This window comes from Serratia sp. KG1D (assembly GCF_037150675.1).
Classification (GTDB): domain Bacteria; phylum Pseudomonadota; class Gammaproteobacteria; order Enterobacterales; family Enterobacteriaceae; genus Serratia; species Serratia nematodiphila.
In genome coordinates this window covers 340,634-398,304 of the sequence record NZ_JBAGIH010000003.1, presented here as the reverse complement: position 1 = coordinate 398,304, position 57,671 = coordinate 340,634, and the positions used below count along the sequence as shown (strand labels likewise).

The 57,671-nt window shown below is 60.5% G+C and carries 47 protein-coding genes (1 of these 47 cut by a window edge); 22 read left to right on the top strand and 25 right to left on the bottom strand.

Features of this window, described 5'->3' with window-relative positions; all coding sequences use genetic code 11:
- Positions 1-765: 765 nt before the first annotated feature.
- On the top strand, positions 766-1,920 hold the full coding sequence (gene metK / locus WFM45_RS16945) for a methionine adenosyltransferase (RefSeq protein ID WP_004937596.1): 1,155 nt from the start codon (positions 766-768) through the stop codon (positions 1,918-1,920).
- A 124-nt stretch (positions 1,921-2,044) separates the two neighbouring features.
- Here metK and WFM45_RS16940 read toward each other — a convergent pair whose 3' ends face one another.
- From WFM45_RS16940 to hrpB, 7 genes are all read right to left on the bottom strand, one after another.
- The gene (locus tag WFM45_RS16940) at positions 2,045-2,197 is read right to left on the bottom strand and encodes a Hok/Gef family protein (protein ID WP_004937610.1); all 153 of its coding nucleotides are present in this window, start codon (positions 2,195-2,197) and stop codon (positions 2,045-2,047) included.
- Between the two features lie 305 nt (positions 2,198-2,502).
- The gene (gene fhuB / locus WFM45_RS16935; RefSeq protein WP_336956520.1) at positions 2,503-4,491 is read right to left on the bottom strand and encodes a Fe(3+)-hydroxamate ABC transporter permease FhuB; all 1,989 of its coding nucleotides are present in this window, start codon (positions 4,489-4,491) and stop codon (positions 2,503-2,505) included.
- Positions 4,488-5,396, bottom strand: coding sequence for a Fe(3+)-hydroxamate ABC transporter substrate-binding protein FhuD (gene fhuD, locus WFM45_RS16930; RefSeq protein WP_088381914.1), 909 nt, complete (start codon positions 5,394-5,396; stop codon positions 4,488-4,490). Before fhuD ends, fhuB begins: the two co-directional genes overlap by 4 nt.
- The gene (gene fhuC, locus WFM45_RS16925) at positions 5,396-6,193 is read right to left on the bottom strand and encodes a Fe3+-hydroxamate ABC transporter ATP-binding protein FhuC (RefSeq protein ID WP_033632117.1); all 798 of its coding nucleotides are present in this window, start codon (positions 6,191-6,193) and stop codon (positions 5,396-5,398) included. Before fhuC ends, fhuD begins: the two co-directional genes overlap by 1 nt.
- A gap of 47 nt (positions 6,194-6,240) precedes the next feature.
- The gene (gene fhuA, locus WFM45_RS16920; RefSeq protein ID WP_103687486.1) at positions 6,241-8,433 is read right to left on the bottom strand and encodes a ferrichrome porin FhuA; all 2,193 of its coding nucleotides are present in this window, start codon (positions 8,431-8,433) and stop codon (positions 6,241-6,243) included.
- Between the two features lie 251 nt (positions 8,434-8,684).
- Complete coding sequence (mrcB, locus tag WFM45_RS16915; protein WP_336956515.1) at positions 8,685-11,180, bottom strand: bifunctional glycosyl transferase/transpeptidase; 2,496 nt, start codon at positions 11,178-11,180, stop codon at positions 8,685-8,687.
- A gap of 118 nt (positions 11,181-11,298) precedes the next feature.
- Positions 11,299-13,737: an ATP-dependent helicase HrpB gene (gene hrpB / locus WFM45_RS16910; protein ID WP_318161034.1), complete on the bottom strand. Its 2,439-nt coding sequence runs from the start codon at positions 13,735-13,737 to the stop codon at positions 11,299-11,301.
- A 189-nt stretch (positions 13,738-13,926) separates the two neighbouring features.
- On the opposite strand from hrpB, the gene thpR reads away from it, so the two are divergent.
- The 6 genes from thpR (at position 13,927) to folK (ending at position 18,905) form a co-directional block, all read left to right on the top strand.
- Positions 13,927-14,469 (top strand): RNA 2',3'-cyclic phosphodiesterase, encoded by a 543-nt coding sequence (gene thpR / locus WFM45_RS16905; protein ID WP_060560221.1) that lies wholly within the window; start codon positions 13,927-13,929, stop codon positions 14,467-14,469.
- Positions 14,466-15,173, top strand: a complete 708-nt coding sequence (gene sfsA / locus WFM45_RS16900) for a DNA/RNA nuclease SfsA (protein WP_004937572.1) — start codon at positions 14,466-14,468, stop codon at positions 15,171-15,173. The genes thpR and sfsA overlap by 4 nt, the downstream gene beginning before the upstream one ends.
- A 183-nt stretch (positions 15,174-15,356) precedes the next feature.
- On the top strand, positions 15,357-15,812 hold the full coding sequence (gene dksA / locus WFM45_RS16895) for an RNA polymerase-binding protein DksA (RefSeq protein ID WP_004937569.1): 456 nt from the start codon (positions 15,357-15,359) through the stop codon (positions 15,810-15,812).
- Positions 15,813-15,884: 72 nt separating this feature from the next.
- The gene (gene gluQRS, locus WFM45_RS16890) at positions 15,885-16,796 is read left to right on the top strand and encodes a tRNA glutamyl-Q(34) synthetase GluQRS (protein WP_213929222.1); all 912 of its coding nucleotides are present in this window, start codon (positions 15,885-15,887) and stop codon (positions 16,794-16,796) included.
- A gap of 61 nt (positions 16,797-16,857) precedes the next feature.
- Positions 16,858-18,405, top strand: a complete 1,548-nt coding sequence (pcnB, locus tag WFM45_RS16885; protein ID WP_071591451.1) for a polynucleotide adenylyltransferase PcnB — start codon at positions 16,858-16,860, stop codon at positions 18,403-18,405.
- Positions 18,405-18,905: a 2-amino-4-hydroxy-6-hydroxymethyldihydropteridine diphosphokinase gene (folK, locus tag WFM45_RS16880; RefSeq protein ID WP_049277656.1), complete on the top strand. Its 501-nt coding sequence runs from the start codon at positions 18,405-18,407 to the stop codon at positions 18,903-18,905. Before pcnB ends, folK begins: the two co-directional genes overlap by 1 nt.
- Before the next feature lie 5 nt (positions 18,906-18,910).
- Here the strand turns inward: folK and qseC are convergent, their stop codons facing one another.
- A complete protein-coding gene (gene qseC, locus WFM45_RS16875) occupies positions 18,911-20,269 on the bottom strand; it encodes a quorum sensing histidine kinase QseC (RefSeq protein ID WP_250601920.1) in 1,359 nt (452 codons plus the stop codon).
- Complete coding sequence (gene qseB / locus WFM45_RS16870; RefSeq protein ID WP_156866490.1) at positions 20,266-20,928, bottom strand: quorum sensing response regulator transcription factor QseB; 663 nt, start codon at positions 20,926-20,928, stop codon at positions 20,266-20,268. The genes qseC and qseB overlap by 4 nt, the downstream gene beginning before the upstream one ends.
- Before the next feature lie 166 nt (positions 20,929-21,094).
- On the opposite strand from qseB, the gene panB reads away from it, so the two are divergent.
- The 3 genes from panB to panD all read left to right on the top strand — a co-directional run bounded on the left by panB (position 21,095) and on the right by panD (position 23,292).
- Positions 21,095-21,889, top strand: coding sequence for a 3-methyl-2-oxobutanoate hydroxymethyltransferase (gene panB, locus WFM45_RS16865; RefSeq protein WP_004937548.1), 795 nt, complete (start codon positions 21,095-21,097; stop codon positions 21,887-21,889).
- A gap of 23 nt (positions 21,890-21,912) precedes the next feature.
- On the top strand, positions 21,913-22,767 hold the full coding sequence (gene panC / locus WFM45_RS16860; protein ID WP_015379028.1) for a pantoate--beta-alanine ligase: 855 nt from the start codon (positions 21,913-21,915) through the stop codon (positions 22,765-22,767).
- Between the two features lie 144 nt (positions 22,768-22,911).
- Positions 22,912-23,292, top strand: a complete 381-nt coding sequence (panD, locus tag WFM45_RS16855) for an aspartate 1-decarboxylase (protein WP_004937544.1) — start codon at positions 22,912-22,914, stop codon at positions 23,290-23,292.
- A gap of 34 nt (positions 23,293-23,326) precedes the next feature.
- Here panD and WFM45_RS16850 read toward each other — a convergent pair whose 3' ends face one another.
- From WFM45_RS16850 to WFM45_RS16840, 3 genes are all read right to left on the bottom strand, one after another.
- Positions 23,327-24,607, bottom strand: a complete 1,281-nt coding sequence (locus tag WFM45_RS16850) for a polysaccharide deacetylase family protein (protein WP_015379029.1) — start codon at positions 24,605-24,607, stop codon at positions 23,327-23,329.
- 177 nt (positions 24,608-24,784) lie between these two features.
- A complete protein-coding gene (locus tag WFM45_RS16845; protein ID WP_004937535.1) occupies positions 24,785-25,555 on the bottom strand; it encodes an ABC transporter permease in 771 nt (256 codons plus the stop codon).
- A complete protein-coding gene (locus tag WFM45_RS16840) occupies positions 25,552-26,475 on the bottom strand; it encodes an ABC transporter ATP-binding protein (RefSeq protein WP_004937534.1) in 924 nt (307 codons plus the stop codon). Before WFM45_RS16840 ends, WFM45_RS16845 begins: the two co-directional genes overlap by 4 nt.
- Before the next feature lie 210 nt (positions 26,476-26,685).
- Here WFM45_RS16840 and can point away from each other — a divergent pair, with 210 nt between their 5' ends.
- Positions 26,686-27,342: a carbonate dehydratase gene (gene can, locus WFM45_RS16835; RefSeq protein ID WP_015379031.1), complete on the top strand. Its 657-nt coding sequence runs from the start codon at positions 26,686-26,688 to the stop codon at positions 27,340-27,342.
- Positions 27,343-27,380: 38 nt separating this feature from the next.
- Here the strand turns inward: can and hpt are convergent, their stop codons facing one another.
- A complete protein-coding gene (hpt, locus tag WFM45_RS16830; RefSeq protein ID WP_004937527.1) occupies positions 27,381-27,917 on the bottom strand; it encodes a hypoxanthine phosphoribosyltransferase in 537 nt (178 codons plus the stop codon).
- Positions 27,918-28,015: 98 nt separating this feature from the next.
- Entirely contained in the window at positions 28,016-29,683 is a 1,668-nt protein-coding gene (gene cueO, locus WFM45_RS16825; protein ID WP_033632108.1) for a multicopper oxidase CueO, read from the bottom strand.
- Between the two features lie 217 nt (positions 29,684-29,900).
- On the opposite strand from cueO, the gene WFM45_RS16820 reads away from it, so the two are divergent.
- The 3 genes from WFM45_RS16820 to speD all read left to right on the top strand — a co-directional run bounded on the left by WFM45_RS16820 (position 29,901) and on the right by speD (position 32,059).
- Positions 29,901-30,248: a YacC family pilotin-like protein gene (locus tag WFM45_RS16820; RefSeq protein ID WP_004937515.1), complete on the top strand. Its 348-nt coding sequence runs from the start codon at positions 29,901-29,903 to the stop codon at positions 30,246-30,248.
- A 125-nt stretch (positions 30,249-30,373) separates the two neighbouring features.
- Positions 30,374-31,237: a polyamine aminopropyltransferase gene (gene speE, locus WFM45_RS16815; protein ID WP_033632107.1), complete on the top strand. Its 864-nt coding sequence runs from the start codon at positions 30,374-30,376 to the stop codon at positions 31,235-31,237.
- A gap of 27 nt (positions 31,238-31,264) precedes the next feature.
- Positions 31,265-32,059 carry an adenosylmethionine decarboxylase gene (gene speD, locus WFM45_RS16810; RefSeq protein ID WP_033632106.1) on the top strand — a complete coding sequence of 265 codons (795 nt, stop codon included), beginning with the start codon at positions 31,265-31,267 and terminating at the stop codon, positions 32,057-32,059.
- A gap of 32 nt (positions 32,060-32,091) precedes the next feature.
- Here the strand turns inward: speD and yacL are convergent, their stop codons facing one another.
- The 6 genes from yacL to pdhR all read right to left on the bottom strand — a co-directional run bounded on the left by yacL (position 32,092) and on the right by pdhR (position 42,853).
- Positions 32,092-32,454, bottom strand: a complete 363-nt coding sequence (gene yacL / locus WFM45_RS16805; RefSeq protein WP_048325353.1) for a protein YacL — start codon at positions 32,452-32,454, stop codon at positions 32,092-32,094.
- Positions 32,455-32,593: 139 nt separating this feature from the next.
- Entirely contained in the window at positions 32,594-35,191 is a 2,598-nt protein-coding gene (acnB, locus tag WFM45_RS16800) for a bifunctional aconitate hydratase 2/2-methylisocitrate dehydratase (protein WP_004937504.1), read from the bottom strand.
- 513 nt (positions 35,192-35,704) lie between these two features.
- Positions 35,705-37,129, bottom strand: coding sequence for a dihydrolipoyl dehydrogenase (gene lpdA, locus WFM45_RS16795; RefSeq protein WP_004937500.1), 1,425 nt, complete (start codon positions 37,127-37,129; stop codon positions 35,705-35,707).
- Positions 37,130-37,362: 233 nt separating this feature from the next.
- A complete protein-coding gene (aceF, locus tag WFM45_RS16790; RefSeq protein WP_033632105.1) occupies positions 37,363-39,246 on the bottom strand; it encodes a pyruvate dehydrogenase complex dihydrolipoyllysine-residue acetyltransferase in 1,884 nt (627 codons plus the stop codon).
- 13 nt (positions 39,247-39,259) lie between these two features.
- Entirely contained in the window at positions 39,260-41,923 is a 2,664-nt protein-coding gene (gene aceE, locus WFM45_RS16785) for a pyruvate dehydrogenase (acetyl-transferring), homodimeric type (RefSeq protein ID WP_033632104.1), read from the bottom strand.
- 165 nt (positions 41,924-42,088) lie between these two features.
- Positions 42,089-42,853, bottom strand: a complete 765-nt coding sequence (pdhR, locus tag WFM45_RS16780; protein WP_004937490.1) for a pyruvate dehydrogenase complex transcriptional repressor PdhR — start codon at positions 42,851-42,853, stop codon at positions 42,089-42,091.
- Positions 42,854-43,484: 631 nt separating this feature from the next.
- On the opposite strand from pdhR, the gene WFM45_RS16775 reads away from it, so the two are divergent.
- On the top strand, positions 43,485-44,861 hold the full coding sequence (locus WFM45_RS16775; RefSeq protein WP_004937488.1) for an amino acid permease: 1,377 nt from the start codon (positions 43,485-43,487) through the stop codon (positions 44,859-44,861).
- A 66-nt stretch (positions 44,862-44,927) separates the two neighbouring features.
- On the opposite strand, the gene WFM45_RS16770 is transcribed toward WFM45_RS16775, so the two are convergent.
- Genes WFM45_RS16770 through WFM45_RS16760 form a run of 3 tightly spaced genes read right to left on the bottom strand, consistent with a single transcriptional unit; the run spans position 44,928 to position 49,500 of the window.
- The gene (locus WFM45_RS16770) at positions 44,928-46,163 is read right to left on the bottom strand and encodes a cytochrome c (RefSeq protein ID WP_336956502.1); all 1,236 of its coding nucleotides are present in this window, start codon (positions 46,161-46,163) and stop codon (positions 44,928-44,930) included.
- Entirely contained in the window at positions 46,160-46,714 is a 555-nt protein-coding gene (locus tag WFM45_RS16765; protein ID WP_015379038.1) for a (2Fe-2S)-binding protein, read from the bottom strand. The genes WFM45_RS16770 and WFM45_RS16765 overlap by 4 nt, the downstream gene beginning before the upstream one ends.
- On the bottom strand, positions 46,711-49,500 hold the full coding sequence (locus tag WFM45_RS16760; protein ID WP_156866495.1) for a xanthine dehydrogenase family protein molybdopterin-binding subunit: 2,790 nt from the start codon (positions 49,498-49,500) through the stop codon (positions 46,711-46,713). Before WFM45_RS16760 ends, WFM45_RS16765 begins: the two co-directional genes overlap by 4 nt.
- Positions 49,501-49,708: 208 nt before the next feature.
- On the opposite strand from WFM45_RS16760, the gene WFM45_RS16755 reads away from it, so the two are divergent.
- Positions 49,709-50,293, top strand: a complete 585-nt coding sequence (locus tag WFM45_RS16755; RefSeq protein WP_241169188.1) for a nucleotidyltransferase family protein — start codon at positions 49,709-49,711, stop codon at positions 50,291-50,293.
- An 8-nt stretch (positions 50,294-50,301) separates the two neighbouring features.
- Positions 50,302-51,354, top strand: coding sequence for an XdhC family protein (locus tag WFM45_RS16750; RefSeq protein WP_048325366.1), 1,053 nt, complete (start codon positions 50,302-50,304; stop codon positions 51,352-51,354).
- On the opposite strand, the gene WFM45_RS16745 is transcribed toward WFM45_RS16750, so the two are convergent.
- Both WFM45_RS16745 and fumA read right to left on the bottom strand, forming a co-directional pair.
- Positions 51,278-52,144, bottom strand: a complete 867-nt coding sequence (locus tag WFM45_RS16745) for a helix-turn-helix domain-containing protein (protein ID WP_336956496.1) — start codon at positions 52,142-52,144, stop codon at positions 51,278-51,280. The two genes, WFM45_RS16750 and WFM45_RS16745, sit on opposite strands and share 77 nt — an antisense overlap.
- 152 nt (positions 52,145-52,296) lie before the next feature.
- Positions 52,297-53,943 carry a class I fumarate hydratase FumA gene (gene fumA / locus WFM45_RS16740; protein ID WP_004937467.1) on the bottom strand — a complete coding sequence of 549 codons (1,647 nt, stop codon included), beginning with the start codon at positions 53,941-53,943 and terminating at the stop codon, positions 52,297-52,299.
- Between the two features lie 349 nt (positions 53,944-54,292).
- Here fumA and WFM45_RS16735 point away from each other — a divergent pair, with 349 nt between their 5' ends.
- The 5 genes from WFM45_RS16735 to WFM45_RS16715 form a co-directional block, all read left to right on the top strand.
- The gene (locus WFM45_RS16735; RefSeq protein WP_004937462.1) at positions 54,293-54,805 is read left to right on the top strand and encodes a SprT family zinc-dependent metalloprotease; all 513 of its coding nucleotides are present in this window, start codon (positions 54,293-54,295) and stop codon (positions 54,803-54,805) included.
- A 101-nt stretch (positions 54,806-54,906) separates the two neighbouring features.
- Positions 54,907-55,602, top strand: coding sequence for a deoxyribonuclease I (gene endA / locus WFM45_RS16730; protein ID WP_015379043.1), 696 nt, complete (start codon positions 54,907-54,909; stop codon positions 55,600-55,602).
- 69 nt (positions 55,603-55,671) lie between these two features.
- Positions 55,672-56,403 carry a 16S rRNA (uracil(1498)-N(3))-methyltransferase gene (gene rsmE, locus WFM45_RS16725; protein WP_004937458.1) on the top strand — a complete coding sequence of 244 codons (732 nt, stop codon included), beginning with the start codon at positions 55,672-55,674 and terminating at the stop codon, positions 56,401-56,403.
- 10 nt (positions 56,404-56,413) lie between these two features.
- On the top strand, positions 56,414-57,364 hold the full coding sequence (gene gshB / locus WFM45_RS16720) for a glutathione synthase (protein WP_033632096.1): 951 nt from the start codon (positions 56,414-56,416) through the stop codon (positions 57,362-57,364).
- Between the two features lie 145 nt (positions 57,365-57,509).
- A protein-coding gene (locus WFM45_RS16715) for a YqgE/AlgH family protein (protein ID WP_004937452.1) crosses the window boundary here: on the top strand, positions 57,510-57,671 show its start. Its footprint extends 402 nt past the window's final position; the window shows 162 of its 564 coding nt (coding positions 1-162); it begins with the start codon at positions 57,510-57,512; its stop codon lies off the right edge, out of view.

The window sequence follows — 57,671 nt, the reverse complement described above, 5'->3', positions numbered from 1 at the left end:
TCATATAATTGTAAGACACCCTGTTCAAACCTCGTGAATCGGGCCAAGAAACATCCCACAGGAAGGCTGCAGGCTACCCTTGTTCAGTTCTTCAGACGACCGTTAGCCGGCCCGAGAATCCTGAGTAGCGGCCAAGTGTTTATCGCACCTGGTAAGTGACAGAGAGACAAGACGGGAAATAGCAGAAGAATGTGCGCCAGAACGGCACTGCTGTTGGGAACCAACAACCGGTAGACAACGGATCATTAATCCAACCACCTCCACGCGCGCCGTTCGGAGTGAACGACCCAGCCTCTAAAATAGTGTAAGAACGTGACCGTTCGATGAAGCGGCGAACGCCCGCGACGGATAATAGCGCAATGCCGGCGAATGCAAAGCGGAAGTTTAACGTACCTTCCTCCACGCCAGACCGCCGTACTGTGCAGCAAATGAACCGCGCGCGCAGTTTATACCGGTAAGCAGGTGAAAAAGCAAAATGAAAATTCGCCGAAAACTGTTTCAAGCGATGAAAATGGCGCCAACCCGTTTGCGCAAAAGAGCGAAAGCGCAAAAAATTACTGGCAATCTGGCTAAACCCTGACCTAAAATAGACGTCCAGATGTTAATCCATCTATACTGGTTAACTGATAAACTGCTTAACGGCTTTGCCTGAGGGGCGTTGCAGGATGCATCTCGCGCCATCAGCGGAAGACCCTTCGCTTCGATGCCGGATCTCCAGCGCTGTGCAGTAATTTCTAACCCGTCTTATGCAAGGTAAAGAACACAATGGCTAAACACCTCTTCACGTCCGAATCCGTCTCCGAAGGACATCCAGATAAAATCGCCGATCAGATCTCCGATGCCGTCCTCGACGCCATCCTGGAACAAGATCCGAAGGCGCGCGTCGCCTGCGAAACCTACGTGAAAACCGGCATGGTCCTGGTCGGCGGTGAAATCACCACCAGCGCCTGGGTCGATATCGAAGAGATCACCCGCAAGACCGTGCGCGAGATCGGCTACGTTCATTCGGACATGGGCTTTGACGCCAACTCCTGCGCAGTATTGAGCGCCATCGGCAAACAATCCCCGGATATCAATCAGGGCGTTGACCGTACCGATCCTCTCGAGCAGGGCGCCGGCGATCAGGGCTTGATGTTTGGCTACGCCACCAACGAAACCGACGTGCTGATGCCGGCTCCGGTGACCTACGCACACCGTCTGGTGCAGCGCCAGTCCGAAGTGCGTAAAAACGGCACCCTGCCGTGGCTGCGCCCGGACGCGAAGAGCCAGGTGACCTTCCAATACGACGACGGCAAAATCGTCGGCATCGACGCCGTCGTTCTGTCCACCCAGCATTCCGAAGACATCGCACTGAAAGATCTGCAAGAAGCGGTGATGGAAGAGATCATCAAGCCGGTACTGCCGGCGGAATGGCTGACGGCGGGCACCAAATACCACATCAACCCGACCGGCCGTTTCGTTATCGGCGGCCCGATGGGCGACTGCGGCCTGACCGGCCGTAAGATCATCGTCGACACCTACGGCGGCATGGCTCGCCACGGCGGCGGCGCCTTCTCCGGTAAGGATCCGTCCAAGGTTGACCGTTCCGCGGCTTACGCGGCGCGCTATGTGGCGAAAAACATCGTCGCCGCCGGCCTGGCCGATCGCTGCGAGATCCAGGTTTCTTACGCTATCGGCGTAGCGGAACCGACTTCCATCATGGTGGAAACCTTCGGTACCGAGAAAGTGCCAACCGAACAGCTGACGCTGCTGGTGCGCGAATTCTTCGATCTGCGCCCATACGGCCTGATCCAGATGATGGATCTGCTGCAGCCGATCTACCGCGAAACCGCCGCCTACGGCCACTTCGGCCGCGAGCACTTCCCGTGGGAAGCGACCGACAAAGCTGAGCTGCTGCGCGATGCCGCCGGCCTGAAATAAGCCCCGACATCAACATGAAAAACGGCGAGCCTTGGCTCGCCGTTTTTTTTGAACGGATGGGTGCTCATGGATCAACGCATCGACTGCCGGCCGGCGGAGGCAAAGCCCCCGCCGCCGGGTTGCCTTACCGTTCGGATTCGTAAGCCAAAATGGCCGCAACCTCCGTAGTGCCCGATCGGATACGCAGCTCACACAGCGTGCTGCGCGTTATCCATGCCAGTGATATTACCGTGGCACAAATAACCACCAATTTTAACAGGCTCCGTTTGTTCGGCATCATGCCTTCTTCTCCTTGCCTCGCGGCGGGTAAGAGGCTAACTTAACGTTGTCACGCGTTAGAGTAGGCCTCGGGTTGATGGACATCGACTCGGGGCTTTTCTCTTTGTATCTTTCACGCAGGCTCCAGAGACAAAGATCCAGAGCACCCGCACGCAGTATATTCACCTCCCCCTCTCTTCCCGCGTTCCTTTTCACGTTAAATGTCTTTCTTGCGCAGCGACACGCAACGCCTTGCAAGGCGTTGAAAAAAGGCCCAGCAACGCTGGGCCCTTGATGGCGGAGAAAGCAAAGTAGGGGTGAAGCTTACGACGTCTGCTTGCGCAACAGATAAACGAAGTACGGCGCGCCGATAAAGGTCGCCAGTAACCCGGCGGGGATCTGATACGGAAACAGCAGCATCCGCCCGCACCAGTCGGCAAATACCATCAGCAAACCGCCCAACAGCGCGGCGATCACCATCTGCGACAGCGCGCGGCGGAAGCCCAACATGCGCGCCATGTGCGGCGCCATCAGTCCGACAAAGCTCAGCGGCCCCACGGTCAGGGTCGCCATGGCGGTCAGCGTGGCGGCTAACAACAGGATGGTCAATCGCGCAGGCGTCAGCGCAATCCCCACCGAACGGGCGGTGGCTCCGCCGAGCGGCAGGATGGTCAGCCAGCGGCGGCACAGCGGCGCCAATACCATCAGGCCGGCGGCCACCAGCGCGGTGCGCAGCGCCTGCGCCGGCTCCACTGAATAGGTCGAACCGGAGAGCCAGGTCAGCAAGCCCCCCATACGCGGATCGCCGCTGGCCAACAGCAGGAAGATAACGGTGGTAAAGGCGGTGCTGAGCGCGATACCGGCGAGCAGCATGCGTTCCGTCGAGAAACCGCCGCGGCCTGCGGCGATCATGATGATCAGCAGCGTCGCGGCCGCCCCCAGACTGCCGGCGGGCAGCAGCCAAACGAAGGCGTCGCCCGGCACCATAAACAGCATCATCACGACGCCAAAAGCGGCGCCGGAGCTGATGCCCAACACTTCCGGGCTGGCCATCGGGTTACCGGTCAGTTTCTGAATCAGCGTGCCAGCGACCGCCAGCATCATACCCGCGGCCAACGCCGACAGCACCCGCGGCCAACGCCACGGCAGCAAGGCGTCCAGCTCCGCCCCCAGGCTCCAGTGCCAGCCGCCGGCATTTTTACCCAGCATCAGCGCCAGCGTCAGGCCGATCAGCAATACGAGGCCACCCAGCAGGATCCAGCCGGGCAGATTCCCGCGCTCGGCAGGCACCTTATCGCCCAGGTTCATCGGCGGCGGCGTGGCGGCGCTGCGCAAACGCGGCAACAGCCACAGCAGCAGCGGCGCGCCGAACAGCGCGGTGGCCGCACCGGTCGGGATCTCGCGCCACACCTGCGTCACCCCGAGCATCACCTGATCGGTCAGCCACAGCAACAGCGCCCCCAGCAACGGCGCCAGCATCATGCGGTGCGCCAGACGGCGCGCGCCCAGCATCTTCGCCATCAGCGGCGCAAACAGGCCGATAAAGCCGATAACGCCCACGGCGCTCACCAACATGGCGCTGAAGATGATGGCCAGCCCCAGGGCGCAGAAGCGCGCCATCGACAGCCCCAACCCCAGGTTGCGCGCCACGCCGTCGTCCAGCCCCAGCAGCGTCAGCGGGCGCAGCAATAGCGCCGCCAGCGCACCGGCCACCAGCAAACGCGGCAGGATAAACTGCACCGTGCTCCAATCCTGTTGGTTCAGCGCGCCGGTGCCCCACAGGAACATGCCCTGCAGTTGATCGTAATGAAACAGCGCCAGCAGGCTGTTGACCGCGCCGCAGTAAAGTCCCAGCACCAGCCCGGCCAGAATCAGCGTCACCGGCGACATCCGCTTGCCCCAGGCGACGCCGAACACCAGCCCGCCCACCACAATCGCCCCCACCATAGCGGCCAACTGGCGGGTGAACTCGCCCCCCGGCAGCACCCACAGCGTGGCGATGGTCAGGCCGAGCTGCGCGCCGGCGGCCACGCCGAGCGTCGACGGTTCCGCCAACGGATTGCGCAACACCTGCTGGAACAGCACGCCGACCAACCCCAGACCGGCGCCGGCCAACAGTGACACCGTCAACCGCGGCAGCAGGCTGTAATGGAACAGCATTTGCCGCACGTCGTCGATGTCCGGCGCGCTGAGCGCCCGCACCCATTGCGCCGGCGGCAGCTGCTGCACCAGGTTATATATCGTTAAACCGCCTGCCGCCGCCAGCAACAGCAGGATCAGCGTCAGCGGCAATTTCCGGATGCCCGCATTCATGACGCACTCTCCTGAGCCTGCGCCAACAGGCGGCAAAACCGCATCGTCGACAGCGTGGCGCCATAGAACCACACCGCCGGCACCTGCCGCAGCTGGTTTTGCCGCACGAAGGGCAACGACTGCCACAGCGGCGTCGCGCTGACCTTGTCCATCATCGCCTGATTGCCGTGATCGAGATAAATGACCCGGGCGTTACGCACCGTGGCCAATCGTTCAATCCCCACCACCGCCGTGCCCCAAAAGTCGGTTGGCTCCTGCCAGGCATTGCGGATGCCCAGTTGGTCCATTGCTTCCTGGAACAGGCTTTTCTGGCCGATGATCAGCGCATGGCGGGTGTCGATCAGGGAAAACAACAGCAGCGGTTGCCGGGTGTAGCTTTGCAGGCGCTGACGCGCATCCTGCATAAAGCTGTCGAACTGCGCCAGGTGGTTTACCGCCCGGCTTTCTATGCTCAACCGCTGGCCCAGCGCCAGCAGCGACTGGCGAGCGACGGTTAGCGGTTTGCCGCTGCCGTCGTTGAAGCCGAAGCTCATGGTTGGCGCGATGGGTTGGATTTTGCGCGGCGTCGGGCCATAGCCTTGCGACAGCAACACCAGCGAAGGCTGCAGTTGCTGCAGCAGTTCGAGGTTCGGTTCGGTGCGCTGGCCGACGTCGACCACCGTCGCCGGCAGCTTTGGCTCCGCCACCCACAGGTTATAGTTATGGACATCGGCCACCGCCAGCGGCGTCACGCCCAATGCCAACAGCAGCTCGATCGGCAACCATTCCAGCGCCGCAACGCGCGCGATATCCGGCGGCGCATCCGCCGCTCGGCCGGGCAACGAACCCAACAGCGGCGACAGCGCCAGCGCCATCAACAAACGGCGGCGCAGCGGATCGTGAGAAGAAGTGAATGTAGAGGACATCAGTAGACAAAACTCACCGGCGCGCCGCCGCTCGGATGCGGCAACGTACCCATAGGAATACCGTAAATTTGCTCCAGCACCGGCCCCTGCATCAGCTCCAGCGGGCCGCCCTGGGCGATCATTTCACCGCCGCGCAGCGCCACCAAATGGTCGCAGTAGCGCGCCGCCATGTTGATGTCGTGCAGTACGGCGATCACCGTAAGATCGCGTTCGCGGCTCAGGCGCTGGATCAGCGCCAGCACCTCGACCTGGTGCGCGATGTCCAGCGCCGAAGTCGGCTCGTCGAGCAGCAGGCAGCGGCTGTCCTGCGCCACCATCATCGCCAGCCAGGCGCGTTGGCGCTCGCCGCCGGACAGGCTGTCCACCAGCCGGTGGGCGAACGGCTTCAAGCCCACCAGCGCGATGGCCTCTTCCACCTGTTGACGATCGTTGGCGCCAAAACGCCCCAGCGCGCCATGCCACGGATAGCGGCCGACGGCCACCAGCTCGCGCACCGTCATGCCTTCCGCCGCCGGCAACTGCTGCGGCAGGTAGGCCACCTGGCGGGCGAAGGATTTGCTGTCCCACTGCGCCAACGGCTGCCGATTGAGCAGTACCTGGCCGCCGCTGGGCGCATGGTGCCGCCCGAGCAGTTTCAACAGGGTGGATTTACCGGAACCGTTATGGCCGATCAGGCCGCAGACTTTGCCCTGGGGAAAACTGAGCGACAGCGGTTGCAGCAGCACCCGGCCGGGGACGGCGAAACTGGCGTTATCCAGCGCGAAGGTCGCGCCGGGATTAAGAAGTTTGTCCTGCATAGATCCTGCTTTGTCCGGGGCGACGCGGCGCCGCCCCGGCTATCCGGTTAGAAACGGAAGGTTGCGGTGGCGACCACCTGGCGTTCTGCGCCCCAATAGCAGGCATAGTCGCGGTAGCAGCTCGACACGTAGGTCTTGTCGAACAGGTTGTTGATGTTGACGCCCACGGACGAACCCGGCAGGCCAAAGCGCGCCAGATCGTATTTAATGGTCGCGTCCACCAGCGTGTAGTCCGGCACCTTGAAGGTGGAGTTATCGCTGTTGAAGCTCGAGCTGGAGCCGACGTAACGCACGCCGGAACCCAGCGTCAGGCCGCTCACCGCCGTTTCGTGGAAGGTATAATCCGCCCACAGCGACGCCATATGTTTCGGCACCTCGACGGTCGGTTTGCCCTGATAGGTATTGTCCTTGGTGTACTTCGCATCGGTATAGGTATAGGAGGCGATCAGGTTGACGTTGGCATTCAACGCCGCCTTGGCTTCCAGCTCCACGCCGCGCGAACGGATCTCGCCGCTCTGCACGCTGAACTGCGCGTTATCCGGATCCGGCGTCAGGTTGTTGTTCTTGGTCAGCTGATACAGGGCGCCGGTCAACACGATTGGGCGATCCTTCGGCACGTATTTCACACCGGCTTCATACTGCTTGCCGATCGAGGGCTTAAAGGTCTGGCCGTTGATTGACGTATCGAGGGTCGGTTCAAACGACTCACTGTAGCTGAAATACGGCGTCACGCCGTTGTCGAACAGGTAATTCAATCCGCCGCGCCAGGTAAACTGCCCATCGGAGCGTTCGTTGGTATACCCGAGAACGCGGTTATTGGCCGACGTTTTCGCCCAGTCATAGCGCCCGCCCAGCGTCAACAGCCACTGGTTCCACTCCCCTTGCTCCTGCACATACAGGCCGGTTTGCTCCTGACGGTTCAAATACTTGTATGGGAAGTTGATATTGACCACATCATTGCCATACTGCGGCTGGGTCATGCTCAGGCCGTCTGCGGAACCATAGTCGGAATTGATATCGTTGCGCATACGCGAATAATCTACGCCAAACAACAGCGTATGGTCGATATCGCCAGTTTTCACCTTCGCCTGCGCCTGAGTATCAACCGCAAAATTGTTCAGGTGCTCTTTCGACTGAACGTAAGCGCGATTGATCGTCGTCGGTGATGACAAGCCAAATCCGTAGATGCTCTTCATATCGGTGTCCACCTGCATATAACGCAGGTTCTGGCGCACCGCCCAGGTATCGTTGAAGGCGTGTTCGAAACTGTACCCGATCATCCGCTGCTTGCGCGCCATATAGTTGCTGGCTTCGCCTTCGTTGAAATCGGTCGGCAGTTTGCTGCCGTCCGGCAACGGGATCAGCGTGCCCTGCTTCGGCAACCAGCCGTAATAACCGGTATAGGGATCGTTTTGAATGTTGGCCAGCAGCGTGAAGTTGGTTTTGTCATCCGGGCGCCAGCTAAAGGACGGCGCGATCGCATAGCGCTTCTCTTTGCTCATGGTCTGCTGCGTATCACTGTCTTTCGCCAGGCCGGTCAGGCGATAGGAATAGATGCCCTGATCGTCCAGTGCGTCGCTGAAATCGAAACCGGTCTGGAACAGGTTGTCGCTGCCCATCTTGAACTGGATTTCGCGCAGCGGCTCGGTGGTTGGCCGCTTGCTGACCATCGAGACCAAACCGCCCGGGTTGCTTTTACCATACAGCACCGAGACCGGGCCGCGCAGCAGCTCGGCGCGCTCGAGGAAATAAGGATCGATGGACGCTTCGCTGTAGTTGTCGCCCAGCAACCGCAGGCCATCCAGATACTGGGTGGTGTTGGTGGCCGGGAAGCCGCGGATTGCCACCGCGTCATAGGTCGTGGAGCTGCCGCGGCTGGCGAAGACGCCCGGCGCATAGGCCAGCGCGCCCTTCACCGTATCCGGTTGGCGCATGTCCATCTCTTCACGCGTCACCACGGAAACGGATTGCGGGTTCTTCTCGATCGGCGTATCGGTTTTGGTGCCGGTGGCGCTGCGTTTGGCGACATAGGTGCCGACCGGCCCCCAGGCGCTTTCCTGCTGGGCGGTATTGCTACCGCCCACAACGGTAATCGTGTCTTCCTTGGCGGCCGATTTGGCGTCGGCGGAAAAGGCCGGCATCGCCAGCGTGCCCAGCGCCGCGGCGACGGTGATCGCTAACGCGCTGACGGGGAGGCGGCCCTGCTTGGCCGCGAATGATGGAAGACGCTTGGTCGGCATAGTTGATTTCTCTGATGAATAATTAAATGACGAATGTAAACGATAATAATTATTATAAGCGTCGCATTTTATGCAGAAGCCAAATTAAACTGCAAGCCGAATTCATAGGGCAAATAGGTTAAGGATTAGACGCTTAGCCTTGCGGTTAGCAGGGAAATAAAACAAGCAGAAAAATAAAAAAGCCCGCAACCAAGGTTACGGGCTTAATAACAAAGAAAAAACTTTCACCGGGGCCGACGCCCCGGTAGCGATTACTGGCCGAACATATCCTTGATCCAGCCGGCGACGCCATCGCCATCTTTTTGCTCACCCGCCGCCGGTTGTTGCTGTTGCTGCTGCACCGCCGCCTGGCTGGCCTGGCACAATCCCTGCGGATTGTCGGTCCAGACCGGGATGGTGCGCCAACTGCCGCCGCCGCAGATAAGGTTGCCGGCAGAGTCGATGCTCATCTGGTTAATGCCCTCCGGCGGCTGCAACATCAGCGGCAGCGGCGTCTGGTTTTCCAGATAGCGGCGATAGAGGGTCAACGCGCCGTTGGCGCCGGTCAGCTTGGCCGGACCGTTGTTATCGCGCCCCACCCAGGCGATCGCCACTTCCTTGCCGTCGATGCCTGCGAACCAGCTGTCGCGCAGATCGTTGGTGGTACCGGTTTTCGCCGCCAGGTTGTAGTTCGGGAACTTCACCGACAGCGAGCGGGAGGTTCCGCGCGCCACGCCCTGCTGCATCGCGTACAGCGTCAGGTAAGCGGCCTGCGCCGGCACCATGCGCTCCGCCTGCGGGAAGCTCTGGTACAGCACCGTGCCGTCTTCGGCGATCACCGAACGCACCGCCGACAGCGGCGCACGGTTACCGCCGCTGGCGATGGTCTGGTATTCCTGCGCCACTTCCATCGGCGTCAGGCCGATCGCCCCCAGCAGCATCGAAGGCACCGGGTTGATCTCCGCTTTCGGGATCCCGAGGCGTTGCAGCGTGGCGCTGATCTGATCCAGCCCGACCGACAGGCCGAGGTTCACCGTCGGCACGTTCAGCGAGTTGGCCAACGCATCCACCAGCATCACCTGACCGCGGAATTTGCGATCGTAGTTGTTCGGCTGCCAGACGGCGCCGTTCGGCTGTTTCAGCGACAGCGGCGCATCCGCCAGCCAGGTGTTGAGGCGGTATTTATCCGGTTCGGACAGCGCGGTCAGATACGTCGGCGGCTTGGCCAGCGAGCCGACCAAACGGCGCGCCTGCATGGCGCGGTTGAAACCGGCGAACTGCGGATTGGCGCCGCCGACCATGGCGCGCACTTCACCGCTGAAGCGATCGACGATCACCATCGCCGCCTCCAGATCCTGCAGGTGACGCGCGGCGCGCAGCGCCGGGATGCCGTCTTCGACCGCTTTTTCCGCCGCGTCTTGCGACACCGGATCCAGCGTGGTGAAGATCTTCACGCCGGACAGGTCATTGACCTTATCGCCCAGCTTGCTCTGCAGTTCCTGGCGCACCATCTGCATAAACGCCGGCTGTGGCGTAATGACGCCGCCTTTCGGCTGTACGCCCAGCGGACGCGCGCTCAGCATGTCATACAGCTCGCCGTCGATCACACCCTGGTTCTGCAGCAGTTTGAGCACCAGGTTGCGGCGTTCCAGCGCCAGTTTCGGGTTACGCCACGGGTTGTACAGCGACGCGCCCTTGACCATGCCGACCAGCAGCGCCTGCTGATCGAGGCTCAGCTCGTCCACCGGGCGGCCGAAGTAATACAGGCTGGCCAGCGGGAAGCCGCGGATCTGGTCGCCGCCGCTCTGGCCGAGATACACCTCGTTCAGATACAGCTCCAGAATGCGATCCTTGCTGTAACGGTAATCGACCAACAGCGCCATATAGGCTTCGTTGGCCTTACGCCACAGCGAACGTTCGTTGGTCAGGAACAGGTTCTTCACCAGCTGCTGCGTCAGAGTACTGCCGCCCTGCACCGCACGGCCGGCGGTCAGGTTGGCCAGCACCGCACGGCCGATGGAGTACGGGCTGATGCCGTCATGCTCATAGAAGTGGCGGTCTTCCGTGGCGATCAGCGTATCCACCAACAGATCCGGGAAACCGGAGCGCGGCACGAACAGGCGCTGTTCACCGTTCGGCGACTGCAGCATGGTGATAAGACGCGGATCGAGGCGGAAGAAGCCGAAGCTGCGGCCGCTGTCCAGGTTTTCGATCTTCGCCAGGCGGTTGTTCTGGAAATCGAGGCGGGCGCGGATCTGCCCTTCTTTACCATCCGGGAAGTCGAACGGGCGACGCAGCATCTCGATGCTGTTGGCCTGTACGGTAAACTCGCCCGGACGCGTCATGCGGCTGACCTGGCGATACTGCATCCCTTCCAGCAGGTTGACCATCTCCTTCTTGCTGTACGGCATGCCCGGTTCCAGGTTGACCATGCGGCCGTACACCGCCGCCGGCAATTGCCAGACTTTGCCGTCGATGCGGCTGCGGATCTGGGAATCCAAATAGACGCCGTAGATCGCCAACAGGACGGCGAGCACCAGGATCAGTTTGATAATCAGGCCGAGCCAGCGGCGTTTTTTACGCGGCGGAGTCGCTTTTACCTTACGCGGCATGCGTTCCTCCTCCTCTTCATACTCATCATCGTCATACTCGTCTTCTTCGTAATCGTCATAATCGTCGTCTCGGCGACGGCGCGGCGGCTTGCGCGACGCGGTGCTTTTTGGTTGTTTTCCTTTGCGCCCGATGGGCTCGCGGTCATCCCCAGCCATGGCTGTTGTTCTCCGAGCTTGCCGACACTGCCGGCCATGATTAGTCGCTTAATCTGTGCCGACGCCGCAGCGCTGACCAGAAGAAACATCTGAATTCCAAACCTTGAATGATCGCGGCCTACTGATATTTCTTCGTTCGGCGCGTCGGTACCGCCGTGGCCGGATCGTCCGGCCACACGTGTTTCGGGTAGCGGCCCTTCATCTCTTTTTGCACCTCGCGGTAGGCGCCTTGCCAGAAGGCCGCCAGATCGCCGGTGATTTGCAACGGCCGGTGCGCCGGTGAGAGTAACTCAAGCACCACCGGGATGCGACCCTCCGCCAACATCGGGCTGCGCTGCTCGCCGAACATCTCCTGCAAACGCACCGCCAGCGCCGGCGGTTTGCCGGCCTCATAACGGATCGGCAGGCGGCTGCCGGTCGGCACAGTGTAATGAGTGGGTAGCGCATTATCCAGCCGCTGCTTTTGCTGCCAGTCCAGCAGGCGGGATAGCGCCTCGGCGAGGTTGACCTGCTTCAAGCCGCGCAGATCGCGCACGCCGTTCAGCGACGGCAGCAGCCACTGATCCAGCGCCGCCAGCAGCGGTTCTTCATCCATCGCCGGCCACTCCGCCTCCGGCAGCCAGGCTTGCGCACACTGCAGGCGCACCCGCAATTGTTCGGCGGCACCCTCCCAGTTAAGCACCGACAGCCCCTGCGCGCGCACCCAATCGAGCAGCGCCTGCTGAAGCTCTTCGTCCGCCGGCTTGGCCAGCGGCTGGGCACGCAGCGTCAGACGGCCGATCTGCTGGCGCTTCCAGGCGCGCAGCGTGCCCTTCTCTTCATCCCATTCCACCGCCGTGCGCTGCATGACCATCGTCGGCAGCTGCGCCGCCAGCGCTTCGATGTCCACCGGCAACGCCAACAGGATACGCGCATCGGGGCTGTTGTGGCCCTGCAAAAGGCTGGGGACGATCAGCCAGGGCGCGCGCGACAGCGCCTCATCCTGGTTCATCGCCGCCCCCATGCCGTTAGCCAGCAAGTAGCGGCCGTCCTGGCCACGGCGCTGGGCGATGCGATCGGCAAATGCCGACGCCAACAGGCGCGGCGCCAACTCGACGTCGACTTGCCCCGCACGTTGCGGCAGGCGTTTGGCCAACTGCGCGGCGCGCTGCCGCCAGTTCGCTTGCGGGCGGCTCAGCCAATAACCGATATCCATCTGCCCGCCGCGCGGCGGTTCTTCCAGCAACGCCGCCAACAACGCCGCCGTCGCCAGGCCGTCGGCGCTCAGCGTCGCGCCGGCGACCAGCATCGCCGCCAGCCGCGGATCGCATCCCAACGCGGCCATCTGGCGCCCCGGCGCGGTGAGTTTGTCGCCGTCATCCGTAGCCCCCAACCGGCGCAACAACGCTCTGGCCGCCGCCAATGCCGCCGCCGGAGGCGCATCAAGCCAGGTCAGCTGCGCCGGATCGTAGCAACCCCACTGCAACAGTTCGAGCCAAAAGCCGGTGAGATCGCTCTGTAAAATATCCGGTTCGGCATGTTCCGCCGCGCGTTCCGCCTGTTCTTTGGCGAACAGATGCCAGCAAAGGCCCGGCTCCAGGCGCCCGGCGCGCCCGGCACGCTGCACCATCGAGGCCTGGCTGATGCGCTGCGTCGCCAGCCGTGTCAAACCGTTGCGCACGTCGTAACGCGCCACGCGCTCCAGGCCGCTGTCCACCACCAGCCGAATGCCCTCGATCGTCAGGCTGGTTTCGGCGATGTTGGTCGCCAGCACCACCTTGCGGCGGCCAGGCGCCGCCGGTTGAATCGCTTTTTGCTGTTGCGCCAGAGGCAAGGCACCATACAGCGGGCAAAGATCGGTATCGCTCGCCACCTCGCCGGTCAATCGCTCCAGCACCCGATTGATCTCCGCCACGCCCGGCAGGAACAGCAGCAAAGATCCCGGCTGTTCGGCCAGCAACCGCTTCACCGCCGCCGCTACGCCGTCCTCCAGCCGCTGATGGCTGGCCAACGGCTGATACTGGCGTTCAACCGGGAAACTGCGCCCCTCAGACACCACTACCGGCGCTTCCGGCAGCAACTGCGACAGGCGAGCGTTATCCAAGGTGGCCGACATGATCAGCAGCTTCAGATCGTCGCGCAGCCCTTGCTGCACGTCGAGCAGCAACGCCAGCGCCAAATCGGCCTGCAGGCTGCGTTCATGGAACTCATCGAGGATCACCAACGACACGCCCTGCAGCTCGGCATCCTGCTGCAGCATGCGGGTGAGAATGCCTTCCGTCACCACTTCCAGTCGGGTTTGCGGCCCGCTTTTACTTTCGGCGCGCATGCGGTAGCCCACGGTCTGACCAGGCTCCTCCCCCAGCTGCTGCGCCAGGCGATAGGCGACGTTTTTCGCCGCCAGCCGCCGCGGCTCCAACATGATAATGCGCCCCGGCAACCCGGCCTTAGCCAGGATCTGCAGCGGCAACCAGGTGGATTTACCGGCGCCGGTCGGGGCGTGCAACAGCACCTGCGGGGCAGACTGCAGCGCAGCCAGCAACTCATCGAGCACCGCGCTGACGGGCAATGAAGACACTGAATTCTCCGTAGTGGTTAGCGTTAAACGGCGTACAGTGTAGCATTAGCTTTGTCCCCGTAGCCTTTCAAACTGCGGCGTCGTTAGCTATAGTACGGAGCTCATTCGTGCGCCGCGCCGCTCGCGGGGCCGCTGCCAGTAACGTTACCGCTGTTCCCGACCGTTTTGTCATGCATTTGCCGAGTCCTTATGTCCAATTCGCGCCGCCTGTTTTTCGCCCTGTCCTTGCCTGACGCCCTGCAACAGCAGGTAATCCGCTGGCGCGCCGAGGCGTTTGCGCCGGAGGCCGGCCGGCCGGTGGCGGCGGCCAATTTGCACCTGACGCTGGCGTTTCTCGGCGAGGTCAGCGCGCAGAAAGAGCTGGCGCTGCGCAAACTGGCCGGCCGCATCGTGCAACCCGGCTTCAGCATGCGGCTCGACGATCTCGGCCATTGGCCGCGCCCCGGCGTGGTCTGGCTCGGCACCCGCCGCGCGCCGCGCGGGCTGCTGCAGCTGGCCGAGCTGCTGCGTTCGCAGGCCGCACGCAGCGGCTGCCATCAAAGCGCGCTGCCGTTCCATCCGCACATCACGCTGCTGCGCGCCGCCACCCAGCCGGTGGCGCTCCCGCCGGCGACGCCGGGCTGGGCGTTCAGCGCCGACGCCTTTTCCTTATATGAGTCGGTGTTCGAAAACGGCCGCACCCGCTATCAACACCTCGAACAGTGGCCGCTGGCCAAACAGGCATCCGCATGATTTTCTCTCCACCGCTGCGTTCCGCTACGCTGATCAAACGTTACAAACGCTTTCTGGCGGACGTGATCACCCCGGAAGGGGAAACCTTTACGCTGCACTGCGCCAATACCGGCGCCATGACCGGCTGCGCCACGCCCGGCGACACCGTTTGGTACTCCACCTCGGACAATCCCAAGCGCAAATACGCCCACAGTTGGGAGTTGACCCATACCCAACAGGGGCACTGGATCTGCGTCAATACCCTGCGCGCCAACGCGCTGGTGCGCGAGGCGATTGAACATAATTTAATCAATGAATTATCCGGTTACAGTAAAATCAGCGGCGAGGTGAAATACGGCGGTGAAAACAGCCGTATCGATTTGTTATTACAGGCAGAAAATCGGGTTAACTGCTATATTGAAGTTAAGTCAGTCACATTACTGCAACAACAACGTGGTTACTTTCCTGATGCGGTAACGCTCAGAGGGCAAAAGCACCTGCGTGAGTTGCTCAGCGTGGTTGAAAGCGGGCAACGGGCGGTGTTGTTCTTTGCCGTGTTACACAGCGGTATTGAGCAGGTCGCACCGGCACATCATATAGATGAGCGCTATGCGGCGCTGTTGGCACAGGTCCGGCAGTTGGGAGTGGAAGTGGTTTGCTACGGGGCAAAGTTATCACCTGACGGTATTTATCTCTGCGATAAGCTGCCGTTTTTTATCGATTAGCGCAGTCGGGTCCCTATAAATAGACAACCGGCCAGCACGATCGCCAAATACGCCCTCCTTCACACGATTGTCAAGCGGGCGACAGGAATAATTGCCAACCTACCTTCCTTCTGTTATTTATAGCGGCCTGTTTTTCCCCCGCATTGGGGATTCGATAGTGCGTGTGTATGTAGGAGAAGCAACATGCAAGAAGGGCAAAACCGTAAAACCTCGTCCTTGAGCATTCTCGCCATCGCTGGGGTGGAGCCGTACCAAGAGAAGCCGGGCGAAGAGTACATGAACGACGCCCAGTTGTCGCATTTCAAGCGCATTCTTGAAGCGTGGCGCAACCAGCTCAGGGACGAAGTGGACCGTACTGTATCGCATATGCAAGAAGAGGCAGCCAACTTCCCTGATCCGGCCGACCGTGCCACTCAGGAAGAAGAGTTCAGCCTTGAACTGCGTAACCGTGACCGTGAACGCAAACTGATCAAAAAGATCGAGAAAACGCTGAAGAAAGTGGAAGACGATGATTTCGGCTACTGCGAATCTTGTGGCGTGGAGATCGGTATTCGTCGCCTCGAAGCGCGTCCGACCGCCGATCTGTGCATCGACTGCAAGACGCTGGCTGAGATCCGCGAAAAGCAGATGGCCGGCTAATACCGTTGTTACCGCTGCGGCGTGCGCATCCACGTGCGCCGCACAGAGAAAAGGGAACCTCTCCCCTCTGATATGCAAGAAAGTCATTATGTGGGGCGCTTTGCCCCATCGCCTTCCGGGGATCTGCATTTCGGTTCGCTGATTGCCGCTCTGGGAAGCTACCTTCAGGCTCGCGCCCAACGCGGGCAGTGGCTGGTTCGCATCGAAGATATCGACCCGCCGCGTGAAGTCCCCGGCGCCGCCGCTCGCATCCTGTCCGCGCTGGAACATTATGGTCTCCACTGGGACGGCCAGGTCATCTATCAATCCCAACGTCACGACGCCTATCGCGCCGCGCTGGATCTGTTGCAGCGCCTGGGGCTCAGCTATTACTGCACCTGCACCCGCAGCCGCATCCAGCACATCGGCGGATTGTACGACGGCCACTGCCGCGATTTGCAGCTCGGCCCGCAGGGTGCCGCTATCCGCTTGCGTCAGACCGCCCCCGTTTACCGGTTCCACGATCGCCTGCAGGGAGAATTGCACGCCGATCCGGCGCTGGCGGGGGAAGACTTTATCATTCGCCGCCGCGATGGGCTGTTCGCCTACAACCTGGCGGTGGTGATCGACGACCATTTTCAGGGCGTGACCGAGATTGTCCGCGGCGCCGATCTGATCGAACCGACGGTGCGCCAAATTGCCCTCTACCGCCAGCTGCAGGCGCCGGTGCCCGCCTATGTGCATCTGCCGCTGGCTCTGGGCGCCAACGGCATCAAGCTGTCGAAGCAAAACCATGCGCCGGCGTTGCCCGCAGGCGATCCGCGCCCGGTGCTGATCGCCGCGCTGAAATTTCTGCGCCAACCGCTGCCGGAAAGCTGGCAAGATCTTGACCTGCCATTATTATTGAGCTGGGCGATCGAACACTGGCGGTTGGAAAACGTGCCGCGTCAGGAGGCTATCCCTCTGGATGAAAACACGCCGGCATTCTCAAAGGAGCCATGGTGAGCTATGATTAGCCGCTATTTTTTGTTAGCTCCATTTTTATCAGTCACTATCGAGGTGTACCATTTTTACCCGAGTAGCCAACTTCTGTCGTAAGGTACTGACCCGCGATGACAAGCTGCCCCGCGACGACGCGGCGGCCGGCGATAAAAACGTAGTCCGCGAAGAGCGTGCCGCGGCGCCAAGCCGCCCTGCGCCGCAGCCGCGCGCCGCCGATAACGGCAGCAACGCCCCTGCCCGCCGCTCAACGCCGCGCAAGCGTCCGCCTTTTCCTATCGCCGAGAGCAACGACTCGATGACCGTGATCCCGCGCGAACAGCACTCGATCTCCCGTAAAGACATCAGCGAAAATGCGCTGAAAGTGCTTTATCGCCTGAACAAGTCCGGCTACGAGGCTTATCTGGTCGGCGGCGGGGTGCGCGATCTGTTGCTCGGCAAAAAGCCGAAAGACTTCGACATCACCACCAACGCCACGCCGGAGCAAGTGCGCAAGCTGTTCCGCAACTGCCGCCTGGTCGGCCGCCGTTTCCGCCTGGCGCACGTGATGTTCGGGCCGGAGATCATCGAAGTGGCCACCTTCCGCGGTCACCACGAACAGAATCAGGAATCCGACAAGAATTCCTCCCAGCAGGCGCAAAACGGCATGCTGCTGCGCGACAATATCTTCGGTTCGATCGAGGAAGACGCCCAGCGCCGTGATTTCACCATCAACAGCCTGTACTACGGCGTGGCGGATTTCACCCTGCGCGATTACGTCGGCGGCCTGAACGATCTGAAGCAAGGCGTGATCCGCCTGATCGGCGATCCGGAAACCCGCTACCGCGAAGATCCGGTGCGCATGCTGCGCGCGGTGCGCTTCGCCGCCAAGCTGGACATGCGCATCAGCGAAGAGACCGCCGAGCCGATCCCGCGCCTGGCCTCGCTGCTGCATGAGATCCCGCCGGCGCGCCTGTTCGAAGAATCCCTCAAGCTGCTGCAGGCGGGTTACGGTTTCCAGACCTACCTGAAGCTGTGCGAATACCAGCTGTTCCAACCGCTGTTCCCGCTGATCGCCCGTAACTTCACGCCGAACCACGATACGCCGATGGAGCGCATTCTGGTGCAGGTGCTGAAGAACACCGATCACCGTCTGCAGAACGACATGCGCGTCAACCCGGCGTTCCTGTTCGCCGCCATGCTGTGGTACCCGCTGCTGGAGCACGCGCAGAAGCTGGCGCAGGAAAGCGGCCTGGCCTACTACGACGCCTTCGCGCTGGCGATGAACGACGTGCTCGACGAGCAGTGCCGCTCGCTGGCCATCCCGAAACGCATCACCACGCTGGTGCGCGATATCTGGCAGCTGCAGCTGCGCCTGTCCCGCCGCCAGGGCAAACGCGCGCACAAACTGATGGAGCATCCGAAATTCCGCGCCGCCTATGATTTGCTGGCGCTGCGTGCGGAAGTGGAAGACAATCAGGAAATGTTGCGTCTGGCCGAGTGGTGGGGCGAGTTCCAGGACGCCACGCCGGCGCGGCAGAAAGCCATGCTGAGCACCCTGGGTGACGATCCGGCGCCGCGCCGCGCGCGCCAACGCCGCCCTCGCCGCCGGGCACCGCGTAAAGAAGGGGCATAATGATCCGCGTTTATATCGCGCTGGGCAGCAACCTGGCGCAGCCGCTGCAACAGGTTAACGCCGCGCTGGAGGCGCTGGAGCACCTCCCGCGCACCCGGCTGGTCACCTGTTCTTCGTTTTACCGTACCAAGCCGCTGGGGCCGCAAAACCAGCCGGACTTTCTCAATGCGGTGGTGGCGCTGGATACCCTGTTGCCGCCCGAACAGCTGCTCGACCATACCCAGGCGATAGAACGCAATCAGGGGCGCGTGCGCAAGGATGAACGCTGGGGGCCGCGCACGCTCGATTTAGACATCATGCTGTACGGCGACAAGGTGATCCATACCGATCGCCTGACGGTGCCGCATTACGGCCTGAAAGAGCGCGAATTCATGCTCTACCCGCTGGCGGAAATCGCCCCCGATCTGATTTTCCCCGATGGCGAACCGCTCGCCAGCTGCCTCAAGCGCGTGCCGGAAAACGGCATGGCGCTGTGGCACTCGCCAAAACCGCAATCCTGACCCGCCTACAGCGCCAACCGCGCGACAAATCCCCCCGCCGGGCGATTGGCGAAACTGATCTGTAAACCATGCAAGCCGGCAATACGCTGTACGATCGAGAGCCCCAGCCCGCTGCCGGTTTGTTCCTGCCCCGGCGGGCGATAGAAGCGCTCTCCGAGCCGCGCCAGATGCTCCGTGGTGACACCCGGACCGTCGTCCTCCACCGTCAGCGAACGTTCGCTCAACGTCACGGTGACGACGCCGCCCTGCGGGGTATAGCGCACCGCGTTGTCCAGCAGATTGCGCAACAGCAACGACAGCAGCAAGGTTTCTCCCTGACGCGGCGGCGGCGTTCCCCGATGTTCATAGCGTAGCGTCACGCCCGCCGCATGCGCCTGCCGATCCTGTTCCGCCAGGGTCATCGTCACCAGATTGTTCCAGTCGATCGGCGCCAGTTCGGCCAGATCCGACAGCGAATCCAGCCGCGACAGCGTCAACAGCTGATCCACCAGCCGGGTGGCGCGATCGATGCCGAGCGTCAGATTGTCCAGCGCGTGCTCGCGCATCGGCGCATCGTCCCCCGCCAGCTGCACCACTTCGGTCTGCACCCGCAGCGCCGCCAGCGGGCTGCGCAACTCGTGCGCGGCATCGGAGGTGAAGCGTCGCTCCCGCACCAGCAAAGCGTTGATGCGGGCAAACAGCGCATTGAGCGCATCCACCAGCGGGCGCACCTCGGTCGGCACCTGGCGCGCATCCAGCGGCGTCGCATCATCGGGCGCGCGCCGGCGCAAACCGGCGGCTACCGTGCGCAACGGCCGCAGCTCGCGCCCGACCATCAGCGCGATCAGCAGCATCAGCACCGGCAGCGTCACCAGCCAGGGCACCAGTTGGCCGGTCACCATGCCCAGCGCCATATCGCGCCGGTAATCCCACTCCTGGCCGACCACGATGCGGTAGCGCCCGTCCGGGCTGGTCAGCCACACCAGGCGCCAGCTGTCGTCATCGCCTTTGCGCTCGCCGTCGGTAAAACCCTCACGCTCCCCGTCAAACAGGAAGTCGGCACCGTTCTCGCCGTCGTTGAGCAGCATCTTGCCCTGGCGATCGAAGATGGCGAACGCCAGCGCGTCGTCGTCCTGCTCGCCGCGCTTGCCGTGATGCACCAGCTTCTTGGTTTTCGGCAGGCTGCGCGCGCTTTCATCGGCCAACAGATCGCCGAGGTTGGCGGTCGCCAGCCGTTTGGCGAACAGCATCTGTTGGGTGTCGAACACTTCGTTGATGGTGTTGCGCGACATCACCCAGGCCACCACGCTGGCGGTGCTCCAGGTCAGCAGCGCCAGCAGGCTGAAGATCAGGATCAGGCGCAGCCGCAGGCTGAGATGCTTCACGGCGCATCCCCCAGCGTGTAACCCACGCCGTGGATGGTACGGATGAAGCCGTTGCCCAGCTTGCGCCGCAGGTGGTGAATATGCACCTCCACCGCGTTACTGCTCACCTCGTCGTCCCAGTTGTACAGTTTCTCCTGAATCAACGGCCGCGCCAGCACCCGCCCTTTGTTGTGCAAAAACAGCTCCAGCACCGCCAATTCGCGCGGCGTCAGCGTCACCGGTTCGCCGTTGCAGCTCACGCTGCGGGTGGCGCTGTCGAACACTACGTTGCCGTGCGTCAGCTGCGGCATCAGTTGGCCGTGGCGACGCCGGATCAGCGCCTGCAGGCGCGCCGCCACTTCGGCCAGCGCGAACGGCTTGCACAGATAATCGTCGGCGCCGCTTTGCAGCCCGCTGACCCGCTGCTCCAGCGCATCGCGGGCGGTGAGGATCAGCACCGGCACGTCCTGCCCGGCCTGGCGCCACTGGCGCAGCAGATCCAGACCATCGAGGCCCGGCAGGCTGAGATCGAGGATCACCGCGTCGTACGGCGCGCTGTCCAGCGCATTTTTGCCGACGGAGCCGTCGGTGAACCAGTCCAGATTGAAGCCGAGTTTGGTCAGCCCGGCCTTGATGCCGTCCCCGATCAGTTTGTCATCTTCGATCAACAGAATTCGCATGAGTATCCCTTTTGAGTCTTGGCGCCATTGCACCACAAGGTTCTTAAGAACCGCTTAAGCATGGCGATCCGCGCTACCCACCCCGATCGGGTTACAGTAGAATGACTGCACTTTTTTGCAGCCTGGGCCTGCGTACGCCGCACGGCCCGTTTCAGGAGACGTTGTGATGAAACCCACCACCGTGACCCACTTGCGCCAGTGGAAACAGGAGCAACGCAAGTTTGCTACCCTTACCGCCTACGATGCCAGCTTTGCCAAACTGTTTGAAGAGCAAGGCATCAAAGTCCTGTTGGTGGGCGATTCGCTGGGCATGACGCTGCAGGGCCACGACTCCACGCTGCCGGTCACCGTCGCCGACGTGGCCTATCACACGCGCGCCGTGCGCCGCGGCGCGCCGGCCTGCCTGCTGTTGGCCGATCTGCCGTTCATGAGTTACGCCACCCCGGAACAGACCTTCGCCAACGCCGCCGAGCTGATGCGCGCCGGCGCCAACATGGTGAAACTGGAAGGCGGCAGCTGGTTGTGCGACACGGTGAAAATGCTCGCCGAACGCGCGGTGCCGGTATGCGGCCACCTGGGCCTGACGCCGCAGTCGGTCAACGTGTTCGGCGGCTATAAGGTACAAGGGCGCGACGAACTGGCCGCCAAACAGCTGTTGCAGGACGCGCAGAATCTGGAGCTGGCCGGCATTCAGCTGCTGGTGCTGGAGTGCGTGCCGACCGAGCTGGCGCGCCAGATCACCGAAGCGCTGTCCATTCCGGTCATCGGCATCGGCGCCGGCAACGGCACCGACGGCCAGATCCTGGTGATGCACGACGCCTTCGGCATCACCGGCGGCCACACGCCGAAGTTCGCCAAGAACTTCCTGGCGCAGAGCGGCGATATCCGCACGGCGGTGCAGCACTACATTCAGGAAGTGGAGCAAGGCCTCTACCCGGCGGCTGAACACTCTTTTAACTAAGCGATGGTTCCAGGAGTCACCCAATGATTATTATCGAAACCCTGCCGATGCTGCGTCAGCAGATCCGCCGCTGGCGCCAGGAAGGCAAACGCATCGCGCTGGTGCCGACCATGGGCAACCTGCACGACGGCCACATGACGCTGGTCGATGAAGCGCGCGCCCGCGCCGACGTGGTGGTGGTGAGCATCTTCGTTAACCCGATGCAGTTCGATCGCCCGGACGATCTGGCGCGCTACCCGCGCACGCTGCAGGAAGACAGCGAAAAGCTGACCCGCCGCGGCGTCGATCTGGTGTTCGCGCCGGCCCCGGCCGCGGTTTATCCGCAGGGCCTGGAGCAGCAGACCTACGTCGACGTGCCGGGCATCTCCACCATCCTGGAAGGCGCCAGCCGGCCGGGCCACTTCCGCGGCGTTTCCACCATCGTCAGCAAGCTGTTCAACCTGGTGCAGCCTGATTTGGCCTGTTTCGGCGAGAAGGATTACCAACAGCTGGCGTTGATCCGCAAAATGGTGGCGGACATGGGTTACGACATCGATATCGTCGGCGTGCCGACCGTGCGCGCCAAAGACGGCCTGGCCCTCAGCTCGCGCAACGGCTACCTGACCGCCGAAGAGCGCAAGGTAGCGCCGCAGCTGAGCAAGATCATGAACGCGCTGGCGCAACAGCTGGCCAATGGCGAGCGCCAGATCGAAGCGCTGCTGGAGCAGACCGCCGAGCAGCTGCGCGCCGCCGGCTTTACGCCGGATGAGCTGTTTATTCGCGACGCCGACAGCCTGCAGCCGCTGACGGTGGACAGCCAGCGAGCGGTGGTGCTGATGGCAGCCTGGCTGGGCAAGGCGCGTCTTATCGACAACCAGCAGGTCGACCTGACGCTGTAAGCCGTTTTTTATACTATCGTCACCCAGAAAACCTGCCATTGGTAGACAATGGCTGAGCAATCGGTGACGATAGAGATTGCAGGGATGCAGGAGAGATGTTCAACCCCAGCGCCTGTGAAGGCCGATATTCAGTTAGGTAAAGCTATGATACGTACTATGCTGCAAGGCAAGCTGCATCGCGTCAAAGTCACTCAGGCTGACTTGCACTATGAAGGCTCCTGCGCCATCGACCAGGATTTCCTGGAGGCCGCCGGCATTCTGGAATATGAAGCGATCGATATTTACAACGTGGATAACGGCCAGCGCTTCTCCACCTACGCCATCGCCGCCGAGCGCGGTTCGCGCATCATTTCGGTCAACGGCGCCGCCGCGCGCTGCGCCTGCGTCGGCGACAAACTGATCATCTGCTCCTATGTGCAAATGACCGACGCCGACGCCCGCCAACACCACCCGAAAGTCGCCTATTTCGAAGGTGACAACAACCTGCAGCGCAAGGCGAAAGCCGTGCCGGTTCAGGTCGCCTGACAATAAAACGGGCGCCTTACGCGCCCGTTCTTCCTTATTGCACCACCACCGTGCCCGGCTTGTTGGCTATCCGATCCGCCATGGTCTGGATCGAGTCGGTGCGCAGAATATACAGCCGCTTTAGCGTATAGGGGTTATCCCCCGGCTTTACCTTGCCCTGCACCGTGGTCACCGCCAGATGGAAACCGGCGTCCTGCGCCGCCTGGATCGCCCGTTGGTTATAGCCGCCGAACGGGTAAGACAGATACAGCACGTGCGGATTGAACTGCGACAGCGCGCGGCGTGAGCGCTCAAAATCGAACTCGATATTGTGCAGCGAACGGCTCAGCAAAATCGGCTGGCGATTACCGTCGGTGCGGTGCAGGAAATGGGTATGCGACTGCACGTCGAACACGTCCTGAATCTGCTTGAGCTCCGAGACGCTCATAAACTGCAACGAGTCCGGGTTCCATTTCTGCGGATGGCGTTTGATGCGCGAAGAGATGATGAACGCCGTGGCGCGGAAACCGTAATCCTTCAGCACCGGGTAAGCGTAGCGATACACCGATTTCAGCCCGTCGTCGAACGTCAGCACGACCGCCTTGCCCGGCAGGTTGATCTGATTTTTCAGGTAGGCTTCCAGCTGGTACAGCGAAATGGTGTCGTAGCCCGCCTGCTTCAGGTAGGTCATCTGGTTGCTGAACGCCACGTCTGAAGTGGTGGTCGAGGTGTGGCGGAAGCGTTTGTTCTCTTCGTTTTTCAGCAGGTGGTGGTAAGTCAGCACCGGTATGCCGTTATCGATCTCGCAGTCCAACTCATTAATGAACCCCAGCCGCTCGCCGATGTTGACCTCGTACCAGGTGTTGTTCAGGCGATCCTTCAGCTTGCCGATGATCGGATAGCGCAGGTTGCCTTCCAGCGTGCCCAAGACCTCGCTGTCCTTATCCGCTGCGGTGTATACGTCGATCGTTTTTTGCGTGATCAGATTCTGGTTGGTCAGCGGTTTGTTCAGCTCGCCCAGATCGTCTTGCACCTTGCGCGACTTCTTCAATTCACGCACGTCGTCTTTATCGATAAAGCCGGTACCGTGCCCGAATTTGAATTCGTAGTATTCCGCATCCGCCGGGAAGACTTGGAGCAGTTGCCCGCGCTTCACTTCCCCTACCGGGATCACATGCTCGCCCACCAACGCATAGACTTCGCTATCGCGCTGCGCTTCCATGTATTCAGATTTAACCGCGCTGTCTTCCGACAGCAGACTAGCCAGGCTCACAGGGGAAACCAACGACATCAGAATGCCGAGCAACCCAGCCGTTAACGTGTATTGAGACCGCATGATGATGTTCTGCTTACGAGTGCGTAATGACAAAAGTGGAGGAAATGTGGAGCGCCAGCATAGCACGATTTGAACAGCGGGGAACTAGCGGTTATTTGAGCAATTCTATTGATTTACGCGCCGCCTGCGCCAAATCAAGAAAAGCGCCCCCGCCGGGAAAGCGAGGGCGCGATACGATCAGCTGCGCAGGCCGCGGCCGCGCTCGATCAGGTACCAGGACAGCAGGTAAAACACCGCGATAAACGCCACCAACACCGCCATGGTGAACGCCAGCGGCACATCGTTGATGCCGAGGAAACCGTAGCGGAAGCCGCTGATCATATAAACGATGGGGTTCAGCTTGGACACGGCCTGCCAGAATGGCGGCAGCAGCGACAACGAGTAGAACACCCCGCCCAGGTAAGTCAGCGGCGTCAGCACGAAGGTCGGGATCAGGCTGATATCGTCGAAAGTGGTGGCGAACACCGCATTGATCAGCCCCGCCAGCGAGAACAGGATCGCCGTCAGCAGCAGCGTCAGCGCAATCACCCACCAGGCGTGCACCTGCAGCGGCACGAAGAACAGTGAGATGATGGTCACCAGCACGCCGACGCAGATGCCGCGCGCCACGCCGCCGCCGACATAGCCGGCGATCACCACGTGGGTCGGCACCGGCGCCACCAGCAGTTCCTCAATGTTGCGCTGAAACTTGGCGCTGAAGAACGACGAGGCGACGTTGGCATAGGAGTTGGTGATGACCGCCATCATGATGAGGCCGGGCACGATGAACTGCATGTAGCTGAAGCCGTGCATATCGCCGATGCGCGAGCCGATCAGGTTACCGAAGATGATGAAGTACAGCGTCATGGTGATCACCGGCGGCACCAGGGTCTGGATCCAGATGCGCGCGAACCGGTTTACCTCTTTGGCCCAGATGCTCTGTAAGGCCACCCAATACAAACGCGTCATGCTTTCTCTCCATTGCCGTTAACCAGGGTGACAAACAGCTCTTCCAGGCGGTTCGCCTTATTGCGCATGCTCAGCACCTGCACGCCCTGCGCGCTCAGCTGGGCGAACAGGCCGTTCAGCCCTTGCTCGCGCATCACCTCCACTTCCAGCGTCGAGGTATCCGTCAGGCGGCTGCGGTAACCGTCCAGCTTCGGCAGCGGGCTCTTCGCCGCCAGATCGAGGATGAAGGTTTCCGACTTCAGCTTGGCCAGCAGCCCCTTCATCGAGGTGTTTTCCACCAGTTCCCCGTTCTGGATGATGCCGATGTTGCGGCACAGCATTTCCGCCTCTTCCAGATAGTGGGTGGTGAGGATAATGGTGGTGCCCTGGGCGTTCAGATCTTTCAGGAAGCCCCACATCGAGCGACGCAGCTCAATATCCACCCCGGCGGTCGGCTCATCGAGAATCAGCAGCTTCGGCTGATGCATCAGCGCGCGGGCGATCATCAGGCGGCGCTTCATGCCGCCGGACAGCATGCGGGCGCGCTCGTTGCGCTTGCCCCACAGATCCAGCTGATTGAGGTATTTTTCGGCGCGCGCCATCGCTTCACGCCGCGTGACGCCGTAGTAACCCGCCTGGTTCACCACGATCTGCAACACGGTCTCAAACGGATTGAAGTTGAACTCCTGCGGCACCAGGCCGAGCTGGCGCTTGGCGTTGACGATGTCTTTATCGATGTCGTAACCGAATACCCGTACGCTGCCGGCCGTTTTGTTCACCAGCGAGCTGATGATGCCGATGGTGGTGGACTTTCCGGCGCCGTTTGGCCCCAGCAGGGCATAAAAATCCCCCGCTTCGACGCTCAGGTCAATGCCGCGCAGCGCCTTGACGCCACCGGCGTAAGTCTTGGTCAGCTGCGCTAATTCCAGTGCATAATTCATATGTAAAATAGTACCTTATAACGATGAGTATGCCGCCACTCCCCTGTTTGCGAGGCTTGAAACACTAACGATAATCCTAGCATCGGCGACGTTTTCACTGCGTCGAATCCGTGCGCTAAATGAGGCTGCACCACTGTTCCGATTTCCAAATTGTGACGCTTACCCTATATTACCCCAACGCAATCTGTCCGTTACGGGTCAATCACCTCCATGAAAGAAATCGAAGAGCTTATCGCCAACAACCAGGCCTGGTCGGCCAATATCAGTCAGGAAGACCCGGATTTTTTTGAACGTTTAGCCCAGGCGCAAAAGCCCCGCTTCTTATGGATTGGTTGCTCTGACAGCCGCGTTCCCGCAGAACGCCTGACCGGCCTCGAGCCGGGTGAACTGTTCGTCCATCGCAACGTGGCGAACCTCGTAATCCACACCGATCTTAACTGCCTGTCGGTGGTGCAGTATGCGGTAGATGTGCTGGAAGTCGAACACATCATCATCTGCGGCCACCTGGGCTGCGGCGGCGTGCAGGCGGCGGTGGAAAACCCGGAGCTGGGTTTGATCGACAACTGGCTGCTGCACATTCGCGATCTGTGGTACAAGCACAGCTCGCTGCTGGGCGAGCTGCCGCCGGAACAGCGTTTCGACATGCTGTGCGAGATCAACGTCATTGAACAGGTGTACAACCTGGGCCACTCCACCATCATGCAATCAGCCTGGAAGCGCGGCCAGAAGGTGATGATCCACGGTTGGGTGTACGGCATTCAGGACGGCCGCCTGCGCGATATGGAAGTGCTGGCGACCAGCCGCGAGAGCCTGGAGATGGGCTACCGCAAAGCGATAGCCAAACTGAAGCAGGATAAAGGCGTATAACCCCGCCGCGGGCGCGGCTTGCCGCGCCCCACATCCAATTACTCGTCCAGCAGCACCACTTTGCCGACGTACGGCAGGTGACGATAACGCTGAGCGTAGTCGATGCCATACCCCACCACGAACTCATCCGGGATCGAGAAGCCGACATATTCAACCGGCACCTGCACTTCACGGCGCTCAGGTTTGTCCAGCAAGGTGCAAATCGCCAGTGACTTCGGCCCGCGCAGCGCCAAAATCTCGCGCACTTTGTTCAGCGTGTTACCGGAATCGATGATGTCTTCCACGATCAGCACGTCTTTGCCGCGAATGTCTTCGTCCAGATCCTTGAGGATCTTCACGTCGCGGGTGGTGGACATGCCGCTGCCGTAGCTGGAGGCGGTCATAAAGTCGACTTCGTGCGGCACCTCGATCGCGCGGCAGAGATCGGCCATGAACATGAAGGAGCCGCGCAGCAGCCCGACCAGCACCATGTCGCTGCCGCTGTCGCGGTAATGTTCGGTGATCTGGCGGCCAAGTTCGGCGATACGGGTCTTAACTTCCTGCTCGGAAATCATTACGTCTACAGTGTGTTTCATAGTATTCAGGTCAGTTGCCGGAAGAAAGGCGCAGAGTTTAGCATAGCCTTTCGCCGGTGGCGACGCGAGCGCGCCGCCACGTGAGCGCCGGACCGCGATCATTCGTCGACGGTGAAGCCCATCATCATGCCGGTATCTTCGTGTTCCAACAGGTGACAGTGGGCCATATACGCATGTTCGCTGCTTGCCGGATGATCGAAGCGCACCAGCACTTCGCTGCGCCACCCTTCGACGCGCACCGTGTCCTTCCAGCCGCTGCGATGCGCCGCCGGCGGTTTGCCGTTTTCCGACAAGATACGGAACTGGGTGCCGTGAATGTGGAACGGGTGCAACATCATGTCGCCCTCACCGGAAATGGTCCATTTCTCATACTGGCCACGTTTGGCGGCGAACATCGGCTTGGTCATGTCGAAGGCCTTGCCGTTGATCATGTTGCCGTGGCTGAAGTCGAACGGTTTGGCTTTGCCCTGCGCGCCGCCGTGATCCATCCCGGCCATCTTGCCATGATCCATGCCTTTCATGTTGCCGTGATCCATGCCCTGCATGCCGCCCTTCTCCATGCCTTTCATGTTACCGTGGTCCATGCCTTGCATGTCTGCGCCACCCGTCGCGCCATGATTCATGCTCATGCCGGCCATCGCCTGGTGGCCATAGCGATCCATCAGCGCCTGCATGCCCAGCATATCCAGCTGCGGATCCATCATCAGCTGTAGCCAGCGCTCCTGGATACCGGTGATAGCAGGCAATGCCGGCAGCTTCACCAGGCTATCCGGCATGGTTTTAATGCCCTGCGCCAGCGAGGGCTGAATGCGCAGCACCGGCAGCGGTTGATCGAACGGCGCCAACGTCATGCCCATCTGCTTCACCGGCAGCGTCACGATATCGAATGCTTTCCCATCCGAGGCATCGACCAATACTTCAAAGCGTTCGCCCATCAGCATCGGCAGCTCGGTCAGCTTCACCGGCTCCGCCAGGAAACCGCCGTCGCTGGCGATAACGTACAGCGGACGGTTGTCACTGGCCGCCAGATTCAGCGAGCGGGCGTTACAACCGTTGAGGAAACGCAGACGCAGCCAGCCGCGCGGCGCCAGATGTTGCGGATACTGCGCGCCGTTGGTGAACATGCGATCGCCAAACCAGCCCACCGCCGCGCTCATCACGTCCAGGCGGTATTCGATCTGCGCGTCTTTGCCCAGCCGCTTATCCTGCAGGATCACCGGAATATCATCCTGCCCCCAGGTTTTCGGCAGCGGCAGTTTGGCGCTTTCGTCGTCTTCCAGCAGCACCAGCCCCGCCAGCCCCATCATCACCTGGCTGCCGGTTTTACCGTGCGTATGCGGGTGGAACCAGCAGGTAGCCGCCGGTTGATCAACAGTGAAATTCACCGTGCGCGTCGCGCCGGGATGGATCAGCGCCTGCGGGCCGCCATCGACGTCGCCGGGAATTTCCAGGCCGTGCCAGTGGACGGTACTGGCCTCCGCCAGGCGGTTTTTGATATCGACCGTCACCGGCTGGCCACGCTGCAGCTTCACCGCCGGCCCGAGCAGCGCGCCGTTGAATCCCCAGGTTTTGGTGGCGGCGCCGGGCAACCAGCGGGTTTCCCCCGCCTGCAGCGCCAGCGCAATCTTTCCCTGCGCGTCAGGCGTCAACAGCGGCGGTACCGGCAGGGCCGGCCTATCGGCCGCCCAGGCGGCTCGGCTCCACAACGGCAATGCGCTCGCCGCGCCCAGCGCGGCGGTTAATTTAATAAAATCACGGCGTAACATCGCTGACTCCCTTTTCTCAGTGACATAACTCAATGCCGCCAGCCTAAACCTTCCCCCTGGCGGAAGGTCAAGCCTTTCCTGGCGGTATTTTAAGCTATGCCTCACAATCAAGAGAGTGTGACTGGCAAGCGCGACGCCGGCCCGCCGGCAATAAAATTTGGTGCCTTTACAGACAAGTGTGGTAACGTCAGCAGACGACAAACAGGCCTATTTCATGATGAAAAAAACAACGTTATCGATGCTGTTGCTGGCGATGCTGGGCTTCTCCAACGCCAGTCTGGCGCTGAATGAATCCGAGGCGGAAGATCTGGCCGATCTGACGGCGGTATTTATTTATTTGAAAAATGATTGCGGCTACAACGATTTGCCAAACGCGCAAATCAAACGCGCCATTGTCTATTTCGCGCAACAAAACCGCTGGGATTTGAGCAACTACAACAGTTTCAATATGAAGGCGCTGGGCGAAGACAGCTATCGGGATCTCAGCGGCATCGCCATTCCAACGCCCAAGAAGTGCAAATCGCTGGCGCGCGACTCGTTGAGCCTGCTGGCCTACGCCAATTAATTCTTTCCCCTTCTCCCATCCGCTTAACGCTCTCTCTGTCTGAAATTCAACCGTGCATCGCCAGGCAGAGTTAGCTATGATGTTGCGCCGATTTTTCATGGCTGTTATTACGGAGTTTCCCGCACATGACCCAGAAAGAAATTTGGTACGAAACGCTGCATACGGGCTTCGGCCAGTACTTCTCGGTAGAGAAGGTGCTGTACCGCGAGAAGACCGATCATCAGGATCTGGTGATCTTCGAGAACCCGGAGCTGGGGCGCGTGATGGCGCTCGACGGCGTGGTGCAAACCACCGAGCGTGACGAGTTCATCTATCACGAAATGCTGACCCACGTGCCGCTGCTGGCGCACGGCCGGGCGAAGAAAGTGCTGATCATCGGCGGCGGCGACGGCGGCATGCTGCGTGAAGTCAGCCGGCACCCTGGCGTGGAGCAGATCACCATGGTCGAGATCGACGCCGGCGTCGTCGAGTTCTGCCGCCAGTACCTGCCCAACCACAGCGCCGGCGCCTATGACGATCCGCGCTTCAAGCTGGTGATCGACGACGGCGTCAACTTCGTGAATCAAACCGACGAAACGTTCGATGTGATCATCTCCGACTGCACCGATCCGATCGGCCCCGGCGAAAGCCTGTTCACCTCGGCGTTTTATGAAGGCTGCGCCCGCTGCCTGAATGAGGGCGGCATTTTCGTCGCGCAGAACGGCGTCTGTTTCCTGCAGCAGGACGAGACGGTCAACAGCCACGCCAAACTGAGCCGCTACTTTAGCGACGTCAGCTTCTATCAGGCGGCGATCCCGACCTATTACGGCGGCATCATGACCTTCGCCTGGGCGAGCCAGGACCCGGCGCTGCGCCAGCGCGATCTGCCTGCCCTGCAACAGCGCTTTAACCAAAGCGGCCTACACTGCCGTTATTACAACCCGGCAATTCACGTCGGCAGCTTTGCCCTGCCGCAATATTTGCTCAATGCCCTGAACGTAACACGTTAAGCGAGAAGATAAAGGAGGTGGCCCAAATTGCATAAGCTAAAACTGCACGGCTTCAACAACCTGACCAAGAGCCTGAGTTTTTGTATTTACGATATTTGTTACGCCAAAACCGCGGACGATCGCGATGGCTATATCGCCTACATAGACGAACAATATAACGCCAACCGGTTAACCGAGATCCTGAGCGAAACCTGCTCGATCATCGGCGCCAATATTCTGAACATCGCGCGTCAGGACTACGAGCCGCAGGGCGCCAGCGTCACCATCCTGGTCAGCGAAGAGCCGATCGATCCGAAAGACGTCGATACGTCGGAACACCCCGGTCCGCTGCCAAATACGGTCGTCGCGCACCTGGACAAAAGCCATATCTGCGTACACACCTACCCGGAAAGCCATCCGGAAGGCGGGCTGTGCACCTTCCGCGCCGATATCGAGGTTTCGACCTGCGGCGTCATTTCGCCCCTCAAGGCGCTGAACTATTTAATTCACCAGCTGGAATCCGACATCGTCACCATGGACTATCGTGTGCGTGGTTTTACCCGCGACGTGAACGGCGTGAAACATTACATCGATCATGAGATCAATTCGATCCAGAACTTTATGTCGGAAGACATCAAGGCGCTGTACCACATGATGGACGTGAACGTTTACCAGGAAAATATCTTCCATACCAAGATGTTGCTGAAGGATTTCGATCTGAAGCACTACCTGTTTAACGCGCAACCGGAGGCGTTGAGCGCCGCCGAGCGCAAGCAGATCACCGATCTGTTATGGAAAGAGATGCAGGAAATCTATTACGGCCGCAATATTCCGCATCTGTGATGGAAAGGGCGCGGCACGCCGCGCCCTGATGCTTAGTACTTCAGCATGAAAGAACGATAGGCTTTCAACACCCGCAGGAAATCCTCAACGCCGCAGAATGAGAGGCTTTCTTCGTCGTAATAGTTCATCCCCTCTTCCATTTCATCGCCCTCGAACTCCAGCTGATTGGCGCGGATCATCACTTCTTCACCATCCATCAGCAGCGTATATTCATGGCCTTCCAGCTGCCATTGACGCTCGCTGCCTTTGACCTCGGCCGCGCCGGCTTCAATGCGGTCCAGCAGGTTGAAATCGCCTTTGACTTCTTCGTTGATCCAGTGGCCAATCGCCTCATGCCCCATCGAAAATCTGACGAGCACCTGACCGGTGACGTCACGCAGAAATTCGTAATCCATAGCATGCCCTCCTGAGCCCTTTTTCTTAGTGTAAACATAAATGGCTGACTAACTCAGTGAGCGCTCGCAAAGTTGGCAACTGAGCAAAATAAAACGGGAGGCCAAAGCCTCCCGTTAAACAGTTGCGCAATATAGCGGCTTACACGGCGGTTTGGAAGATCACGCCGTCGGCTTTTTCGGTGTACTGCCCCAGCTGGTCAAAGTTCAGGTAGCGGTAGGTATCCGCCGCCGTCTTGTCGACCTGCGCCATATAGGTCTGGTACTCGTCCGGCGTCGGCAGGCGGCCCAGCAGGGACGCTACCGCGGCCAGTTCAGCAGACGCCAGATAGACGTTAGCGCCGGTGCCCAGACGGTTCGGGAAGTTACGGGTCGAGGTGGAAACCACCGTCGCGCCGTCCGCCACGCGCGCCTGGTTGCCCATGCACAGCGAGCAGCCCGGGATCTCGATACGCGCGCCGCTCTTGCCGAAGACGCTGTAGTAGCCTTCTTCGGTCAGCTGAGCCGCATCCATCTTGGTTGGCGGCGCCACCCACAGACGGGTCGGCAACTGGCCCTTGTGCTGATCCAGCAGCTTGCCGGCCGCGCGGAAGTGGCCGATGTTGGTCATGCAAGAGCCGATGAACACTTCATCGATCTTGCTGTTGGCCACGTCGGACAGCAGGCGCGCGTCGTCAGGATCGTTCGGCGCGCACAGGATCGGCTCTTTGATCTCGTTCAGATCGATGTCGATCACCGCTGCGTATTCCGCATCCGCATCGCCTTCCAGCAGTTGCGGATCCGCCAGCCATTTTTCCATGCCCTGAATACGGCGCTCCAGCGTACGGCGATCGCCGTAGCCTTCGGAAATCATCCACTTCAGCAGCACGATGTTGGAGTTCAGGTACTCTTCGATCGGCGCCTTGTCCAGCTTGATGGTACAACCGGCGGCGGAACGTTCGGCGGACGCATCGGTCAGCTCAAACGCCTGCTCGACCTTCAGATCCGGCAGGCCTTCGATCTCCAGAATGCGGCCGGAGAAGATGTTTTTCTTGCCCTTCTTCTCGACGGTCAGCAGACCTTGCTGGATCGCGTAGTAAGGGATGGCGTGCACCAAATCGCGCAGGGTGATGCCCGGCTGCATTTTGCCTTTGAAGCGCACCAGCACCGACTCAGGCATATCCAGCGGCATCACGCCGGTCGCGGCGGCAAACGCCACCAGGCCGGAACCGGCCGGGAAGGAGATGCCGATCGGGAAGCGGGTGTGGGAATCGCCGCCGGTGCCGACGGTGTCAGGCAGCAGCATGCGGTTCAGCCAGGAGTGGATCACGCCGTCGCCCGGGCGCAGCGAGACGCCGCCGCGGTTCATGATGAAATCAGGCAGCGTGTGGTGCGTGGTCACGTCGACTGGTTTCGGGTACGCAGCGGTGTGGCAGAACGACTGCATGACCAGATCGGCGGAGAAGCCGAGGCAGGCCAGGTCTTTCAGCTCATCGCGGGTCATCGGGCCGGTGGTGTCCTGAGAGCCGACGGAGGTCATCTTCGGTTCGCAGTATTCGCCAGGGCGAATGCCGGCGACGCCGCAGGCGCGGCCGACCATTTTCTGCGCCAGCGAGAAGCCTTTGCTGCTGGCGGCAACCGGTTTGGCGATGCGGAACACGTCGCTGTGCGGCAGGCCCAGCGCTTCGCGCGCCTTGGTGGTCAGGCCGCGGCCGATGATCAGCGGGATACGGCCGCCGGCGCGCACTTCATCCAGCAGCACGTCGGTTTTCAGCTCGAAGTTGGCGATCAGCGCGCCGGTCTCGTGGTTGCGCACTTCACCTTTGTACGGGTAAACGTCGATCACGTCGCCCATGTTCAGCTCGGACACGTCCACTTCGATCGGCAAGGCGCCGGCATCTTCCATGGTGTTGAAGAAGATAGGCGCAATCTTGCCGCCCAGCACCACGCCGCCGCCGCGCTTGTTCGGCACGTGCGGGATGTCGTCGCCCATGAACCACAGCACCGAGTTGGTGGCGGATTTACGGGAGGAACCGGTGCCGACCACGTCGCCGACGTAGGCCAGCGGGAAGCCTTTCTTGTTCAGCAGCTCGATCTGTTTGATCGGGCCGACGCTGCCAGGCTGATCCGGCACGATGCCTTCACGTTCGTTTTTCAGCATCGCCAGCGCGTGCAGCGGGATGTCCGGGCGCGACCAGGCGTCCGGCGCCGGAGACAGGTCGTCGGTGTTGGTTTCGCCGGTGACTTTGAACACGGTGACGGTGATCTTTTCCGCCAGCTCCGGGCGCGACAGGTACCATTCGGCGTCTGCCCAGGACTGCATGATCTGTTTGGCGTGCGGGTTACCGGCCTTGGCCTTCTCTTCCACGTCGTAGAAGTTGTCGAACATCAGCAGCGTGTGGGACAGCGCTTTGGCGGCGATCGGCGCCAGCTTCTCGTTGTCCAGCGCTTCGATCAGCGGATGAATGTTATAGCCACCCTGCATGGTGCCTAACAGTTCAATCGCTTTCTCGGGGGTAACCAGGGGGGATGTCGCTTCACCTTTGGCGATGGCCGCCAGGAAACCTGCTTTGACGTAGGCGGCTTCGTCGACGCCCGGTGGAACACGGTTAATCAGCAGGTCTAACAGGAATTCTTCTTCGCCTTTTGGCGGATTCTTCAGTAGTTCGACCAGCGCGGCCATTTGGGTGGCGTCTAGCGGCTTAGGGGCGATGCCCTCAGCAGCACGCTCGGCTACGTGCTTACGGTATTCTTCTAGCACGACGTTCTCCTCGCTCTCATTGTCATTTATTGTGCCTGGCGTATATGCAAACCGGGTTTATACCCTTTGGGTTTCACTCTGTGGCTAGGCGATCGGCCCGTAAAGGCCCCGAAACGGTGATTGGGGCAAACAAGCACGGTCAAACAGCGTTACAGCATGAAAGACTGATGGGTAGAGCGCACGGCGATATTGATGCCATCTATCCTGACGGGGCACTGCTGTCGATGTCCTGGACTGTAAGGTACAGTGCCCGGTTCCGCTCAGCCAGCATATCAGGATTTGAAACGGTTGTTAATTCGTTCACATAAAAGCAACATTAAATCTTTGCTGAATCGTTGAGCGCAGCGTAATCGGCTGCCGGACTAGCAGGACATTATACCCATATAATTAGAGTGGATATAAGCATGAGGATCGGAATTTGGCGCAGCGGCCACAAAAAACCGCGTTCTGCATCTGAGCAAAAAAAACGGCCCCTTTTCAGGAGCCGCTTGATGACCAGTCAAACCAGCAGAATTACTTCTTCTTGGCTTTCGGGTTAGGCAGATCGGTGATGCTGCCTTCGTAGATTTCCGCCGCCAGGCCCACGGATTCGTGCAGGGTCGGGTGAGCGTGGATGGTTAGCGCGATGTCTTCCGCGTCGCAGCCCATTTCGATAGCCAGACCGATTTCACCCAGCAGCTCGCCGCCGTTGGTGCCGACAATCGCGCCACCGATGATGCGGTGAGTTTCTTTGTCGAAGATCAGTTTGGTCATGCCGTCTGCACAGTCGGAAGCGATCGCACGGCCGGAAGCCGCCCACGGGAAGGTGGAGGTTTCGTAGCTGATGCCTTTCTCTTTCGCTTCTTTCTCGGTCAGACCCACCCATGCCACTTCCGGCTCGGTGTAAGCGATGGATGGGATCACTTTCGGATCGAAGTAGTGCTTCATGCCGGCGATAACTTCTGCGGCGACGTGGCCTTCGTGCACGCCTTTGTGCGCCAGCATCGGCTGGCCGACGATGTCGCCGATGGCGAAGATGTGCGGCACGTTGGTGCGCAGCTGTTTGTCGACGTTGATAAAGCCACGCTCGTCAACTTCCACACCGGCTTTGCCGGCATCCAGCAGTTTGCCGTTCGGCACGCGGCCGATCGCCACCAGCACCGCGTCGTAACGCTGTGGTTCTGCCGGCGCTTTTTTACCTTCCATCGTGACGTAGATGCCGTCTTCTTTGGCTTCTACCGCGGTCACTTTGGTTTCCAGCATCAGGTTGAACTGCTTGCTGATACGTTTGGTGAAGACTTTCACCACGTCTTTATCTGCCGCGGGGATAACCTGATCGAACATTTCAACGACGTCGATCTGTGAACCCAACGCATGGTATACGGTGCCCATTTCCAGGCCGATAATGCCGCCGCCCATAACCAGCAGACGCTCTGGGACGGTTTTCAGTTCCAGCGCATCGGTAGAATCCCACACGCGTGGATCTTCATGAGGAATGAATGGCAGTTGGATCGGACGAGAACCTGCGGCGATGATGGCGTTGTCGAAGTTGATGGTGGTTGGGCCGTTTTCGCCTTCCACAACCAGGGTGTTAGCGCCGGTGAACTTGCCCAGGCCGTTGACCACTTTCACTTTACGGCCTTTGGCCATGCCAGCCAGACCGCCGGTCAGCTGAGTGATGACTTTTTCTTTCCAGACGCGCACTTTGTCGATGTCGGTTTTCGGCTCGCCGAAAACGATGCCGTGTTCGGCCAGCGCTTTGGCTTCTTCGATCACTTTGGCAACGTGCAGCAGTGCTTTGGAAGGGATACATCCCACGTTCAGGCAAACCCCGCCCAGAGTGGAATAACGTTCAACCAGAACGGTTTCAAGACCTAAGTCAGCGCAACGAAAGGCTGCAGAGTAACCTGCCGGGCCCGCCCCAAGTACCACGACCTGAGTTTTAATTTCAGTACTCATCATGACCTCTTAATTGATTGTCCGGCGGGTCAGACGTCATTTTTATTGCTAATCGATCTCATAACGCCCTTCATCCACCGGGACGCTTACACCGCGAGCAGTTTACAGAATTGTTAATAATCTGCAAAGCGTGTTCGAGTGACCCGTGTCTCAACAATTTTGTCGAGTTATGCAAAATCCGACAAAACTGCTACAGAATCGTCAGGGGCGCAGCATGCTGCGCCCCTTTTGCATTACATCACCAGACGGCGAATGTCGGACAACATGTTGTTGATGATGGTGATGAAGCGCGCACCATCGGCACCGTCGATAACGCGGTGGTCGAAGGACAGCGACATCGGCATCATCAGGCGCGGCATGAACTCTTTACCGTTCCAGACCGGCTCCATCGCAGACTTGGAGACGCCCAGGATAGCCACTTCCGGCGCGTTGACGATCGGCGCGAAGTGAGTCGTCCCGATACCGCCCAGGCTGGAGATGGTGAAGCAGCCGCCCTGCATCTCGCCCGCGGTCAGCTTGCCGTCGCGCGCTTTCTTGGAGATGGTCATCAGCTCGCGAGACAGCTCGGTGATGCTCTTCTTGTTCACGTCCTTGAACACCGGAACCACCAGGCCGTTCGGGGTATCTACCGCCACGCCGATGTTGATGTATTTCTTCAGCGTCAGCTTCTGGCCATCTTCGGACAGCGAGCTGTTGAAGCGCGGCATCTGCTCCAGAGCGGCAGCGACGGCTTTCATGATGAACACGACAGGCGTGAACTTCACGTCCAGCTTGCGCTTGGCCGCTTCTTCGTTCTGCTGCTTGCGGAACGCTTCCAGATCGGTGATATCGGTTTTGTCGAAGTGAGTCACGTGCGGGATCATCACCCAGTTGCGGCTCAGGTTCGCGCCAGAGATCTTCTGGATGCGGCCCATTTCGACTTCTTCGATCTCGCCGAACTTGCTGAAGTCCACTTTCGGCCATGGCAGCATGCCCGGCAGACCGCCGCCGGCAGCAGCCGGAGCCGCTTCAGCGCGTTTCACCGCGTCTTTCACGTATGCCTGAACGTCTTCGCGCAGGATGCGGCCTTTACGACCGGTGCCTTTCACTTTCGCCAGGTTAACGCCGAATTCACGCGCCAGACGACGAATGACCGGAGTCGCGTGCACGTAGGCCGCGTTCTCGGCGAACTCGCCTTTGTCTTCAGCTTTCGCAGCCGGAGCGGCGGCTTTAGCGGCGGCCGGCGCCGGCGCAGCGTCCGCTTTAGCGGCTGGCGCGGCGGCAGCGGCAGGCGCAGCGCCTTCCACTTCGAACACCATGATCAGGGAGCCGGTTTTCACTTTGTCGCCGGTCGCGATCTTGATCTCTTTCACGGTGCCCGCGAACGGCGCTGGCACTTCCATAGAGGCCTTGTCGCCTTCCACGGTGATCAGAGACTGCTCGGCGGCAACCTTGTCGCCTACCTTGACCATCACTTCGGTCACTTCGACTTCGTCACCGCCGATGTCCGGCACGGCGACGTCTTTGGCCGCAGAGGCCGCAGGCGCTGCAGCGGCAGCCGGTGCTTGCGCCGCAGCCGGAGCAGCAGCGGAAGCGGCGCCAGCCACTTCGAACACCATGATCAGGGAACCGGTTTTCACTTTGTCGCCGGTCGCGATCTTGATCTCTTTCACGGTGCCCGCAAACGGCGCAGGGACTTCCATGGAAGCCTTGTCGCCTTCCACGGTGATCAGGGACTGCTCGGCTTCCACCTTGTCGCCCACTTTCACCAGGATCTCGGTCACTTCGACTTCGTCGGCGCCAATGTCCGGCACGGCAACGTCTTTGGCAGCAGCGGCAGCCGGAGCAGCTGCTGCTGCCGCCGGTTTTTCTTCCGCTTTCGCCGCCGGAGCAGCTTCCGCTGCGCCTGCCGCTTCGAAGATCATGATCAGTTTGCCGGTTTCGGTTTTATCGCCGACCGCCACTTTGATCTCTTTCACCACGCCCGCCTGCGGGGAGGGCACTTCCATGGAAGCCTTGTCGCCTTCCACGGTGATCAGCGATTGTTCCGCTTCAACTTTATCGCCGACCTTCACCAGAATCTCGGTGATTTCGACTTCATCTGCACCGATGTCCGGTACGTTGATTTCGATAGACATTATTCAGTACCTCTTAGGCCAGACGCGGGTTAACTTTTTCCGGGTTGATGTCGAATTTCTTGATTGCGTCAGCAACCACAGAAGCTTCGATCTCACCGCGTTTAGCCAGTTCACCCAGAGCAGCAACCACCACGTAGGATGCATCGACTTCGAAGTGGTGACGCAGGTTTTCGCGGCTGTCCGAACGACCGAAGCCGTCGGTGCCCAGTACGCGATAATCGCTGGCCGGCACATAAGTACGAACCTGTTCGGCGAACAGTTTCATGTAGTCGGTAGAGGCTACCGCAGGCGCGTCGTTCATCACCTGAGCGATGTAAGGCACGCGTGGCGCTTCGGTTGGGTGCAGCATATTCCAGCGCTCGCAATCCTGGCCGTCGCGCGCCAGTTCGGTGAACGAGGTCACGCTGTAGGTGTCGGAACCCACGCCGTAGTCCTTCGCCAGGATCTGCGCAGCTTCGCGCACGTGGCGCAGGATGGCGCCGGAGCCCAGCAGCTGTACCTTGCCTTTGCTGCCTTCCAGCGTTTCCAGCTTGTAGATACCCTTGCGGATACCTTCTTCCGCACCCTGCGGCATCGCAGGCATGTGGTAGTTTTCGTTCAGCGTGGTCAGGTAGTAGTACACGTTTTCCGGGTTGTCGCCATACATGCGCACCAGACCGTCGTGCATGATCACCGCCACTTCGTACGCGTAAGCCGGATCGTAAGAGATGCAGTTAGGGATGGTCAGAGACTGAATGTGGCTGTGGCCATCTTCGTGCTGCAGACCTTCGCCGTTCAGGGTAGTACGGCCCGAGGTCCCGCCGATCAGGAAGCCGCGCGCCTGTTGGTCGCCCGCTGCCCAGCACAGGTCGCCGATACGTTGGAAACCGAACATCGAGTAGTAGATGTAGAACGGAATCATCGGCAGATCGTTGGTGCTGTAGGAGGTCGCTGCGGCCAGCCAGGAAGAGGCTGCGCCCAGTTCGTTGATGCCTTCCTGCAGGATTTGGCCTTTCTCGTCTTCTTTGTAGTAAGCAACCTGCTCACGGTCCTGCGGGGTGTACTGCTGGCCGTTCGGGCTGTAGATACCGATCTGACGGAACAGACCTTCCATACCGAAGGTACGCGCTTCGTCGGCGATGATTGGCACCAGGCGATCTTTGATCGACTTGTTCTTCAGCATCACGTTCAGGGCACGCACGAAGGCGATAGTGGTGGAGATCTCTTTGTTCTGCTCTTCCAGCAGCGAGCTGAAATCTTCCAGCGCCGGCATTTCCAGCTTCTGGGTGAACTCCGGCAGACGGGTAGGCACGTAGCCTTTCAGCGCCTGACGACGTTCGTGCAGGTATTTGTACTCTTCGGAATCTTTCTCGAAGGTGATGTACGGCAGTTTTTCGATGTCAGCATCGGCAACCGGCACGTTGAAACGATCGCGGAAGTGGTGAACCCCTTCCATGTTCATTTTCTTCACCTGGTGAGCGATGTTTTTACCTTCCGCGGTTTCACCCATGCCGTAACCTTTGATGGTGTGGGCCAGGATAACGGTCGGTTTGCCTTTGGTGTCCTGCGCTTTTTTCAGTGCAGCGAAGATTTTCTTCGGATCGTGACCACCACGGTTCAGCGCCCAGATTTCGTCGTCGGTCATGTCTTTGACCAGCGCCGCGGTTTCCGGGTAACGGCCGAAGAAGTGCTCGCGCACGTAAGCGCCGTCTTTGGATTTGAAGGTCTGGTAGTCGCCGTCCAGGGTCTCGTTCATCAGCTGAACCAGTTTACCGCTGGTGTCTTTGCGCAGCAGCTCGTCCCAACGGCCGCCCCAGATCACTTTCAGCACCTGCCAGCCTGCGCCGGAGAAGATGCCTTCCAGTTCGTTGATGATCTTGCCGTTACCGGTGACCGGGCCGTCCAGGCGCTGCAGGTTGCAGTTGATGACGAACACCAGGTTGTCCAGCTTCTCGCGGGTGGCGATGGTGATGGCGCCTTTGGATTCCGGCTCATCCATCTCGCCGTCGCCCAGGAAGGCGTAAACGGTCTGCTCAGAGGTGTCTTTCAGGCCGCGGTGTTCCAGGTATTTCAGGAACTTCGCCTGATAGATGGCGCTGATTGGGCCCAGGCCCATGGATACGGTCGGGAACTGCCAGAATTCCGGCATCAGCTTAGGATGCGGGTAAGAGGACAGACCGTTGCCGTGCACTTCCTGACGGAAGTTGTTCATCTGTTCTTCGGTCAGGCGGCCTTCAAGGAAGGCGCGCGCGTAAACGCCCGGAGAGATGTGGCCCTGGAAGTAGACCAGGTCGCCGCCGTCTTTCTCGTTGCGTGCGCGGAAGAAGTGGTTAAAGCAGACTTCATAGAAGGTCGCGGAAGACTGGAAGGAAGCCATGTGGCCGCCCAGCTCCAGGTCTTTCTTGGATGCGCGCAGAACGGTCATGATCGCGTTCCAACGGATCGCAGAGCGAATGCGGCGTTCCAGATCCAGGTTGCCTGGGTAAGCCGGTTCGTCTTCTACCGCGATGGTGTTGACGTAGTTGTGCGCCGCAGCACCGGCCGCAACGTTAACGCCGCCTTTGCGGGCTTCTCCCAATACCTGATCAATCAGAAACTGAGCTCGCTCAACACCCTCTTCACGGATGACCGATTCGATCGCCTGCAGCCAGTCGCGGGTTTCGATCGGATCCACGTCATTGTTTAAACGTTCTGACATGGTGGTATTCCTTATCTGTCTAATGGTTTGTTTGGAGCCTGTCTTCCTGTGCTCTGTGAAAAAACACACGAAGACAGGCCCATCAGTTTAGTTGCCGCTTAAGTACTTAACTAAGTACCTCGAACTTAACCCCCGCAGGCTGGTGTACCCTGAAGAGGACAGCTCTTAATCCTTGCGTTGCTGGAGACGCCGCAGCGATCTCTCGCGCCGAGTATGCTCCCGGCTGAGATCCAGCAAGATTTCCTCGATAAACGCCAAGTGGCGATGCGAGGCTTCACGGGCCTTTTCCGGCTCGCGTGCCACAATCGCCTCAAAAATTCCGGCGCGGTGGCTGCTCACTTTTGCCAACATCTCACGGCGCGAGTAGAGCAATTCAAAGTTCTGACGCACGTTCTGTTCCAGCATCGGCCCCATGCAGCGTAGCAGGTGAAGTAACACAACGTTGTGAGCGGCTTCGGTCACGGCGATTTGATACTGCATGACCGCATCGGCTTCGGCGTCGAGATCGCCGCTGTCTTGAGCCTGTTGAATCACGATGTGGCAGTCGCGGATGCGCGCCAGATCTTCATCGGTGCCGCGCAGCGCCGCGTAATAGGCGGCAATGCCTTCCAGCGCGTGACGGGTTTCCAGCAGATCGAACTGTGATTCGGGATGGTCGGCCAGCAGCTCGGCCAGCGGATCGCTGAAGCTCTGCCACAGATTAGTTTGCACGAAGGTGCCGCCGCCCTGACGGCGCAGGAGCAGCCCTTTCGCTTCAAGGCGCTGAATGGCCTCTCTCAGAGAAGGACGGGAGACATCAAATTGTTTCGCCAGCTCGCGCTCCGGAGGCAGTTTTTCGCCTGGGCGCAGTGTCCCCTCGAGGATCAGGTATTCGAGCTGTTGCTCGATAACATCTGACAACTTGGGTTGGCGGATTTTGCTGTAGGCCATGAGTGAATTCTTCTCTGCGAATGGCGCGGAGTCAATTGGTAATACCAATTTCAAAAACGTGACGGTAAAGTAACAAAGTATTCACCTCCTGTCCATACGGGCCTTGATCGAAATCAGGTTACCCGCACATTTTAACACCCCGCTGAAAACCCCGCTGCAAACCGGTAACGCCGTGATGGTATTACCATTTACGCGGCGGGTTGGGGATTTAACTTTTACCAAACCTTACGCAAGGCAGAGTGCAAACTTTTTGCCCGAGTTTTATTGCATGGTTATTACGCTTTAATGAATGGCTATTTGGCGAGCAGCGCAACGGCGGTTCGTTCATTATTTGAACGCGACCCACCGTTCAGATCTACGTTATTTTTGCGCATTATGTGATTTGTTGCTTATTTCATGCACTGAATCCCTCCTGCCGTCACACAACCCGCATTTTGTTTCCTAAACTGCTGCAATCTTAATCACTCACACGACAAAGCAGGTGCAAACCGACGCGCATAACATTATTCTCTGCCAAACGGTAGCGGCGCCGTGGAATTAATAGCTATAACGCCGTAAATAAAACAAAACACACATCGTAACCACTGCTTTACAGGCAGGTGGGCATTCACAACGACAGAGGGTTAGATTGATGGATGGTCAACAGCATGGTGACCAGCTGAAGCGCGGCCTGAAAAACCGCCATATTCAGCTCATCGCCTTAGGTGGCGCAATCGGCACCGGGTTATTTCTCGGTATCGCTCAAACAATAAAAATGGCCGGCCCGTCAGTGCTCCTCGGCTACGCCATCGGCGGCTTCATCGCGTTTCTGATCATGCGCCAGTTGGGGGAAATGGTGGTGGAAGAGCCGGTCGCCGGCTCCTTCAGCCACTTCGCCTACAAATACTGGGGCAACTTCGCCGGCTTCGCCTCCGGCTGGAACTACTGGGTGCTGTATGTCCTGGTGGCGATGGCGGAGCTGACCGCGGTCGGCATCTACGTGCAGTACTGGTGGCCGGAGATCCCCACCTGGGTTTCCGCCGCGGTATTCTTCCTGGCGATCAACGCCATCAACCTGGCCAACGTCAAAGTTTACGGCGAGATGGAGTTCTGGTTCGCCATCATCAAAGTGGTGGCGATTATCGGCATGATCGTGTTCGGCGCCTACCTGCTGTTCAGCGGCATGGGCGGCCCGGAAGCCACCGTCACCAACCTGTGGGCGCAGGGCGGGTTCTTCCCGAACGGCGTCATGGGCCTGGTGATGGCGATGGCGGTGATCATGTTTTCCTTCGGCGGCCTCGAGCTGGTCGGCATCACCGCCGCCGAAGCCGACAACCCGCAAAAAAGCATTCCGAAAGCCACCAATCAGGTGATCTACCGCATCCTGATCTTCTATATCGGTTCACTGGCCATTCTGCTGTCGCTGTACCCGTGGGGCAAAGTGGTCGAAGGCGGCAGCCCGTTCGTGCTGATCTTCCACGCGCTGAACAGCAACCTGGTGGCGACCGTGCTGAACATCGTGGTGCTCACCGCCGCGCTGTCGGTCTACAACAGCTGCGTCTACTGCAACAGCCGCATGCTGTACGGCCTGGCGCAGCAGGGCAACGGCCCGAAAAGCCTGCTGAAGGTCGATGGCCGCGGCGTGCCGGTGGTGGCCATCGGCATCTCCGCCCTCGCTACCGCGCTGTGCGTGCTGATTAACTACCTGATCCCGGGCCGCGCCTTCGAACTGCTGATGGCGCTGGTGGTGTCGGCGCTGGTGATCAACTGGGCGATGATCAGCCTGGCGCACCTGAAGTTCCGCGCCGCCAAAAACCGCGAAGGCGTGGTGCCGAAGTTCAAAGCGTTCTGGTACCCGTTCAGCAACTACCTGTGCCTGCTGTTCATGGCCGGCATCCTGGTGATCATGTACCTGACGCCGGGTATTCAAATCTCGGTGCTGCTGATCCCGGTGTGGGTGGCGATCCTGGCCGTCGGTTACGCCATCAAACAGCGCAGCCAGCGCGTCGACGGCGTCACCAGCCGTTGAATCCCGTGACCGCGCAGTAAACAAAACGGCCCGAAGATGCGGGCCATTTTTTTGCCTGAACGCCGCTTACTTGCGCAGCGCTTTCACCTGCTCGGCGGTGATATCCGCCGGCAAGCCGCCCCAGGTCACGCGCAGGTAATTCACCAGCTCCGCCACGTCGGCATCGCTCAGACGCTCGCCGAAGCCCGGCATGCTCTGCATGCTTTCACCGTTCGGGAACTGCTGGGCCGGCAGGCCGTCCAGCACCGACACGATCAGGTTCTTGCCGTCCGCCTGGCGCAGCGTGGCGTTATCGCGCATCGCCGGTGCGACGTGCGGTTTGCCCTCGCCTTCACGCGCATGGCAGCCGGCGCACTGATCCAGATAGACCATACGCCCGGCATCGCTGCCCTGCCCCATTTTCACCGGCACCGCCGCCGGCGGCTGCTCGCCCATCAGATACAGCGCCAGCGCCTGATGATCTTCCGGCGTCAAATAACGGGTGCTGAGATCCACCACCATGTGCATCTCGCTGAAGGCGGAACCCTGCGGCGCAAGGCCGGTGCTGAGGAAGCGGCTGACGTCCTGCGGCGTCCAGCCGCGCTGCGCCAGACCGTGCGGCGTAATGTCCGGCGCCATGAAGCGGCCGAGATCGCCGCCCTGCATCGGTTTGCCGAGATCCATCTGCCCCAGCGCGCCGCGCGGCGTGTGGCATTCGCCACAGTGGCCCAGCACATCGGCCAGATAGCGGCCGCGCTGCCATTGCGGCGAGCTGCCCTGCGAGCTGGCCGGCAGCGGATCCTGGCTGCGGAACAGCAGATTCCAGCCGATCAGCGCCATGCGCTGGTTGAACGGGAACGGCATCTCGTTGGCCGGAATGGCCACGTCCACCGCCGGGCGCGTCATCAGGTAAGCGTAGATGTCGTCGGCGTCCTGGCGCGAAATGCCCTTGTACGAGGTGTAAGGCATCGCCGGGTACAGGTGCCGCCCGCCCGGCGCCACGCCCTGCGTCAGCGCCAGGAAGAAGTCGTCCTTGCTCCAGCGCCCGATGCCGTGGTCGGCCGACGGCGTCAGGTTGCTGCCGTAAATCGTGCCGAACGGCGTGTCCAGCGGATAGCCGCCGGCCAACGGCGCCCCACCGCTGGCGGTATGGCAGGCGGCGCAGTCGGCGGCCTGCGCCAGATAGCGGCCGCGTGCGATCTGTTCGGCGCTGGCGGTCACCTGCTGCACCGGGCCGTCGTAACGGCGGTTTTCCCGCCACCACAACAGCGCAATCACCACGATCGCCACCAGCACAATCAACACTGCGAGACGTTTTTTCATTGCGCCGTCTCCTTCAGCAGGCCCGGCGTTTTCAGCACCACGTCGCGCACCGCTTCGTAGTAGCGCACGTAGCCGGTGCAGCGGCAGATGTGGCTGTCCAGCGCCTGCTCGATGGCGTTCTCCAGCTGATCGCGGGCGATCGGCTCACGCTTGAGCTTTTCCACGAAAATGGTGGCGGCGTTGACGAAGCCCGGCGTGCAGTAGCCGCACTGGAAGCTGTAGTGCTCCAGAAACGCCTGCTGGATCGGCGACAGCTCAACCACCTCCCCCTGTTCGTCCACCCTGGCGTGGCCTTCGACGGTGCGCACTTTCTTGCCGTTGAAGAAATGCGCGCCGGTGATGCAGGTGCGCACCTCTTCGCTGGTGCCGCTCGGGTGATCGACAATCGCCACGCAGGCGTGGCAAATGCCCTGCCCGCAACCGAGGCGCGAACCGGTCAAATCGAGATACTCGTGCAGGAAATCGATCATCATCAAGCCTTCCGGCACCTCGATCGGGCCGTACTGTTTCTCGTTGATGGTCAGGGAAATCGGCTGGGTTTTAATGCTCATTGTAATACCTCACGAATATTTTCTGCACGAACGGGCAAATCACGGAAACGGTGGCCGGTGGCGTCGGCAATGGCGTTGACCAGTGCGGCCACGATCGGGATCATCACCACTTCCGCCATGCCTTTCGGCGGATCGGTTTCCGACAGCGCCGGCAGGATGTCGCCGCTCTGTTTCCACACCGCCACGTCGCTGGCGCGCGGCAGGTGGTAACGGTTGAAGTTCCAGGTACCGTTGCCCGGGCCGTCTTCGTACAGCGGTAAATATTCGTGCAGCGCATGGCCGATGCCCATCGCCAGCCCGCCCTGCAGTTGGCCGGAAACCAGTTCCGGCACGATCAGGTTGCCGCACTCCATGATCGAATGGTGATTCAACAACTCCACCTGGCCGGTGGCGATATCCACCGCCACTTCCGCCAGCGTGCCGACGGCGCTGTAGTAGGTCACCGCCGCATTGTTGCGCTGGGTCGGCGGGTAGTAGACCTGCCCGCGCGCCAGCGGTTTGAATTCGCCGTTGGCGTTGCGCAGCGCCATGCCGTCGATAGGCAGGCGTTCGCTTTTGCCGTTCAACGTGAAATCGGCCTCCGCCCACTGCCAGCGGTTGAACACGTGCACCGCCGCGCCGGTGACGCCGCCCATCTGATAAGCCGTCTTGGCCAGCAGCTCGAGGCTCAGCACCGACATGCCCGCCGCCGTCAGGCCGCCTTCGACCCAACGCGCATCTTCGCGCCGCACCACCAGCGGCGCTGCCTGGCCGCCGCCGATGCCGGCCTGCCACAGCGCCATCGCCGCCGGCCACAGGCCGTGATCGAAGATCAGGCGCGCCGCTTCGCGGGTGCTGTGCGAGAAGTAATAGGCCGAGTTGCTGGCGCTCGACGGCGAACAGTAGCTCGGCGTCCAGTTAGGGTTGGTTTGCAGCTTGTCCTGCTCTTCCTGCGACATCAGGTAAGGATCGCCGCTGGTGACCATCGGCAATACCGACCAGTCGGTGACCGAGAAGTGGGCTTCGTCGGCCGGTTTGCCCAGCCACTGCGCGCACAATACCGACTGCGAGGTCGACATGCCGGTGCCCATCTCCGCGCCGCTGTGATGCAGCGTGATGCGGCCATCTTCGCTCAGCTCCACCCGGGCGAACGAGGTTTCCGCCCCGGTGCCAAAGTCTTTCTGTACGCAGCCGAAGCCAACGCCATAGCGCTTGCCGGGATGGCGGCTCTCAAACTCGGCCTTGCGTTCGGCGCGCTTGAGCCACATCTCGTGCTTCGCCGCCTTCTCCAGCACTTCATCGGCGCGGATCGCACCGGCCGGGATCGCCCCCTGGGTGTTTTTCATGCCGGATTTCAGCACGTTGCGCAGGCGGAACTCGATCGGGTCGATCTTCAGCTCGGCGGCCAGCTCATCCACCATCATCTCGGTGGCGGCCATGCTCTGCAGCGTGCCGTAACCGCGCGCCGAACCGGCGTCGATGGCGCGTGAGGCCAGCCCGACCGACGACAGATCGCTTTTCGGGAAGTAGTAAATCGACTGGGCGGCGGTCGCGCCGACCATCACCACCGAAGGGGTGAAGTTGCTGCGGCCGCCGCCGTCCGCGGTCATGTCACCGAGGAACGACTGCATGACGCCGGTCTGCTTATTCACCGCGATGCGGTAGTTCATGTCGAACGCATGGCGCTTCAGCGCCGTCTGGAACTGCTCGAAACGGTCATTGGCCAGGCGCACCGGGTGGCCGTCGCCGTACATCGCCGCCACCGCGCCGTAATACGGGAAGTTGTAGTGATCTTTCGAGCCGTAGCCCACGGTGTAGCACGGGTGCAGGATCAGCTGTTTCACCGGCGGGTTGCGCCTGGCCAACATACGCGGCATCTCGTCGGCCACTTCCTGCGGCGACTGAGTCGGCACCACCAGATGCAGGGTTTGCGTCTGCGCGTCGAACCAGCCGTTGGCGTTGTCCGGCTCCAGCGCCGAGGTGTCGATCGACTGCGTGGTGTAGCGGCGTGACATCACCAGCCAGTCGGCCGGCGGATTCGCCAACTCGTCGGCGATCAGGCCCGCATAGCGCATGCCTTCCTGATCCAGCTTGCCGCCCTCGCGCCCTTCCGGCCATACCGGCAGGTGTTTTTTCATCGATACCGGGAAGATCGGCGTATCCTTCAGGCTGGAGAAGCGATCGTCGTCGAACGGCTGTTCTCCCCCCACCCGCACATAGCGGAAGCTGCCCCAGGGATCGCGCTCCAGCGGGCCGGTGACCGCGCCGTATTTGATGGTTTCCTCACGGAATTTCAGCTTGTCCTTGGCGAAGCGGAAACGGGCGAAGTCGTGATAGATCAGGATCGCCACCGCCTGGCCAAGGTAGGCCGGAGTTTTGCCGTTCGGCAGCAGCATGTCGTCACCGTAGAACGCCGGAAAGGCCAGGCCATCGCGCGCCAGATCTTCCGCCGTCACCAGGCGATCGGGCTGCAGATCGTCCCCCAGCAGCGACAGATCGACCCCCTCGAACAGCCGGTCGGCTTTGGTAACGCGCAGAATGAAGGCGTGCGCCTGTTTCTGCGGCCAGTGCGGCATGTCCACCGCGCGGATATCGCGTGCGAACACCTTCTGCCCCATGACCTTGGCGCGGCCGTCGATACGGAAACGGACGCGCTTGGCCTGCGGATCCCAGTTGGGTGACTGGAGGATTTTTTGCTCGAACAGCGCGGCGTAGGCGCGGCTGTACAGGGGGGCGAGGTACACGGAGACCCCCGCAATCACGGCGCTTTTGATAAAGCGGCGCCGCGACGGGTTGAAATTGCTCATAAATAAGTCCTTCACGTCTTTCTTGTAATTGGTTTTTGTTCGCGGTGTTGTTGCGCAAACGCTGACGACCTTGCCGTAGACGTCATAAGCATATGCTTATAACTAAAATTATGTGATGATTAACAGGCTGTTTTCAACAAAAAAACATTTACAAAACACAGGTAGTTTGTAGGCTAATAAATAATTTGCGCAAACGCGGACTTCAACCATGACCACGGGCATTGTCATTACCGCCGCCGGACGCGGAGAGCGCTTTATTCAGGCCGGCGGCCAGGGCAACAAATTGAACGCCGGGTTTGCCGATGCGGCGGGCGAGCGGCGTTCGCTGTTCGAACACACCCTGCGCCAGGCGCTGGCCTCCGGCCTGCCGGTACAGGTGGTGACCCGGCCGGATAATCTGCCGGTACTGGCAGCCTGCGCAGCCAACCAAGTGCCGGTCACCCTGCTCGCCAGCGCGGGCCTCGGCGACTCGATCGCCGCGGGCGTTGCGGCCACACCGCACTGGCAGGGCTGGCTGATCCACCTGGCCGATATGCCATTCGTCGGCGCCGACGTTTTCCGACAGGTGGCGGATGCCTTACGGCAGCACCCGATCGTGCGCCCCTGTTATGCGCAACAGCCCGGTCACCCGGTCGGCTTTTCCGCCCGATTGCGCAAACCACTTTGCCAACTGCGCGGCGATAATGGCGCGCGTGAACTGCTGCAAGGCGCGGCAGTCCACCTGCTGCCGCTTGAGCACCCCGGCGTCGTGCGGGATATTGATCTTCCATCGCAACTCCCGGCCAGCGAGTAAATTCACCTATGCAACATCTTGATGTCACCGTGGTCAGCCAGGCGATAAGCTGGCTGCAACAACAGCCGGTTTGGTTATGCACCGTGCTCAGCACCTATGGCTCTTCGCCGCGCTCGCCGGGCGCGTTGATGGCGGCGACCCGCGACGGCCGCTACAGCGGCTCATTGTCGGGCGGGTGCGTGGAGGAGGACTTTCTGCGGCGCGTGGCCGCCGGGGAGTATCAGGCGGCCAGCCAGGTGATTCGTTACGGCGAAGGCGGCATGACGCCCAACGTGGCGCTGCCGTGCGGCGGCGTGCTGGACGTGCTGATCGAGTATCTGCCGGCGGGAGAAGCCAGCGTCGCTTACCTGCAGCGCATCGCCGGCGCGCTGGAAGGGCATCATGCGTTGCTCAAACGCCTGACGCTGCCCAACGCCTGCCACAGCCTCGAGCAAAGCCACTTCACCAGCGCCACTCAGGTCGAACGCCGGCTCGAACAGATTACCCTGCACATCGCAGCCGCGCCGCGCCTGCTGATCGCCGGGCTGTCCAGCGTGGCGCTGTACTGCGCCGATTTCGCCGTAGCGCTGGGGTTTGAGGTGCTGGTGTGCGAGAACCGCCCGGAGGCGCTGGATAACTTCGCCGCCGAGTTAAAACCGGGCGTGACGCTGCTGCGCCAGTTTCCGGCCAAGTTCATTGAGGACGGCGGTTGCCACGCCAATACCGCCGTCGTGGCGCTGACCCACGATCCGCGTATGGACGATCTGACGCTGATGGAAGCGATCCACACCCCGGCGTTTTACATCGGCGCCATGGGCTCGCTCAGAAACAGCGCGCGGCGGCGCCAGCGGTTGCAGCAGATCGCCGAATTCACGCCGCAGGAGTTGGAACGCATTCACGCGCCGATCGGCCTGCCGCTCGGCAGCAAAACCCCGGCGGAGATCGCCCTGGCGGTGATGGCGGCGATCGTGCAGCAAAAAAACCGGCGGCCGGCCGCCGACGGGATCAGTGCAGCGGCACCACCGGCACCAGATGTTGCAGCTCCAGGTGCAGCTCCTCTTTCCCGCTCAGCGAATAGCTGAACACCGTCATGTCCGGCCCGTCGCCGCGGGCCAGCCCCATTTCGGGCAGCACCTGCGTGTAGATTTGAATGATGTGGTCATTGAGCGCCACCGGCTTGCCGGAATAGCGAAAACGGCAAAACTCGCCGTGGACCTCCGGCAGCGGCTCCAGCGCCACGCCTTCACGCAGCGGGTAGTCCGCCGTCACGCCCAGGGTATAGTCGACCCTGACCCGCTCGCCGTCCGGCACCAGTTGGGTAAACGAATAGGTCTGCGCCGGACGCTCGCCCAACAAGGTGTAGAACTGCGCCCGCAGCGCGCTGCGCTGCGGCAGATGCGACTTGTCCAACTTTTCGATATCCAGGTGATAAGCGTACTGTTTACCGTGAAAGGCGTATTGCCCTCTGGCGATGCTGACGCGTTCGACCTGAATATCGCCGGGCTGGCTGGCCGCCAGCGAACGCACCAGATTGCTGAAGTCCTGTTTGCGGGCATGACGATACACGCTGGGCGATTCGGCGAAATGTTTCTTGAAACAGCGCGAGAACGTCTGCTGGTTATCGAATTGATACTCGACCGAAATATCGAGGATGCTCTTCTGCGTGAAACGCAAGGCGAAGGCGGCGATGTAGAGGCGGCGAGCGCGAATGTAGGAAGCTAACGATAATCCGGTCTGCTTCTTGAACATGCGCTGCAGGTACCATTTCGTATAACCTGACTTGGCGGAAACGATATCCAACGACAGCGGATTGGTCAGGTTATCTTCAATCCAGACCAGCAGTTCCCTGATATGATTTTCCTGCGTTCCCATGTGCTTGCTGAAACCTTCTGTTGCCGATATTCCATTAGTCGAATTTTAGTGCTATCCGCGTAGGGTATACAGGTTAAAACTCGGCGTCCAGCAAGCTACAGGACTTTACACAATCCCCCTTCGCCGCCCGCAGGCGGCGAAGGGGGCAACGCTTATTTCAGGCAGCTGGAGCATTGGCCGGCCTGGATCTTCTGGAAGAAGTCATTGCCTTTGTCATCCACCAGGATAAACGCCGGGAAATCTTCCACTTCGATTTTCCAGATCGCTTCCATGCCCAGCTCAGGGTACTCCACGCACTCCAGGCTCTTGATGCTCTGCTGCGCCAGCACCGCCGCCGGGCCGCCGATGCTGCCGAGGTAGAAGCCGCCGTGCTTGTGGCAGGCATCCGTCACCTGCTGGCTGCGGTTGCCTTTCGCCAGCATGATCATGCTGCCGCCGTGGGATTGCAGCAGGTCGACGTAGGAATCCATACGCCCGGCGGTGGTTGGCCCCAAGGAACCGGATGCATAGCCTTCCGGCGTTTTAGCCGGGCCGGCGTAGTAGATCGGGTGGTCCTTGACGTACTGCGGCAAGCCTTCACCGCGATCCAGGCGCTCTTTCAGCTTGGCGTGCGCGATATCGCGGCCGACGATGATGGTGCCGCTCAGCGACAGGCGGGTGGAAACCGGGTACTGCGACAGCTGTTTGAGGATCTCGGCCATCGGGCGGTTGAGATCGACCTTGATCGCCTCGCCCTCCCCGGCCTGGCGCAGCTCCTGAGGAATGAATTTACCCGGATTGTGCTCCAGTTTTTCCAGCCAGATGCCGTCGCGGTTGATCTTGCCTTTGATGTTGCGGTCCGCCGAGCAGGAGACGCCCATGCCGACCGGGCAGGAGGCGCCGTGGCGCGGCAGGCGCACTACGCGGATATCATGTGCAAAGTATTTGCCGCCGAACTGTGCGCCCAGCCCCAGGTTTTGCGCTTCTTGCAGCAGTTCCGCTTCGAGTTCCAGATCGCGGAACGCCTGACCATGCTCGTTGCCTTCCGTCGGCAGGCCATCGTAATACTTGGTCGAGGCCAGTTTGACGGTTTTCAGCGTCGCTTCCGCCGAGGTGCCGCCGATGACGAACGCCACGTGGTACGGCGGGCAAGCCGCGGTGCCCAGCGTGCGCATCTTGTCGACCAGGTAGTTTTTCAGCTTGCCCGGCGACAGCAGCGCCTTGGTTTCCTGATACAGATAGGTTTTGTTGGCGGAGCCGCCGCCCTTGGCGATGCACAGGAATTTGTACTCTTCGCCGTCCACGCTGTAGAGATCGATCTGCGCCGGCAGGTTGCTGCCGGTATTGACCTCTTTGTACATATCCAGCGCGGCGTTCTGCGAATAGCGCAGGTTCTCTTCGATGTAGGTGTTATACACCCCGCGCGACAGCGCCTCTTCATCGCCGCCGCCGGTCCAGACGCGCTGGCCCTTTTTGCCGACGATGATCGCCGTGCCAGTGTCCTGGCAGGTCGGTAAAATACCCTTGGCGGCGATTTCTGAGTTACGCAGAAATTGCAGCGCAACGTACTTGTCGTTTTCGCTGGCGTCCGGATCTTTGAGGATATCGGCCACCTGCTGTTGGTGCGCCGGGCGCAGCATGAACGAGGCGTCGTGGAACGCATGCTGGGCAAGCAGGGTTAACGCTTCAGGGGCAACTTTCAGAATTTCCTGGCCTTCAAATTCGCTCACGGAAACGTGGTCGCGGCTCAGCAGGTAGTATTCGGTATCGTCTTTCTTCAGCGGGAACGGATCTTGATAGTGGAACGGTTTATTCGACATTGATCTCTCACTTGCAACATCAGCTGCGTTAAATTCACACTTACGGCGCGCGACACGGCGCCTTGTCAAAAAACTGCCTCCACCTTACGTATTTTTAATCAGTCAGTTATTGCGCCAAATCGCAAAATAACCGCTATTTGCGTAAGGGATTACCACAGGCGGCGTTTCAACCTTGCTCGGTGAGAACTGCGGGTACAGACTCATCATGCACGCTTTATTATCCCGCAGTTAACACATTGATTACAATCCATCGGCGGCGATCGTCTTATCAATGCGGTGAAAAAGCGCCGGATGCGATTTGCGCCGGGGCATATTGTCAGCCGCCGCGCCATTGCTTAAGCTAGCCGCAATGAACAAACCGAGAATCCCCATCGCGCTGCAACAAGCGGTGATGCGCTGCCTGCGAGAAAAGCTGCAGTTGGCCCGCCAGCATTTTGCCGTCGAGTTCCCCGAACCCAGCATCGTCTATCAGCAACGCGGCACCAGCGCGGGCACCGCCTGGCTGCAAAGCTGGGAAATCCGTCTGAACCCGGTGCTGCTGCTGGAAAACCAACAGCCGTTTATCGATGAAGTGGTGCCGCACGAACTGGCGCACCTGCTGGTGTTTCGCCAATTCGGCCGGGTAGCGCCGCACGGCCGCGAATGGCGCTGGATGATGGAAAGCGTGCTGCTGACGCCCGCCAGCCGCACTCATCGTTTCGAAACCGCCTCGGTGCAAAGCAAAACCTTCCCCTACCGCTGCGGCTGCGGGCAGCACCAGCTCACCATTCGCCGCCATAACCGCGTGCTGCGCGGCGAAAGCGAATACCGCTGCCGCCGGTGCGGCGAAAAACTGAAATTTCTTGCTAGCGAGAACCTTTAGTTAAACGATTTATACGTTAAAACAAGTAAATATCGCCATTTGCCACTGCCGACAAGTTCCGTTACCCTGCCTGCTTTTCCAATTTTGAGCTGTTTTGGAATATGCTTCGCAGAATTTTGTTTATGGCGGTTTTCGCCGCAGGCGCCGCACAGGCGCACGGCATCAATAACTTCTCTCAGGCCAAGACGGCGGCGGCCAAGATTAACCAGGATGCGCCGGGCAGTTTTTACTGCGGCTGCCGCATCGAGTGGCAAGGCAAGAAGGGCATTCCCGATCTCGCCGGCTGCGGCTATCAGGTGCGTAAAAACGCCCAACGCGCGCAGCGCATTGAATGGGAACACGTGGTGCCGGCCTGGCAGTTCGGCCACCAGCTGCAGTGCTGGCAAGACGGCGGGCGCAAAAACTGCAACAAGGACGCCACCTATCGCCAGATAGAAACCGATCTGCACAACCTGCAGCCGGCGATCGGCGAAGTGAACGGCGACCGCAACAACTTCATGTACAGCCAATGGAACGGCGGCGCAGGCCAGTACGGGCAGTGCCCAATGAAGGTGGACTTCAAGAATAAACAGGCGGAGCCGCCCGCCCGCGCCCGCGGCGCCATTGCCCGCACCTACTTCTACATGCGCGATCGCTACCAGCTGCGGCTGTCACGCCAGCAAACCCAACTGTTCGAGGTGTGGAACCGGCAATATCCGGTGAGCCAATGGGAATGTCAGCGCGAAGCACGTATCGCCAAGGTGCAGGGCAACCACAACCCCTATATTCAACAGGCTTGTCAGCAGCGGAAAAGCTAACCTACTATAGCCTTTATCTTTCATGGCGCCGCCAACCCGCGGCGCCGTTTCGTCAGGATCAGACTACCCATGCGCATACCCCGCATTTACCATCCGCAGCCGTTGACCGACCGGGCGGAGATCGCCCTCAGCGAGGACGCCGCCAACCACGTCGGGCGCGTGCTGCGCATGAGCGCCGGCCAGGCGCTGCAGTTGTTCGATGGCAGCAACCAGGTGTTCGACGCCGAAATAATCCGGGTGGACAAAAAGAGCGTGCTGGTGCGCCTTGGCGACGGCCGCGTGGATGACATCGAATCGCCGCTCAACCTGCATCTGGGCCAGGTGATCTCGCGCGGCGAGAAGATGGAGTTCACCATCCAGAAATCCATCGAGCTGGGCGTCAACGTCATCACCCCGCTGTTTTCCGAGCGCTGCGGCGTGAAGTTGGACGGCGAACGCCTGGCGAAGAAAATCCAGCAATGGCAGAAGATCGCCATCGCCGCCTGCGAACAGTGCGGCCGCAACCGCATTCCCGAAATCCGCGAGGCGATGTCGCTGGAGGCCTGGTGCGCCGAGCAGGACGGCAGCCTGAAACTCAACCTGCACCCGCGCGCCAGCCACAGCATCAACACGCTGCCACAGCCGGTGGATCATGTTCGCCTGTTGATCGGCCCGGAAGGCGGTTTGTCCGCCGACGAAATCGCCATGACCACCGACCACGGATTTACTGATATTCTGCTGGGACCACGCGTTCTGCGTACCGAAACCACAGCGCTCACCGCCATTACCGCTCTGCAGGTCCGCTTCGGCGACCTGGGTTAAAGGAGAAAAGATGATTAAGCTCGGCATCGTGATGGACCCAATCGATTCCATCAACATCAAGAAAGACACCAGCTTCGCCATGCTGCTCGAAGCGCAGCGCCGCGGTTACGAATTGCACTACATGGAGATGAACGATCTCTATCTGCATGCCGGTGACGGGCGCGCCCGCACCCGCCTGCTGAGCGTGAAGGAAGACAAGGAGAGCTGGTTCAGCTTCGGCGCCGAGCAGGATCTGGCGCTGCACGAGCTGGACGTGATCCTGATGCGCAAGGATCCGCCGTTCGATACCGAATATATCTACGCGACCTACATTCTGGAACGCGCCGAAGTTAAAGGCACGCTGGTGGTCAACAAGCCGCAAAGCCTGCGCGACTGCAACGAGAAGCTGTTCACCGCCTGGTTCCCGGAGCTGACGCCGGATACGCTGGTCAGCCGCAGCGCCGCGCACATCCGCAAATTCCACCAGCAGCACGGCGACATCATCCTGAAACCGCTGGACGGCATGGGCGGCGCGTCTATCTTCCGCGTGAAGCAGGACGATCCTAACCTGTCGGTGATCATCGAAACCCTGACCGAACACGGCAGCCGTTTCTGCATGGCGCAGAACTTCCTGCCGGCGATCAAGGACGGCGACAAGCGCATCCTGGTGGTGGACGGCGAGCCGGTGCCTTACTGCCTGGCGCGCATTCCGGCGCAGGGCGAGACCCGCGGCAATCTGGCGGCCGGCGGCCGCGGCGAAGCGCGCCCGCTGAGCGAAAGCGACTGGAAAATCGCCCGCGCCGTCGCCCCGACGCTGAAAGAGAAAGGGCTGATCTTCGTCGGCCTGGACGTGATCGGCGATCGCCTGACTGAAATCAACGTCACCAGCCCAACCTGCGCGCGCGAGATCGAGGCGGCATTCCCGATTTCGATTACCGGCATGCTGATGGACGCGATTGAAAAGCGCCTGGCGGCGAAGTAATGCGTCATGCGGGCGGCATGCCGCCCGCTATCCCGTATCGCGCCCGCCAAAGCTCGCCTTTGCGCGCGGCTTGAAAGGCGGCGGGTATAGCCGCATACTGGCGGCTGTTTATTTTCTCACCCATTGATTACCTTATATTAACGCCATGAATTTACAGCACCATTTTCTGATCGCCATGCCAACGCTGCAGGATCCTCGCTTCAAGCGCTCGGTGATTTACATTTGCGAGCACAATGAAGAAGGCGCCATGGGTTTGGTGATCAATAAACCGGTGGAGCAATTCACGGTAGCCACGGTGCTGAGCAAG

Coding starts and splice junctions, on each gene's coding strand:
- metK (WP_004937596.1), top strand. CDS start 766: ATGGCTAAACACCTCTTCACGTCCGAATCCGTCTCCGAAGGACATCCA.
- WFM45_RS16940 (WP_004937610.1), bottom strand. CDS start 2,197: ATGCCGAACAAACGGAGCCTGTTAAAATTGGTGGTTATTTGTGCCACG.
- fhuB (WP_336956520.1), bottom strand. CDS start 4,491: ATGAATGCGGGCATCCGGAAATTGCCGCTGACGCTGATCCTGCTGTTG.
- fhuD (WP_088381914.1), bottom strand. CDS start 5,396: ATGTCCTCTACATTCACTTCTTCTCACGATCCGCTGCGCCGCCGTTTG.
- fhuC (WP_033632117.1), bottom strand. CDS start 6,193: ATGCAGGACAAACTTCTTAATCCCGGCGCGACCTTCGCGCTGGATAAC.
- fhuA (WP_103687486.1), bottom strand. CDS start 8,433: ATGCCGACCAAGCGTCTTCCATCATTCGCGGCCAAGCAGGGCCGCCTC.
- mrcB (WP_336956515.1), bottom strand. CDS start 11,180: ATGGCTGGGGATGACCGCGAGCCCATCGGGCGCAAAGGAAAACAACCA.
- thpR (WP_060560221.1), top strand. CDS start 13,927: ATGTCCAATTCGCGCCGCCTGTTTTTCGCCCTGTCCTTGCCTGACGCC.
- sfsA (WP_004937572.1), top strand. CDS start 14,466: ATGATTTTCTCTCCACCGCTGCGTTCCGCTACGCTGATCAAACGTTAC.
- dksA (WP_004937569.1), top strand. CDS start 15,357: ATGCAAGAAGGGCAAAACCGTAAAACCTCGTCCTTGAGCATTCTCGCC.
- gluQRS (WP_213929222.1), top strand. CDS start 15,885: ATGCAAGAAAGTCATTATGTGGGGCGCTTTGCCCCATCGCCTTCCGGG.
- folK (WP_049277656.1), top strand. CDS start 18,405: ATGATCCGCGTTTATATCGCGCTGGGCAGCAACCTGGCGCAGCCGCTG.
- qseB (WP_156866490.1), bottom strand. CDS start 20,928: ATGCGAATTCTGTTGATCGAAGATGACAAACTGATCGGGGACGGCATC.
- panB (WP_004937548.1), top strand. CDS start 21,095: ATGAAACCCACCACCGTGACCCACTTGCGCCAGTGGAAACAGGAGCAA.
- panC (WP_015379028.1), top strand. CDS start 21,913: ATGATTATTATCGAAACCCTGCCGATGCTGCGTCAGCAGATCCGCCGC.
- panD (WP_004937544.1), top strand. CDS start 22,912: ATGATACGTACTATGCTGCAAGGCAAGCTGCATCGCGTCAAAGTCACT.
- WFM45_RS16850 (WP_015379029.1), bottom strand. CDS start 24,607: ATGCGGTCTCAATACACGTTAACGGCTGGGTTGCTCGGCATTCTGATG.
- WFM45_RS16845 (WP_004937535.1), bottom strand. CDS start 25,555: ATGACGCGTTTGTATTGGGTGGCCTTACAGAGCATCTGGGCCAAAGAG.
- WFM45_RS16840 (WP_004937534.1), bottom strand. CDS start 26,475: ATGAATTATGCACTGGAATTAGCGCAGCTGACCAAGACTTACGCCGGT.
- can (WP_015379031.1), top strand. CDS start 26,686: ATGAAAGAAATCGAAGAGCTTATCGCCAACAACCAGGCCTGGTCGGCC.
- hpt (WP_004937527.1), bottom strand. CDS start 27,917: ATGAAACACACTGTAGACGTAATGATTTCCGAGCAGGAAGTTAAGACC.
- cueO (WP_033632108.1), bottom strand. CDS start 29,683: ATGTTACGCCGTGATTTTATTAAATTAACCGCCGCGCTGGGCGCGGCG.
- WFM45_RS16820 (WP_004937515.1), top strand. CDS start 29,901: ATGAAAAAAACAACGTTATCGATGCTGTTGCTGGCGATGCTGGGCTTC.
- speE (WP_033632107.1), top strand. CDS start 30,374: ATGACCCAGAAAGAAATTTGGTACGAAACGCTGCATACGGGCTTCGGC.
- yacL (WP_048325353.1), bottom strand. CDS start 32,454: ATGGATTACGAATTTCTGCGTGACGTCACCGGTCAGGTGCTCGTCAGA.
- lpdA (WP_004937500.1), bottom strand. CDS start 37,129: ATGAGTACTGAAATTAAAACTCAGGTCGTGGTACTTGGGGCGGGCCCG.
- aceF (WP_033632105.1), bottom strand. CDS start 39,246: ATGTCTATCGAAATCAACGTACCGGACATCGGTGCAGATGAAGTCGAA.
- aceE (WP_033632104.1), bottom strand. CDS start 41,923: ATGTCAGAACGTTTAAACAATGACGTGGATCCGATCGAAACCCGCGAC.
- pdhR (WP_004937490.1), bottom strand. CDS start 42,853: ATGGCCTACAGCAAAATCCGCCAACCCAAGTTGTCAGATGTTATCGAG.
- WFM45_RS16775 (WP_004937488.1), top strand. CDS start 43,485: ATGGATGGTCAACAGCATGGTGACCAGCTGAAGCGCGGCCTGAAAAAC.
- WFM45_RS16770 (WP_336956502.1), bottom strand. CDS start 46,163: ATGAAAAAACGTCTCGCAGTGTTGATTGTGCTGGTGGCGATCGTGGTG.
- WFM45_RS16765 (WP_015379038.1), bottom strand. CDS start 46,714: ATGAGCATTAAAACCCAGCCGATTTCCCTGACCATCAACGAGAAACAG.
- WFM45_RS16760 (WP_156866495.1), bottom strand. CDS start 49,500: ATGAGCAATTTCAACCCGTCGCGGCGCCGCTTTATCAAAAGCGCCGTG.
- WFM45_RS16755 (WP_241169188.1), top strand. CDS start 49,709: ATGACCACGGGCATTGTCATTACCGCCGCCGGACGCGGAGAGCGCTTT.
- WFM45_RS16750 (WP_048325366.1), top strand. CDS start 50,302: ATGCAACATCTTGATGTCACCGTGGTCAGCCAGGCGATAAGCTGGCTG.
- WFM45_RS16745 (WP_336956496.1), bottom strand. CDS start 52,144: ATGGGAACGCAGGAAAATCATATCAGGGAACTGCTGGTCTGGATTGAA.
- fumA (WP_004937467.1), bottom strand. CDS start 53,943: ATGTCGAATAAACCGTTCCACTATCAAGATCCGTTCCCGCTGAAGAAA.
- WFM45_RS16735 (WP_004937462.1), top strand. CDS start 54,293: ATGAACAAACCGAGAATCCCCATCGCGCTGCAACAAGCGGTGATGCGC.
- endA (WP_015379043.1), top strand. CDS start 54,907: ATGCTTCGCAGAATTTTGTTTATGGCGGTTTTCGCCGCAGGCGCCGCA.
- rsmE (WP_004937458.1), top strand. CDS start 55,672: ATGCGCATACCCCGCATTTACCATCCGCAGCCGTTGACCGACCGGGCG.
- gshB (WP_033632096.1), top strand. CDS start 56,414: ATGATTAAGCTCGGCATCGTGATGGACCCAATCGATTCCATCAACATC.